General features: G+C 54.6%; 56 protein-coding genes (2 of these 56 cut by a window edge). 37 read left to right on the forward strand and 19 right to left on the reverse strand.

The genetic code is table 11. The features are described from left to right. Positions 1-29, reverse strand: partial view of an AbgT family transporter gene (locus H511_RS0100285; RefSeq protein ID WP_027250505.1) — the 5' end (the start) only. Its footprint begins 1567 nt before the window's first position; the window shows 29 of its 1596 coding nt (coding positions 1-29); its start codon is at positions 27-29; its stop codon lies beyond the left edge, outside the window. 476 nt (positions 30-505) lie between these two features. On the opposite strand from H511_RS0100285, the gene H511_RS0100290 reads away from it, so the two are divergent. After that, positions 506-1510: an acyltransferase gene (locus H511_RS0100290; RefSeq protein WP_027250506.1), complete on the forward strand. Its 1005-nt coding sequence runs from the start codon at positions 506-508 to the stop codon at positions 1508-1510. A 31-nt stretch (positions 1511-1541) separates the two neighbouring features. Here the strand turns inward: H511_RS0100290 and H511_RS0100295 are convergent, their stop codons facing one another. Beyond that, positions 1542-1871 (reverse strand): DUF2500 domain-containing protein, encoded by a 330-nt coding sequence (locus H511_RS0100295; RefSeq protein WP_027250507.1) that lies wholly within the window; start codon positions 1869-1871, stop codon positions 1542-1544. Positions 1872-2027: 156 nt separating this feature from the next. Here H511_RS0100295 and H511_RS0100300 point away from each other — a divergent pair, with 156 nt between their 5' ends. The 3 genes from H511_RS0100300 to H511_RS0100315 all read left to right on the forward strand — a co-directional run bounded on the left by H511_RS0100300 (position 2028) and on the right by H511_RS0100315 (position 4335). Next, a complete protein-coding gene (locus tag H511_RS0100300; protein ID WP_027250508.1) occupies positions 2028-2393 on the forward strand; it encodes a hypothetical protein in 366 nt (121 codons plus the stop codon). A gap of 969 nt (positions 2394-3362) precedes the next feature. Further along, positions 3363-3989, forward strand: coding sequence for a lysoplasmalogenase (locus tag H511_RS0100310; RefSeq protein ID WP_027250509.1), 627 nt, complete (start codon positions 3363-3365; stop codon positions 3987-3989). 22 nt (positions 3990-4011) lie between these two features. Beyond that, a complete protein-coding gene (locus H511_RS0100315) occupies positions 4012-4335 on the forward strand; it encodes a putative signal transducing protein (protein ID WP_027250510.1) in 324 nt (107 codons plus the stop codon). Between the two features lie 59 nt (positions 4336-4394). On the opposite strand, the gene H511_RS0100320 is transcribed toward H511_RS0100315, so the two are convergent. Beyond that, on the reverse strand, positions 4395-4661 hold the full coding sequence (locus tag H511_RS0100320; RefSeq protein WP_027250511.1) for a DUF1145 domain-containing protein: 267 nt from the start codon (positions 4659-4661) through the stop codon (positions 4395-4397). Continuing rightward, a complete protein-coding gene (gene rsmD, locus H511_RS0100325; protein WP_027250512.1) occupies positions 4658-5263 on the reverse strand; it encodes a 16S rRNA (guanine(966)-N(2))-methyltransferase RsmD in 606 nt (201 codons plus the stop codon). The genes H511_RS0100320 and rsmD overlap by 4 nt, the downstream gene beginning before the upstream one ends. 181 nt (positions 5264-5444) lie before the next feature. On the opposite strand from rsmD, the gene ftsY reads away from it, so the two are divergent. The 8 genes from ftsY to glpD all read left to right on the forward strand — a co-directional run bounded on the left by ftsY (position 5445) and on the right by glpD (position 13850). Continuing rightward, positions 5445-6746: a signal recognition particle-docking protein FtsY gene (gene ftsY, locus H511_RS0100330; RefSeq protein WP_027250513.1), complete on the forward strand. Its 1302-nt coding sequence runs from the start codon at positions 5445-5447 to the stop codon at positions 6744-6746. A 2-nt stretch (positions 6747-6748) separates the two neighbouring features. Beyond that, the gene (gene ftsE / locus H511_RS0100335; RefSeq protein WP_027250514.1) at positions 6749-7417 is read left to right on the forward strand and encodes a cell division ATP-binding protein FtsE; all 669 of its coding nucleotides are present in this window, start codon (positions 6749-6751) and stop codon (positions 7415-7417) included. Next, the gene (gene ftsX, locus H511_RS0100340) at positions 7407-8333 is read left to right on the forward strand and encodes a permease-like cell division protein FtsX (RefSeq protein WP_027250515.1); all 927 of its coding nucleotides are present in this window, start codon (positions 7407-7409) and stop codon (positions 8331-8333) included. Before ftsE ends, ftsX begins: the two co-directional genes overlap by 11 nt. A gap of 148 nt (positions 8334-8481) precedes the next feature. After that, complete coding sequence (gene rpoH, locus H511_RS0100345) at positions 8482-9342, forward strand: RNA polymerase sigma factor RpoH (protein WP_027250516.1); 861 nt, start codon at positions 8482-8484, stop codon at positions 9340-9342. A 572-nt stretch (positions 9343-9914) separates the two neighbouring features. Continuing rightward, a complete protein-coding gene (gene glpE / locus H511_RS0100360; RefSeq protein WP_027250517.1) occupies positions 9915-10241 on the forward strand; it encodes a thiosulfate sulfurtransferase GlpE in 327 nt (108 codons plus the stop codon). A gap of 70 nt (positions 10242-10311) precedes the next feature. Beyond that, positions 10312-11163 (forward strand): rhomboid family intramembrane serine protease GlpG, encoded by an 852-nt coding sequence (gene glpG / locus H511_RS0100365; RefSeq protein ID WP_027250518.1) that lies wholly within the window; start codon positions 10312-10314, stop codon positions 11161-11163. A gap of 123 nt (positions 11164-11286) precedes the next feature. Next, the gene (locus H511_RS0100370; protein WP_027250519.1) at positions 11287-12051 is read left to right on the forward strand and encodes a DeoR/GlpR family transcriptional regulator; all 765 of its coding nucleotides are present in this window, start codon (positions 11287-11289) and stop codon (positions 12049-12051) included. A gap of 284 nt (positions 12052-12335) precedes the next feature. After that, on the forward strand, positions 12336-13850 hold the full coding sequence (gene glpD / locus H511_RS0100375; RefSeq protein WP_027250520.1) for a glycerol-3-phosphate dehydrogenase: 1515 nt from the start codon (positions 12336-12338) through the stop codon (positions 13848-13850). A gap of 64 nt (positions 13851-13914) precedes the next feature. Here the strand turns inward: glpD and H511_RS0100380 are convergent, their stop codons facing one another. Further along, positions 13915-14322 carry a flagellar basal body-associated protein FliL gene (locus tag H511_RS0100380; protein WP_027250521.1) on the reverse strand — a complete coding sequence of 136 codons (408 nt, stop codon included), beginning with the start codon at positions 14320-14322 and terminating at the stop codon, positions 13915-13917. A 158-nt stretch (positions 14323-14480) separates the two neighbouring features. Between H511_RS0100380 and H511_RS22070 the strand changes: the two genes are divergently transcribed. Both H511_RS22070 and ubiA read left to right on the forward strand, forming a co-directional pair. Further along, on the forward strand, positions 14481-15092 hold the full coding sequence (locus H511_RS22070) for a chorismate--pyruvate lyase family protein (RefSeq protein WP_081669126.1): 612 nt from the start codon (positions 14481-14483) through the stop codon (positions 15090-15092). A gap of 12 nt (positions 15093-15104) precedes the next feature. After that, positions 15105-15962 (forward strand): 4-hydroxybenzoate octaprenyltransferase, encoded by an 858-nt coding sequence (gene ubiA / locus H511_RS0100390; protein ID WP_027250522.1) that lies wholly within the window; start codon positions 15105-15107, stop codon positions 15960-15962. 68 nt (positions 15963-16030) lie between these two features. On the opposite strand, the gene plsB is transcribed toward ubiA, so the two are convergent. Beyond that, the gene (gene plsB, locus H511_RS0100395; protein ID WP_027250523.1) at positions 16031-18487 is read right to left on the reverse strand and encodes a glycerol-3-phosphate 1-O-acyltransferase PlsB; all 2457 of its coding nucleotides are present in this window, start codon (positions 18485-18487) and stop codon (positions 16031-16033) included. A gap of 220 nt (positions 18488-18707) precedes the next feature. Between plsB and lexA the strand changes: the two genes are divergently transcribed. From lexA to H511_RS0100425, 6 genes are all read left to right on the forward strand, one after another. Beyond that, positions 18708-19328: a transcriptional repressor LexA gene (gene lexA / locus H511_RS0100400; protein WP_027250524.1), complete on the forward strand. Its 621-nt coding sequence runs from the start codon at positions 18708-18710 to the stop codon at positions 19326-19328. 92 nt (positions 19329-19420) lie between these two features. Next, positions 19421-20218, forward strand: a complete 798-nt coding sequence (locus tag H511_RS0100405; protein ID WP_027250525.1) for a class I SAM-dependent methyltransferase — start codon at positions 19421-19423, stop codon at positions 20216-20218. Between the two features lie 243 nt (positions 20219-20461). Continuing rightward, positions 20462-21607: a cytochrome c oxidase subunit II gene (gene coxB, locus H511_RS0100410; RefSeq protein WP_027250526.1), complete on the forward strand. Its 1146-nt coding sequence runs from the start codon at positions 20462-20464 to the stop codon at positions 21605-21607. 13 nt (positions 21608-21620) lie between these two features. Next, complete coding sequence (gene ctaD, locus H511_RS0100415) at positions 21621-23225, forward strand: cytochrome c oxidase subunit I (protein ID WP_027250527.1); 1605 nt, start codon at positions 21621-21623, stop codon at positions 23223-23225. 9 nt (positions 23226-23234) lie between these two features. Then, positions 23235-23786 (forward strand): cytochrome c oxidase assembly protein, encoded by a 552-nt coding sequence (locus H511_RS0100420; protein ID WP_027250528.1) that lies wholly within the window; start codon positions 23235-23237, stop codon positions 23784-23786. An 8-nt stretch (positions 23787-23794) separates the two neighbouring features. Continuing rightward, a complete protein-coding gene (locus H511_RS0100425) occupies positions 23795-24697 on the forward strand; it encodes a cytochrome c oxidase subunit 3 (RefSeq protein WP_027250529.1) in 903 nt (300 codons plus the stop codon). A gap of 12 nt (positions 24698-24709) precedes the next feature. Here H511_RS0100425 and H511_RS0100430 read toward each other — a convergent pair whose 3' ends face one another. Further along, positions 24710-24916, reverse strand: coding sequence for a DUF2909 family protein (locus tag H511_RS0100430; protein WP_027250530.1), 207 nt, complete (start codon positions 24914-24916; stop codon positions 24710-24712). A 53-nt stretch (positions 24917-24969) separates the two neighbouring features. Here H511_RS0100430 and H511_RS0100435 point away from each other — a divergent pair, with 53 nt between their 5' ends. The 6 genes from H511_RS0100435 to H511_RS0100460 all read left to right on the forward strand — a co-directional run bounded on the left by H511_RS0100435 (position 24970) and on the right by H511_RS0100460 (position 30302). Then, positions 24970-25650: an SURF1 family protein gene (locus H511_RS0100435; RefSeq protein ID WP_027250531.1), complete on the forward strand. Its 681-nt coding sequence runs from the start codon at positions 24970-24972 to the stop codon at positions 25648-25650. Positions 25651-25684: 34 nt separating this feature from the next. Then, on the forward strand, positions 25685-26233 hold the full coding sequence (locus H511_RS0100440) for a hypothetical protein (protein WP_027250532.1): 549 nt from the start codon (positions 25685-25687) through the stop codon (positions 26231-26233). 31 nt (positions 26234-26264) lie between these two features. Further along, positions 26265-27419: a COX15/CtaA family protein gene (locus tag H511_RS22075; protein ID WP_248616552.1), complete on the forward strand. Its 1155-nt coding sequence runs from the start codon at positions 26265-26267 to the stop codon at positions 27417-27419. 18 nt (positions 27420-27437) lie between these two features. Continuing rightward, positions 27438-28364: a heme o synthase gene (gene cyoE, locus H511_RS0100450; protein ID WP_027250533.1), complete on the forward strand. Its 927-nt coding sequence runs from the start codon at positions 27438-27440 to the stop codon at positions 28362-28364. 87 nt (positions 28365-28451) lie between these two features. Further along, the gene (gene dinF / locus H511_RS0100455) at positions 28452-29801 is read left to right on the forward strand and encodes an MATE family efflux transporter DinF (protein ID WP_027250534.1); all 1350 of its coding nucleotides are present in this window, start codon (positions 28452-28454) and stop codon (positions 29799-29801) included. Between the two features lie 108 nt (positions 29802-29909). Next, positions 29910-30302, forward strand: coding sequence for a 3D domain-containing protein (locus H511_RS0100460; RefSeq protein ID WP_027250535.1), 393 nt, complete (start codon positions 29910-29912; stop codon positions 30300-30302). Positions 30303-30473: 171 nt separating this feature from the next. Here the strand turns inward: H511_RS0100460 and nfuA are convergent, their stop codons facing one another. Continuing rightward, the gene (gene nfuA, locus H511_RS0100465) at positions 30474-31052 is read right to left on the reverse strand and encodes a Fe-S biogenesis protein NfuA (RefSeq protein WP_036758293.1); all 579 of its coding nucleotides are present in this window, start codon (positions 31050-31052) and stop codon (positions 30474-30476) included. A 119-nt stretch (positions 31053-31171) separates the two neighbouring features. After that, positions 31172-31855, reverse strand: coding sequence for a ComF family protein (locus H511_RS0100470; protein WP_248616553.1), 684 nt, complete (start codon positions 31853-31855; stop codon positions 31172-31174). Positions 31856-31901: 46 nt separating this feature from the next. On the opposite strand from H511_RS0100470, the gene bioH reads away from it, so the two are divergent. Both bioH and H511_RS0100480 read left to right on the forward strand, forming a co-directional pair. Next, on the forward strand, positions 31902-32726 hold the full coding sequence (gene bioH / locus H511_RS22080) for a pimeloyl-ACP methyl ester esterase BioH (protein ID WP_051287644.1): 825 nt from the start codon (positions 31902-31904) through the stop codon (positions 32724-32726). A 145-nt stretch (positions 32727-32871) separates the two neighbouring features. Further along, the gene (locus H511_RS0100480) at positions 32872-33336 is read left to right on the forward strand and encodes a hypothetical protein (RefSeq protein ID WP_027250538.1); all 465 of its coding nucleotides are present in this window, start codon (positions 32872-32874) and stop codon (positions 33334-33336) included. Positions 33337-33418: 82 nt separating this feature from the next. Here H511_RS0100480 and H511_RS0100485 read toward each other — a convergent pair whose 3' ends face one another. Beyond that, positions 33419-35740 (reverse strand): Tex family protein, encoded by a 2322-nt coding sequence (locus tag H511_RS0100485; protein WP_027250539.1) that lies wholly within the window; start codon positions 35738-35740, stop codon positions 33419-33421. Positions 35741-35951: 211 nt separating this feature from the next. Here H511_RS0100485 and greB point away from each other — a divergent pair, with 211 nt between their 5' ends. The 3 genes from greB to envZ all read left to right on the forward strand — a co-directional run bounded on the left by greB (position 35952) and on the right by envZ (position 38658). Continuing rightward, complete coding sequence (greB, locus tag H511_RS0100490; protein WP_027250540.1) at positions 35952-36428, forward strand: transcription elongation factor GreB; 477 nt, start codon at positions 35952-35954, stop codon at positions 36426-36428. A gap of 142 nt (positions 36429-36570) precedes the next feature. Beyond that, entirely contained in the window at positions 36571-37290 is a 720-nt protein-coding gene (gene ompR / locus H511_RS0100495) for an osmolarity response regulator transcription factor OmpR (RefSeq protein WP_027250541.1), read from the forward strand. A 9-nt stretch (positions 37291-37299) separates the two neighbouring features. Continuing rightward, positions 37300-38658 carry a two-component system sensor histidine kinase EnvZ gene (envZ, locus tag H511_RS0100500; RefSeq protein WP_027250542.1) on the forward strand — a complete coding sequence of 453 codons (1359 nt, stop codon included), beginning with the start codon at positions 37300-37302 and terminating at the stop codon, positions 38656-38658. Between the two features lie 345 nt (positions 38659-39003). Here envZ and H511_RS0100505 read toward each other — a convergent pair whose 3' ends face one another. The 9 genes from H511_RS0100505 to H511_RS0100545 form a co-directional block, all read right to left on the reverse strand. Further along, positions 39004-40377, reverse strand: coding sequence for a uracil-xanthine permease family protein (locus H511_RS0100505; RefSeq protein ID WP_027250543.1), 1374 nt, complete (start codon positions 40375-40377; stop codon positions 39004-39006). A gap of 211 nt (positions 40378-40588) precedes the next feature. Next, positions 40589-42670, reverse strand: coding sequence for an ATP-dependent DNA helicase RecG (gene recG, locus H511_RS0100510; RefSeq protein ID WP_027250544.1), 2082 nt, complete (start codon positions 42668-42670; stop codon positions 40589-40591). A gap of 32 nt (positions 42671-42702) precedes the next feature. Beyond that, the gene (gene trmH / locus H511_RS0100515) at positions 42703-43407 is read right to left on the reverse strand and encodes a tRNA (guanosine(18)-2'-O)-methyltransferase TrmH (RefSeq protein WP_027250545.1); all 705 of its coding nucleotides are present in this window, start codon (positions 43405-43407) and stop codon (positions 42703-42705) included. 114 nt (positions 43408-43521) lie between these two features. After that, entirely contained in the window at positions 43522-45624 is a 2103-nt protein-coding gene (gene spoT / locus H511_RS0100520; protein WP_027250546.1) for a bifunctional GTP diphosphokinase/guanosine-3',5'-bis pyrophosphate 3'-pyrophosphohydrolase, read from the reverse strand. Between the two features lie 18 nt (positions 45625-45642). Further along, on the reverse strand, positions 45643-45918 hold the full coding sequence (rpoZ, locus tag H511_RS0100525) for a DNA-directed RNA polymerase subunit omega (protein ID WP_027250547.1): 276 nt from the start codon (positions 45916-45918) through the stop codon (positions 45643-45645). A gap of 50 nt (positions 45919-45968) precedes the next feature. Continuing rightward, positions 45969-46595 carry a guanylate kinase gene (gmk, locus tag H511_RS0100530; RefSeq protein ID WP_027250548.1) on the reverse strand — a complete coding sequence of 209 codons (627 nt, stop codon included), beginning with the start codon at positions 46593-46595 and terminating at the stop codon, positions 45969-45971. A gap of 148 nt (positions 46596-46743) precedes the next feature. Further along, positions 46744-47808, reverse strand: a complete 1065-nt coding sequence (locus H511_RS0100535) for a glycosyltransferase family 4 protein (protein WP_027250549.1) — start codon at positions 47806-47808, stop codon at positions 46744-46746. After that, positions 47805-50030 (reverse strand): Gfo/Idh/MocA family oxidoreductase, encoded by a 2226-nt coding sequence (locus H511_RS0100540; protein ID WP_027250550.1) that lies wholly within the window; start codon positions 50028-50030, stop codon positions 47805-47807. Before H511_RS0100540 ends, H511_RS0100535 begins: the two co-directional genes overlap by 4 nt. 392 nt (positions 50031-50422) lie before the next feature. Beyond that, positions 50423-51505, reverse strand: a complete 1083-nt coding sequence (locus H511_RS0100545) for an ABC transporter substrate-binding protein (RefSeq protein ID WP_027250551.1) — start codon at positions 51503-51505, stop codon at positions 50423-50425. 211 nt (positions 51506-51716) lie between these two features. On the opposite strand from H511_RS0100545, the gene H511_RS0100550 reads away from it, so the two are divergent. From H511_RS0100550 to H511_RS0100575, 6 genes are all read left to right on the forward strand, one after another. Continuing rightward, positions 51717-52769 (forward strand): FecCD family ABC transporter permease, encoded by a 1053-nt coding sequence (locus tag H511_RS0100550; protein ID WP_027250552.1) that lies wholly within the window; start codon positions 51717-51719, stop codon positions 52767-52769. Between the two features lie 3 nt (positions 52770-52772). Then, a complete protein-coding gene (locus tag H511_RS0100555; protein WP_027250553.1) occupies positions 52773-53549 on the forward strand; it encodes an ABC transporter ATP-binding protein in 777 nt (258 codons plus the stop codon). Beyond that, a complete protein-coding gene (locus H511_RS0100560; RefSeq protein WP_027250554.1) occupies positions 53550-54785 on the forward strand; it encodes an MDR family MFS transporter in 1236 nt (411 codons plus the stop codon). A gap of 193 nt (positions 54786-54978) precedes the next feature. Then, a complete protein-coding gene (locus H511_RS0100565; protein ID WP_027250555.1) occupies positions 54979-55977 on the forward strand; it encodes a YecA family protein in 999 nt (332 codons plus the stop codon). Positions 55978-56004: 27 nt separating this feature from the next. Next, a complete protein-coding gene (locus tag H511_RS0100570; protein WP_027250556.1) occupies positions 56005-57132 on the forward strand; it encodes a hypothetical protein in 1128 nt (375 codons plus the stop codon). 456 nt (positions 57133-57588) lie between these two features. Then, on the forward strand, positions 57589-57671 hold the 5' end (the start) of the coding sequence (locus tag H511_RS0100575) for a helix-turn-helix domain-containing protein (RefSeq protein ID WP_027250557.1). The gene runs 223 nt beyond the window's last position; the window shows 83 of its 306 coding nt (coding positions 1-83); the start codon lies at positions 57589-57591; the stop codon falls past the right edge of the window.

Genomic DNA, 57671 nt, shown 5'->3' on the forward strand with positions numbered 1-57671 from the left:
AACTGTTTTTGTGAAGCACTCGAATGCATCACGACCTCCATTCTTACGTCATGTACCCGTCAATGGGCATCTTTTGTCGGTGCGGGAGGTTACGCTATTGTTAATGTCAGAAACAAGACAAAAGTGTGTATAAATGTTTCTGTTGTGTATTTTATGACTGCTGATTTAGCTTTTTGCTGGTTTTTTATGTTTATTTTTATCTGATCTGTGGGTCAATTTACTTTATATATGCCCTGAGTTGACTAGATAGGTGGGTGGTGTTGGCGGTACTTAGCCAGTTCTGTGCCGTCTTGGCGGATGTAACAGGTGTTTTTTGTGATTCACTTCTCGTTTTTGCGCTGAACTAATAAAACATCATTCAAATTATCAATTTGATAACATACTGAGAAGCGTCTGCCTTTAGTTTGTGTGGACGGCATGCCGGTGAGGGATGGACAAATTCTGATCAGACAACTCATGACGTTTTAGTATTGAAAGGATGGTGGTAACAAGTGAAGGAGTTCTCATGCGGGAAAAAATAGTCTTTGTCGACTTACTGCGCTGTGTTGCCGCCACAGCTGTGGTTGTGATTCATGTGTTAGGGCCTTACCGTGAACTGATCGGGCTGATCCCGGACCATGCCTGGATAACCGCGGTCAGCTATAACAGCTTCAGCCGTTGGGCGGTGCCTGTCTTTATCATGATCAGCGGCGCACTGATGCTGACAGACACCCGGCCGTTTGAGTTTGGCTATTATGTCCGGCGGCGGCTGGGCAAGGTATTGATCCCCTTTCTGGTGTGGTCGGTGTTTTATGCGTTTTTTTCAGGCCTGACCTTAGACGGCTATCAGAGCAGTACCGCGATGGCGACACTGGCTAACATGCCAGAGCATGAAACCTATTATCACCTGGGCTTTTTCTACTACTTTCTGCCTTTGTATCTGGTGATGCCGTTTTTGCAGGCGTGGGTGAGGCGGGCTGATCCCACGGCAGTGAAAGGGGTGACGCTGGTGTGGATACTGCTGACGGCTTTGTTTTTGTTTCACATCGACGGCCCCTGGAGCCACCAGTTGGTGCTTTACAGCGGGTATTTGCTGTTGGGCTACTGTCTTTATCGTTATTCCTGGCCGACCCTGGGCTGGTTACTGCCCCTGGGCGTAGCGGGGTTGTTACTGACGGATTATATGGTACTCAGCCAGAGCTTTGCGGCGGGTGAATATACTGTGGGCCGCTGGCTGTCTTACAAAACTCTGAATACTGTGCTCATCGCTGCGATGGTATTTATGGTGTGCCGTTATATTGCCGATCGCCTCAGTGAAGAGACGCTTGCCAAGCTGGCTTTTGTGAGCCGCTACAGTCTGGGTATTTACCTGCTGCACCCGATTTTTCTGTGGCCGGTCAGGGCGTTTGATTGGTACTTTATTCACCCTGTTGTGATGATACCCTTCTGGACTCTGGTGGCTGGCGGCCTTGCTTTGCTGGCGAGCTGGCTGCTGAGCCGTCACCGGCTGATGGCCTGGCTGGTGCCCTGATGACACCGTCTTACTGACGTGGCGACATTTGTCAGCGTTTCAGTGCAAAGTGCAGAAATCGCCGGCCCCGGTAGGTCAGGATACCTGCATCACCGGCATTCAGGGCGTGGAAATAGTGCGGTCCGATCTGGAAATCACGTTTGGGGCCGCCTGTTACCGGCTGGACATACAGCCAGTATTCCTCACTGTCGCCGCCTGACTGAGTGTTGTCGAGAGCGACACTCTGTTTATCGAGTATCAGCACCTCTATTGTCTTTTCTATCGCCGCGTTGCCCGACAGATGACGGCGGTAGATGTAAGTGAATGAGGCGACAGCAACAACAAGCAACACCAGAAGAATCAGAAAAGGGGTAACGGGCATAGCAGGCTCCTTAGGTAACTGCCCGCTATTATGCTTGAGTGTGTAGCGGGTTGTCTGTGACAGAATGCGGCTATGGTGAGATCGCTGCCGGTAGATTTGCAACTGGCTGATCTCCTTGTAAGGTTAAAGAAGAAGTGTGTAGCAGGAGAGATGTGGGTGTCAGAAATTGAATTAGTGGTGAGCCGGAGCCGGCGCCTCGAGCATTTGCTGCGGCACCATTATCATGCGGAAGGAAAAGGGCTGCATCAGTTAATTACCAGCTGTGAAGAGCGTTTGCCTCACGAGATCATCCCGACCCTGCGTTATGTGGCCACCATACGCAATAAAGTGGTGCATGAGGAAGGATTTAGCCTGGATGACAGTCGTCGCTTTCGCCGGGCCTGCCAGGCGTGCGAAAAAGAGCTGACGCCCCGCAGTGCGCGCAGGGTGTGGGCGGTTGCCGTTTTGTTGGTGCTGGGCATGACCGCCCTGGCGCTGTGGTTTTATTCAAACAATTGGCACCATATCAAGCTGGATCCGTAACGGATGGCGCATGATAGCGACAAAATAAAAAAGGTGCCTCAGGCACCTTTTTTATTGGCTAATTTTATCTTTTGCTTAATAAAGCACAGGCAGCAACATGAGACCGGCGACGACGGCGATCATGACAAGCCCTTGTTTTTGGGAAGGTGATAACATAGTTATAGGCTCCTGTTATGTTGCTGGAAAATTTGTTAAGAAAAGAATAGCACTTTTTTTATCGCCTGATCAAAGGAAGAGTGTGATATTTAGCAATAAATTTACTTTTAGTTGTCATGAAATCCCTTTGTTGATGACATTTGGCTGCTGAAAATGGTGAGGTCAAAAAACAATCTGATTGGGTTGTTAAGTTTTAATTTTCTTTTAAGTATCTGATTATTTTGTTTTTTTAATGGCTTTGTGTTTTTGTTTTTATCCGTGTTTAAGTTCTTCTTGTGGTTTTGTGCTCTGGCGGCGTCTGGCGTTAGTTACCATTGTTTTTCGTGATAAAACTAAAGAAAACCGGTTCAGGTATACAGCCGGGTCAGGTTTTTGCATACGATTTGCGTTATTAATCGACATTCAGCGCTTGGTAACTGCGTGGGTGTCCGATATGAGGGTTGAAGGCTGCTCTGATCTGTTATTGGTGCTGTAATTTGGTTTATCTTTTTGTTTTTAATGTATTTTTATTTTTATTTTGAACGGGGGTTCTATCCGATTTCTTTGCTTGATACGCTAAACTAAAGCGGTATTTAGCGCGTTAGTACGAGCCTGGCGGTTTTGGCAGCGGAAGCGCATGGTTTTTGTTCCCAGGCAGGGAATCGCAGCCATAGCATTGAACGAAAAGGAATAAAAGTGGCGGTAAAGGAATAAGTTATATGAAAGTGTGATGGATCACAGAGGTGAGAATTGACCGGGTTTCTGGCCTATCTGAGCTAGACAAACTGTGTTTGCTTTTTACACTGTCACAGCTTTGATAACTCGGGTGAACGTATGTGGGTCTGGTTAGCCGTCTCTTTTTCTGCTTTGTTACATATCAATGCCGCTTACCGCGGTCCGCAGTGGCAGTTTTATTTGTTTAAACCGCTGACGATTGTCTTGCTGCTGGCAACGATCCTGCAGTTTGGCCAAAGTGATGGCTATCAGCAATGGATCATTGCCGGTCTGCTGTGCTCGGTTGCCGGGGACATTTTTCTTATGTTGCCCAAAGACAAGTTTGTGCCGGGCCTGACCAGTTTCTTGCTGGCGCACATAGTGTATTCACTGGCCTTCTGGAATGAGCTGTCCGGCTCGATTGTCTGGTGGCTGCCTGCCTTGCTGATGGGGGCCGGGATTATCGTCTATCTGCTGTTGCTGCCGTCGCTGGGCCGGTTGGCTCTGCCGGTCGGTGTCTATATAGGGGTGATTTTGCAAATGACCTGGGCGGCGGGTGAGTACTGGCTGACGACCCGCACAGGTGCCGGCCTGGCCGCATTTGCCGGGGCGCTGGTATTTCTGGTCTCTGATACCTTGCTGGCCCTGGATCGGTTCAGAGGCCATTTCAGAGCAGCCACCGGCAGTATCATGACCACCTATTATCTTGCCCAGTCGCTCTTAGTGGTCAGTGTGCTGCTACGCTGATGATAAAGAGAAGAGGTGGGTAATGGCAGCTAGCTGGCAACAGATCTACCGGGCGGGCAACAGCCTTGAAGCGCATACCCTGAAAGGACTGCTGGAACATGCCGGTTTGGCGGTGCGTCTGACCGGGGAAAATCTCGGGGCGGCTGCCGGGGAATTACCGGCGGATGTGGTACAGGTGACAGTCTGGGTATCGGCACAGGATGCATTCCAGGCGCGCCAGTTACTCGCCGGGTACGAGAAGGATAATCAGCGGCGCTGGCGGTGCGTGTCCTGCGGCGAAGAGAACGAAGGCCAGTTCGACTGGTGCTGGCAATGCGGCACCGATAAACCCGAGACCGAGCGCTGAATCAATAAATTAATGAATCAACGAAGGGCGCCGTCTGGGCGCCCTTGCCGTGAGCTTTTTTACACCATGTGCTTGCGGCGAATATCCAGCAGCGCAAAGATGCCGAAAATCAGTATCGACCATTTTTCCCAGCGACTCAGAGACAGTTTGTCACCAAAGGCACCGAGGAAAATCAGCATTTGCAGGCCGTGCATCGCCAGCAGAAACGCCGTCATGATATACAGTGCGATCGCCGCCACACCCGGAAAAGGGTGGAACAGGTTCAGCAAAAGCACCGCCCAGACAAATCCGATCGCCACTTTCGCCAGTAAAATCAGCGCTTTCATATTTCCTCTCTTTGATACAGGCGGTAGCAAACTTGTCCCGCCGATTTTTCTTTGATGAGCTGCCAGTGTTCGGGCGTATCAGGCAGCCCCAGTTCCTTTTCCGCTTCCAGATAAATCAGGGCTTGCGGGGCCAGCCAGCCATTGCTTTCCAGCAGACGAATCACCTCCGGCAGCATGTCGCGCCGAAAAGGCGGATCAATAAACACCAGATCAAAAGCCGACCCCGGTTTATTGAGGAAAGCCAGGCTGTCCGTCTGATGCAGCTCGGCTTTGTCGGTTGCCAGTGTGTCCAGGTTACGCTTCAGCTGACTGGCGGCTTGGGTGTCGAGCTCCAGCAGCGTCAGGTGCTCCGCACCACGGGATAAGGCTTCAAGGCCAAGGCTGCCGCTGCCGGCAAAAAGATCCAGACATCGTGAGCCGTGGATATCCGGCGCCAGCCAGTTAAAAACGGTTTCTTTGACACGGTCGGTTGTCGGGCGTAACCCGGCAACATCGTGGACCGGCAGTTTACGTCCTCGCCAGCGGCCACTGATGATACGCACAAAGCCTGCCTGGCTGGGCGGGTTAGCTTTGTGTCCGGAATGCGTCTTACGTCTAGTCATACATTTCTTCGACCGTAGAGAAAGTGGTAGTATACATGGGCCTGATTATCTTTGTGTTTGTTCCTTGTTACCCTGGCGATTGGTTATGTTCGCCAGGCACACTAAGCTGGCAAGCCCAAAGATAAACAGGCCCTTTATTTTCAGGCCGTAAATTGTACCAATCAATGTCTAGGATTTGCCAATGGCAGAAAAAAAGAAGCGCGGATTATTTTCATGGCTGGGGTTTGGTGAAGAAGAACAAACCGAGCAAAAAGAACAGCATAAGCCGCAAGAAGAGGCCGTAGAGCCGGAACAGGCTCAGGATGCCGTCACTGAGACACAAACGCAGTCTGCTTCTACAGAGGACTCGGTTCCGCCTCATCAGGACATGGCGGAGGCGGAAGCCCCGCTGACGCACCGCGACGCCGAGCCCGAGTTGCCCGAGCAGAGTGCGCATCTGGATGTTGAGGCAGATACTCAGATCCGGCCGGTAGAAGAAGATGCACAGCCACAAAGCCAGCAAGCAGCGGCTGAACCGGCCCTTGTTTCTGAGGAGCCGGCGGTGCAGGAAAAACCGCAGCGCGAGGGTTTCTTTGCCCGGCTGATGAAAGGGCTGAAGAAAACCCGCAATAATCTGGGGGCTGGCTTCTTCGGTTTATTCCGGGGCAAGCAGATTGATGATGATCTGTTTGAAGAGCTGGAAGAGCAGCTGCTGGTGGCGGATGTCGGCATGGACACCACGCTCAAGATTATCGAAAACCTGACCGAAAAAGCCGACCGCAAACAGCTCAAAGACGGCGAGGCCCTGTACGGTCTGCTGAAAGACGAGCTGAGTGAGATGCTGGCCAAAGTCGAGCAGCCACTGGTGATTGATACCAGCCACAAGCCTTATGTGATTTTAATGGTGGGCGTCAATGGCGTGGGTAAAACTACCACGATCGGCAAGCTGGCCAAGCAATTTCAGCAGCAGGGTCTGTCTGTGATGCTGGCCGCCGGAGATACCTTCCGGGCCGCGGCGGTCGAGCAGCTGCAGGTGTGGGGCGATCGTAATAACGTGCCTGTGGTCGCCCAGCATACCGGTGCCGACAGCGCGTCTGTGATCTACGATGCGATTGAGTCCGCCAAAGCGCGCAATGTCGATGTGGTGATTGCCGATACTGCCGGCCGTCTGCAGAACAAAGGCAATCTGATGGAAGAGCTGCGTAAGATTGTCCGGGTGATGCAGAAAATTGATCCGCTGGCGCCGCACGAAATTATGCTGACCGTTGATGCCGGTACTGGCCAGAATGCGATCAGCCAGGCCAAACTGTTCAGTGAAGTGGCACCAGTGTCTGGTATTACACTGACCAAACTGGATGGCACGGCTAAGGGTGGTGTAATTTTTGCCATCGCAGATCAGTTCAATATCCCTATCCGCTACATTGGTATTGGTGAAGGGATTGAAGATTTGCGTGCTTTTGCCGCCCAGGAATTTATTGAGGCTCTGTTCAGCGACGAGGATTAACTGTGATTCGGTTTCAGCAGGTCAGTAAAGCATATCGGGGCGGTCGTCAGGCCCTGCAAAAAGTGGATTTCCATCTGGGAAAAGGTGAGATGGCCTTTCTCACCGGCCATTCCGGTGCCGGTAAAAGCACGCTGTTGAAACTGATCGCTGCGGTTGAACGGCCGAGTGATGGCCGGATTTTCTTCAATGATCATGATATTACCCGGATAGACAGCCATCAGATCCCTTTTCTTCGCCGTCATATCGGGATGATTTTTCAGGATCACAGACTGCTGATGGACCGGACCGTGTTTGACAATGTGGCGCTGCCGCTGCAAATCGCCCAGTCTCCGGCCGGTGATGTCAAGCGACGGGTTTCCGCCGCGCTCGATAAAGTCGGCCTGCTGGATAAAGCACAATGCCTGCCGATTCAGCTGTCCGGCGGTGAACAGCAGCGGGTCGGGATTGCCCGTGCCGTGGTCAATAAGCCGCTGGTGGTGCTGGCGGACGAACCGACCGGCAATCTGGATGCCGATTTGTCCCAGCAGATGATGGGACTGTTTGCCGAATTTAACCGGGTTGGGGTGAGTGTACTGATGGCCACCCACGACACATCCTTGTTAAGCCGTCATAGTTACCGGCGGCTTGATTTACACCAGGGCAGTTTGCGCGAGGTGGCGTATGGCGCGTGAAGCTCAAGGCTGGTTCTCTGTCCAGCGTCAGGTGGGTAAGCAGGCACTCACTGATTTATGGCGCCGTCCGGTGGGCAATGTCCTGACGCTGGCAGTGCTGGCCTTTGCCCTGACCTTACCGGCCTGTTTTTATCTGGCGGCTAAGAATATTGCGATTGTCAGCCAGGCCTGGCAGAACCCGACTCAGCTGACTGTCTATATGGCGCCGGGTGCCGGCGATGCCGAGGCCCGTACACTGAGAGAGAGTCTGGCGGGCTGGACGGAAATCAGCTCAGCGGATTATGTCTCTCCTCAGCAGGGACTGGATGAGTTCCGTGAGCACGCCGGTTTTGCCAAGGCACTGAGCCTGCTGGATGAAAATCCCTTGCCGGCAGTGCTGATTATCAAACCGTCGGTGCAATGGCAGTCGGGCAGCCAGGCGGAAATACTGGCCCGCAAGCTCAGTGAGCAGGCCGGTGTGGATGATGTCCGGCTGGACAGCGACTGGCTGCAGCGTCTTGATGCCATCAAGCAACTCAGCGTCACGCTGACCATGATCATGGCAGGTCTGATGCTGCTGGCCGTGTTTCTGATAGTGGGCAATACGCTGCGTCTTCAGCTGCAAAATCAGAAAGAGGCGGTCCAGGTGATGAAACTGGTCGGGGCAACCAACACTTATATTCTGCGGCCGTTTCTGTACACAGGTGCCTGGTATGGCTTATTGGCCTCGGTAGCTGCGTTAGTGCTCACTACGCTGGTAAGCTTTATACTGGAAGGTGCGGTTGATAAGCTGGCAGCGCTGTACGGCAGTGATTTTCACTTAACCGGCCTGGCCTGGGACGAATGTCTGCTACTGATTATATTATCGGCTTTGCTGGGCATTCTGGCGGCCCGTCTTTCTGCCGGCAGACACTTAAAAGAAATTGAACCAATATGACGAATCAGACTCTACCTATTGGTTATGCATGCTTGCATTTTGTGCAGCATTGAAGGCATTATTGTCGGTCTGGTAGTGTAATGCTGCCTGATTTAGGTGAAAGTCCAGGGTATTTGGCCCTGGCACAGCATCCACAGGGGTTACTTGAATGACAAAAGAGATGACTTCATTAGCTTTAGTTTCTGCTGATAGCCTGGAAGGCTATATCCGGTCTGTAAACAGCCATCCTATGCTGACAGCCGAGCAGGAGCGGGAGTTAGCTGAGCGTCTGCATTATGACGGTGATATTGAGGCTGCCCGCAGTCTGGTATTGTCGCACCTGCGCTTTGTAGTCCATGTTGCCCGCGGCTATACAGGTTACGGCCTGCCAATGGCTGATCTGGTTCAGGAAGGCAATATTGGTCTGATGAAGGCGGTAAAACGCTTCAACCCGGAAGTGGGTGTCAGGCTGGTGTCTTTCGCTGTCCATTGGATCAAGGCTGAAATTCATGAGTATGTGCTGCGTAACTGGCGGATCGTGAAGGTCGCGACCACTAAAGCTCAGCGTAAATTGTTCTTCAACCTGCGTAAGGCGAAAAAGCGTCTTGGCTGGTTTAACAATGAAGAAGTCGAAATGGTGGCCGAGCAACTGGGAGTGGAAACCAGTGAAGTGCGTGAGATGGAATCCCGTCTTGCCGCACAGGATGCCACCTTTGATATGCCGGCCGATGATGACGAGCGTGATAACAGCTGCACAGCACCTGTGTATTTCCTGGAAGACAAGTCCTCTGACGTAGCGCTCAGCTATGAAGAGAATAACTGGGAAGATCACGCCAACAATCGTCTGTCACTGGCACTGGCGAATCTGGACGACCGCAGTCAGCACATCGTACGTTCACGCTGGCTGGAGGACGATAAGTCCACATTGCAGGATCTGGCTGATCATTATGGTGTTTCAGCCGAGCGAATTCGCCAGCTGGAGAAAAACGCGATGCGCAAACTGAAAGATGCCGTCGGTGACGCACTGTAACGATCCGCAGGGTGCAGGATCCTGAGGGTGAGGATCCCTGGGGGTCGCTGAATTTTCTATCCACAAACTTATTGAATGAAGAAACCGGCTTTGAGCCGGTTTTTTTGTGCCCGGACACCTATGGAATGGCGGTTTGCTGAGTGGGCACTGAGATGATCGGCTGAGGTTGAAAATGTTATCCACAGGCTTTGATCGGATCTTTACTATATCTAGTGGATCCTTTTGGCAGAAAACACATTATCAACGCTATTCACAGTTTTTTCCACAGCTGGCGAAACAATGATCAGCGCGGTAACGGCTGGCCCGGTCTGTCTGACTAACTCTCGATCCTGTAAGGATATTCGCTAAAACTACCGCGGGAAACGGAACCAGATTTTTTTCAAAGCTGTGAGTAACTGAGTATACTGGCAGGCATTGAAAGAATAGCGGATACCGCGCTCAATGAGCCAGGATCCCTTGGGCACACCATTGCTGGTTTTTGCGTAGATCGTATGTCGCATAAGATCGTGTGATGAGGGGTTGCTGCAGCCTGGTGCTGGCATCCCGGTCGATAATTAAATAATGAGGTCATCATGGAGCAGTTTGAACACATTTCGGTTGAGCAAGCGTACGCATTATTACAACAGTCCGACACCAAGGCGGTACTGGTTGATATACGCGATCCTCAATCCCACGCCTTATCTCATCCGGAGTCTGCTTTTCACCTGACCAATGATACTATGGTCAGTTTTATGGATGACGTTGACTTCGAGCAGCCGGTGATCGTGATGTGCTACCATGGGATCAGCTCTCAGGGCGCAGCCCAGTATCTGATTAATCAGGGGTATGAAACCGTGTACAGCATGGACGGTGGCTTTGAAGCCTGGCGCCGTCAGGCGTATCCGTGTGTTGAGCAGTAATTCAGCCAGATGATTATCCTGCGTCTGCCGGCGACACCAGCAACGCACATATTCCAACAGGGAGTCTGAGATGCAGCGCATCGCCGTACTCAATAACCCCCGAATGGCACAGGCCTTCATAGATTATATGGCCTCCCGTGGTATTGAACTTACCCTGGCCGTTGAACCCGGCGGCCAGTTTGCCATTTGGTTGTCTGATCCCGCACACCAGGTAGAAACCGAAGCCGAGTGGCAGCAGTTTATCCGCCGTCCTGACGATCAGAAATACCAGGCCGCCTCCTGGCAGGTGGTGAACCGTCGCAAGCAGCCTTCGTTTCGCTATGACAGTCCCAGCATGGTCGATATGGTGAAATCGGGTGCCGGGCCTGTCTGTCTGCTGGTGATGGTACTGGCGGTCGGTATTTACGGCGGCTGGTTGCTGGGCTGGCAGGCGCCGCTGTTTTACTGGCTGCATTTTCCGACCATGCAGGGCGACAGCTGGGAAGTCTGGCGCTATGTGTCTCACAGTCTGATCCATTTCTCCGCACTGCATGTGATATTTAACTGTCTGTGGTGGTGGGTGCTGGGCGGACGGCTTGAGCGGCACAGCGGCAGCGGCAAGTTACTGGAAGTTTTCATCGTTTCCGCCCTGATCTCCGGCCTTGCACAGTTCTGGTTTCACGGCCCCAACTTCGGCGGGTTATCCGGCGTGGTCTACGCACTGATGGGTTACCTGTGGTGGCTGGGCTGGCTGGTTCCTGCGCGGGGCCTCACTATTCCCAATGGCTATGTCGTCTTTATGCTGGTGTGGCTGGTACTAGGTTTTGTCGGCGTGATGGGGTTTGAAGTGGCCAATATGGCGCATCTGTTCGGGCTGATCTCAGGGTGCCTGCTGGCCTTTGTTGATGCCTATCTGCGACAGCCGGCGGACTCGGCACATTAAGGTTTCAGCCAGGAGTGGGATCACTTACCTGGTAACCAGACCGATTGCCCAGTAAGATGAGCACGCCCGGAAAGCGGGCCACTACGGTCATTGGATCTTCGTCAATCAGGAGCAGTAACAGCAGTGAAGCAAAGCAAACGTCATCAGGAGATCATTGATCTCGTGAAAACTCAGGGCTATGTCAGTACCGATGACCTGGTTGCCCGTTTTAACGTCAGCCCGCAGACGATCCGCAGGGATCTCAATGAGCTGGCCGAAGAGAATAAAATCCGGCGTCATCACGGCGGGGCGACAGTGCCGTCCAGCTCGGTCAATACTTCCTACACAACCCGTAAAGTGATGCAGCTGGCCGAGAAAGATCGTATCGCGCAGGCGATGGTCAAGCATATCCCGGACGGCGCCACGCTGTTTATTGATATAGGGACCACGCCGGAAGCGGTTGCACGGGCCTTGCTGGATCACTCAGATTTGCGGATCGTGACCAATAACCTGAACGTAGCCGGTATTCTGACCGGTAAAGATGATTTCCGGGTGATTCTGGCCGGTGGTGAAGTGCGTAACCGTGACGGCGGCATAGTGGGGGAAGCGACCCTGGATTTCATCTCCCAGTTCCGTCTGGATTTTGGCATCATAGGGATCAGCGGTATTGATCTTGATGGCTCCCTGCTCGATTTTGATTATCACGAAGTACGGGTAAAACAAGCCATCATTGAAAACAGCCGCTGTGTCATGCTGGGCGTCGATCACACGAAATTCGGCCGCAATGCCATGGTGAATCTGGGGGATATCAGTCAGATTGATATGCTGTTCACCAATAAAACACCGCCAGAGCCGCTGGCCAAGCGGATGGCAGAGCTGGATACCCACCTCGAAATCATACTCGACTGACAGAACTGGTTATGAGCGTTTTCGCTCATAACTGGTTACATCGAGTATTAATCTGCCTGTACACTCCCGGAAAGCTGCCTGATAAGGCAGCTTTTTTTGTGCGTATGATCATATGGGTGTCATTTTTCGAGCATAAAAAGGATGATATTCGCTTTCCAATTGGCTATATTGAGCGATATCGAACATTTATACAAAGTGAACACTTTCGAATGCATGTCCTAATATAAGCAGTGAGGCAATGCATACGGTAAGAACGCAGCGCAGTTAAGGCACAGGTGAAAGGCATGACAGCAGCAAATGAGATTCTGGATATTATCGTCGTAGGGGGTGGCATTAACGGTGCGGGTATTGCCGCTGATGCCGCAGGTCGCGGATTGAAAGTGGCATTGTTTGAAGCCGATGATTTTGCGTCGGCGACGTCGTCTGCCAGTTCAAAGCTGATCCACGGGGGTCTGCGCTATCTTGAGCATTACGAGTTTCGCCTGGTTGGCGAAGCCCTGGCAGAGCGGGAAGTCCTGCTGCGCAAGATCCCGCATATTGCCCGGCCAATGCGTTTTCGCCTGCCGCACCGGCCACACCTGCGCCCTGCCTGGATGATCCGGGCCGGCTTGTTTTTGTATGATCACTTAGGAAAACGTACCACGCTGCCGGCCAGTGAAGGATTGCGCTTTGGCGCGGATTCCGCCCTGGTGCCTGAAATTACCCGCGGTTTTGAATATTCAGACTGCTGGGTCGATGATGCCCGTCTGGTTATCTTAAATGCGATGGAAACCGCGGCCCGTGGCGGCGAAGTCCGAAACCGCTGCCGGGTTGAAAAGGCCGAACGCGACGGCGAGCTGTGGCAAGTGACTGTGCTCGATAGCCAGACCGGCGAGCGTTTCATCCGCCGCTCGCATGCGCTGGTAAACGCGGCCGGCCCTTGGGTGAAAACCTTCTATGACACCAGCCTGGATACCCCGTCGCCGCGCAATATTCGCCTGATCAAAGGCTCGCACATAGTGGTACCGCGCGTACACGACGAGCCTCAGGCCTACATTCTGCAGAACGAAGATAACCGCATCGTGTTTGTGATTCCGTATCTGGACAGATTCTCCATTGTCGGCACCACAGATGTGGAATACCACGGCGATCCGCGTAAAGTGGCGATTGATGAAGACGAAATCCGCTACCTGCTCAAAGTGTACAACGATCACTTTAAGCATAAACTGCAACGTCAGGACGTGGTATGGACTTACTCTGGCGTCCGTCCGCTGTGTGATGATGAATCCGACTCACCGCAAGCCGTGACCCGTGATTACACCCTGGAGCTGGAACAGGAAGGCTCTCAGCCGCCCTTGCTGTCTGTGTTTGGCGGCAAGCTGACCACCTACCGCAAGCTGGCCGAATCGGCACTGCGCAAGCTGGCACCTTTCTTCCCGGACATGGGACCGGCCTGGACGGCGCAAGCCTGTCTGCCCGGGGGCGAAGCGGGTTTTGACCGTGAGCGTCTCAGCGCGGATTTACGCCACCGTTTTAGCTGGATGAGCGCGTTTACCGCCGATCGGATGGCAACGAATTACGGGATCATGAGCTGGCAGATACTGGAAGGTGTCAGCAGTGAAGCGGACATGGGGCAGCATTTTGGCGAAGGTTTCTATGCCAGAGAGCTGGATTATCTGATAAGCCGTGAGTTTGTTGTCAGCGCAGATGATGCCCTGTGGCGGCGCAGCAAACTGGGGCTGTATCTGAGTAGCGAGCAGCAACAGGCGGTGGCCGATTATATTGCCTCGCAACATGCCAAGGCGCACGCTGCAGCCTGATACTGTGTAATGACATACGGGAAATAAAGACCAAAGCGCCCACCGGGCGCTTTTTTTGTCGGTGTTACTGGTACAAATATTTGGTAAATAACAGCTCAGTTAATAGCTTTTGGTTGGTCTCTGCAATCAAGAGGTCATTCACTTTGTCCAGGCATTGCTGGCGTATCGCTTCGCGCCCGGCCAGAGACTTGATCTTCACTTCCGGCTGTTCGCCAATGATTTGGATAATGGCATCGCGGATCAGCGGCGCATGGTGTTCAACCAGCGGGATATAGTCCGGATCGGAGACCATGAGATCGACCTGCAGGCGCAGATAACCCAGCTTTTTACCTTGGGTGATATAGTTAGTGGTGATATCCGGCGTCAGGGTGAAATAACTGTATTCAGGGGTCTTTGCCGGCGCAGATTGTGCCAGTGCAGGCTGAGTCAGGGTAATCAGCACCATCGCCAATGTCAGGAGTAGAGATTTCATCTTGCTATCCATCTGTATCAGGGAAAAATCTGTTACCCAAGTGCCTACTTTGGTGAGGAATGATATTCCTGTCCGTGACGGCTTGCTACAATAGGGCATCATTCAGTGTTATCAATTGGCCACATTCTATCACCCTTTCTAGGAATTGAATTGGGAAGATGTCGAAATTCAAGCAGATATATCAGTCCGCTCTGGACAATGCCGACTGGCAACTGACAGAAAACATACACCTCAATCAGCCGCAACTGCAAAGCTGGTTGCAGGAAAATGGCTCGCTGTCACGCCGTTTTGCCCGTTATTGTCATCAGTTCAGTGTGCTTCTGCTGACGCAGGAGCCGATCAAAGCCGGCAGTTTACAGCCTGATGAGCAGGCGATGCTGGGGACAGTGGATTGCCTGGAGCGTATCGTTCTTTTGCATGGCGACGGTGTGCCCTGGGTGTTTGGCCGCACGCTGATCCCTGTGCCGACCATGACGGGTGAGGAGCAGGACATCGCCCAGTTGGGAGAATCGCCGCTGGGATACCGGGTGTTTACCGATCAGAGCGCGCGCCGTGACGCCCTGCAGCTGGCCCGCCTGACTGTCAATAACGATACGTTATGGGCGCGTCGCTCCCGCCTGTGGGTAAAGGAAAAGCCGATGCTGGTGGCTGAGCTGTTTCTGGCACCCGCTCCGGTATATCGGGACAACAGCCCTAAAGTGGCACCATTCAGCGGTAAATTATCAGCGGTATCAGGCAGCGAAAAAGCCGCCTATTACGAACAAAAATAGGAGAGTGAAGGTTTGGAGATGACCAAGGCCAGGGCATACTGGCAGTTAGCGCGGATGGATCGCCCGATTGGCAGTTTGTTATTGATGTGGCCGACCCTGTGGGCATTATTTCTGGCCGCAGATGGCATGCCGGATATCAGGGTACTGGTGGTGTTCGTGCTCGGGGTTTTTTCGATGCGGGCGGCGGGTTGTGTCATCAATGATTACGCAGACCGGCATTTTGACGGTCATGTGAAGCGTACCGCGCAGCGTCCTCTGCCTTCCGGTTTGATCAGCGAGCGCGAAGCGCTGGGTTTTTTTGCCGTGCTGTCGTTAGTGTCTTTCGCATTAGTGCTGACCATGAATGTACTGACTATCCAGTTGTCTGTGGTCGGTCTGTTACTGGCGGCTGCTTATCCGTTTATGAAGCGCTACACCCACTTGCCGCAGCTGGTGCTGGGTATGGCCTTCGGCTGGGCCATTCCAATGGCGTATGCCGCGCAGTCCGGCGCTTTACCGCCTGTGGCCTGGATGCTGTTTGTCGCCAACATACTCTGGACCATTGCCTATGATACCCAGTACGCCATGGTCGACAGGGATGATGATTTAAAAATCGGCATCAAATCCACCGCCATCCTGTTTGGCCGCAATGACAAGCGCATTATCGGCCTGTTGCAGCTGAGCACATTAGGGCTGCTGATTGCGGTGGGTACGCAGATGGGGCTGTCTCAGCTGTACTACTGGAGTCTGCTGGGTGCGGCGGCGCTGTTTGTCTATCAGCAGATGCTGATTCGCGGCAGGGAGCGTGAACCCTGTTTTAAGGCTTTTCTCAACAATAACTATGTCGGCATGCTGGTGTGGCTGGGTATGGCCGCTGGTTTAATGCTCTGAGCTGATGAGGTTGTTCCGGTTGTAAAACGCCCGCATCTTGCGGGCGTTTGCTGTTTTAAGCGACCGGATTACCCGTCCGCTGAATCCGGCCCCGGCTCTTTTTTCTCTTCCCGGTTCATGACTGCCTGAATGGTCAGCTTCACTTCCGGCGACACCAGATCGGCCAGTAAATCGGCCAGAGTGGCGACCGGACGGGAGACCGCATGGTTGTCATGATTCAGGTAGCCTTCCTGACGCAGAGTCTTGACCATGGCAGAGAAGACACCTTTATCAAAGAATTCAGGCGCATTGATACCGTGAAGGCGGCTCAGGCGCTGTGCCATCATCTGGCTTTGCTGTTCCAGATCGCTCTTCATCAGCTGAGGTTCGCTGCGCAGCAGCGTCAGGGCAATGGCGTAGCGCTGCAAGGTTTCGGTAATGGTATTGCCCAGTAACTGCAGCGGCCCGATACGGACACTGTTGAGTGACAATTCATTGCCGTCGCTCAGGATCAGCCGCTGGCGGATCAGCTCATCGATCAGGGCATCAACCGCTTCCGGTAAATCCGCCCAGTCAAAACGCAGGTAAAGCTCGGCCTTGAGAAACGGATACAGCAGGCTGATCTGACGATGCATTTCGGCCCGGCTCAGGCGCTGATGCGAGACGACTATGTGGGCAATCAGCGAAGGCAGTGCAAACAGGTGGATGATGTTATTGCGGTAATAGGTCATCAGCAGTGACTGCTGGCGATCCAGCGACACTATCTCTCCCAGGCTGTCACGCTCAACCATGAACTTGTCCATGCTGATGGTATTCTCAACCAGCTCAGCCGCTGTGTCTGACGGCTGGGTACAGTCCGACGAGTAGGGCGTGTTATGGAGCAACTGCAGGTAACAGTCAATCTGTTGCTCCAGCTCTTCACGACTCAGGGCGCGCTGGCGGGAGGCCAGTAAGGCCAGCGCACAGAGGGTCAGACCGTTGGTCGCTGCCGCATCGTTGATGTGGGTCATCATCTTATCGGCCAGGCTGTTGACCACAGGGTTGAGCCATTGCGGGCGGGCAGGTTCAATCGGGTCGATATGCTGACGCCAGTCCGGCACCTGCTCGTTCAGGTACTGATTGAGCGGGATAGGTTCACCGAAGTTGACATAACCCTGGCCGAAATTGCGCAGTTTACGCAGGGTGCGCAGTACCTGGCCCAGGCTTTCTTTTTCTTTGCGCTTGCCACGCAGCTCTTTGGCGTAAGTGGCCACTTCCATCACGTGCTCGTAGCCAATATACACCGGCACCAGAGTGACCGGGCGGTTGAGGCCGCGCAGCATGGCCTGAATGGTCATCGACAGCATGCCGGTTTTCGGCGCCAGTAAGCGACCGGTACGGGAGCGGCCGCCTTCACTGAAATATTCCACCGAGTAACCTTTGGCAAACAGCTCGCCGAGATATTCGCGAAATACCGTGGAATAGAGGCGGTTGCCTTTAAAGCTGCGGCGAATAAAGAACGCGCCGCCGCGGCGGAAAATCGGCCCGGCCGGGAAAAAGTTCAGGTTAATACCCGCGGCAATGTGCGGCGGCACCATGCCTTCCTGATAGAGCACGTAAGACAGCAGCAGGTAATCCATGTGGCTTCGGTGGCAGGGGACATAGACAATTTCATGGCCGTCCTGCGCTAATTGGCGGACCCGCTGGGCATTGCTGACATTGATCCCTTTATAAAGACGGTTCCACAGCCAGCTCAGGAAGCGGTCACCGTGACGCACCAGGCTGTAGGAAAAATCGGCTGCAATTTCTTCCATCATATCAATGGCTTCTTTGCGCACTTTTTCTAACGGCACATCGCGGCTTTCCGCTTCCTCGCGCACCACTTTTTCTATCGCTTTGGAAGCCAGCAGGCGGTTAAACAGTGCCTGACGCTGCGGCAGGCGAGGGCCGGCAGCCGCCAGCTTCTGGCGGGAGAAATGGATTTTAGCCACCCGGGCCAGCTTATTGGCAATGGCGTTGTCGGTTCCGTGCTTGTCGGCCATAAAGCGCAATGACATGGTCGGGCTGAGGCGGACCATACAATCCCGGCCCTGCGCCAACACGGCGAAGCATTTTTCCGGGCCGTTTAAGGCTTTCAGTATCGGTTTTTGCTCCCCTTCAGTGCCGGGTTTGCGGCCCCACAATACCGAAGCGGGCAGCAGATGAACATCCAGTTGCGGATCCGCTTTATGGGCTGCCAGCAAATCGGTAAACAGGGTTAAGGATTTGGCCGGTAACTGGCCGTCACGGCCGAAAATGCTCGGGCTGTTGGCGACGAAGACATAGCGGGGAAACACCTGGCCATTGATCACGAGTGGTTCGAGCGGATCGGGCAGCCCGACGGCCCGGGTCGCCGCACTCAGGGTCAGCAGATCGGTCTGCGAGCCGAAAGGCAGGGTGTAGATAATAGGGCGGTCGAGATCCAGTTCCAGTTCAGAAACCGGATCGGACGGAATGGTACGGGTCTTAACCAGTAAAGAAAGCGGCAAATTCAGAAGACTTTGCGAAAATTTCTGCCAACTTGACATGTTTATAACTAGCCTCGAAATCTTAATGCGTGGCAAGGATAGCAGAAAACACGCCGGGTATTGTTGCGAAAAATACGACACAGGATGGTAAAGAGTAAAATTTTGTTCCCTGGCGTTATAGCGGGGTCAGCCAAGCCCGCATTTCATTGAATATAGTCTTTTCAAAACAATGAACACTGGATATACTCACAGTGAACTGTATAAAAAGACAGGGTATGTCATGAAGCCGTTAACGCCACGCCAACAAGAAGTCTTTGATTTGATCAAAGCAAAAATTGAAGTAGCCGGCATGCCGCCGACCCGGGCGGAAATTGCCCGTGAACTGGGGTTCCGATCTGCCAACGCGGCAGAGGAGCATTTAAAAGCGCTGGCTCGTAAGCAGGTGATTGAAATCGTACCGGGCGCATCACGCGGTATTCGCCTGCTGGTGAATGACGAGGATACGCAGGAACATGGTCTGCCGCTCATCGGGCGTGTTGCTGCCGGTGAGCCGATTCTGGCTCAGGAGCATGTTGAAACCCATTATGATGTCGACCCGTCAATGTTTAAACCGCAGGCTGATTTTCTGCTGCGTGTGAATGGCATGAGCATGAAAGACATAGGGATTATGGACGGCGACTTGCTTGCAGTGCATAAAACCCAGGATGTCCGTAACGGCCAGGTGGTTGTTGCCCGTGTCGATGACGATGTGACGGTTAAGCGTCTTGAAAAGAAAGGGTCTCAGGTGTATTTGCATGCCGAAAACGAGGCGTTCGCACCGATTGTGGTGGATCTGACTCAGCAGCACCTGACCATTGAAGGTATTGCCGTGGGGGTTATCCGCAACGGCGACTGGGGCTGAGGCCTGATTGTGTGTAAAGAACCGACGAATTCTTTGCAATGGTTAATGATAGTCATTATCATCAAGGTATCACCTTGTAGACGATGACGATAATGACTAAATCTGCCCGCTATCATATTCCGGCTGCACTTCTGCAGCCGCTCTGGCTGCGTAGTCGCGAGAGTCTGGCTGACGGTGGCTTGATTTATGACCCCTTAGCCGCCGCAGCTTGCCAGCAATGTCATCTGGCTCCCGATTGCCTGGCCGGTAATGTCGATCAGCACCAGTTGCTGCACGCGACCCTGACCCTGCTGGTGGATCAGCGGGTACAGCATTTTCTGCGCCGTTTTCCTAACGGGCATGTCATCAATGTCGGAGCCGGGCTGGATACCCGTTTCTACCGGTTGGATAATGGCCGGTGCCGCTGGCTGGAGCTGGACTGCAATGAGAACCTGCTGTGGCGGCAAAAGTTGTTTCACGCCAGTGAACGGTATCGGATGCGGCCGGGCTCTGTGACGGATCTGAGCTGGTTATCCCAGTTGCCGACCTCATTTTCTTCACCTGTTATGCTGGTGTGTGATCAGGCTTTGCTGCAGATTTCTGCGCAGGAAGTGGCGAAATTTGTCCAGCGGATAGGTTGCCATTTCAATCAGCTGGAACTGTGTCTCGTGCTGGCTGGCGATCGCTGTGACAGCGGCCTGGGGCATAGATTAGGGACGCAGAACTATGCGCATGGTTTTGAAGATCCTGTCCGCCAGCTGCTGCAGTGGCTACCCTGGGCCGAGCACGTATCCAGCCACTCACCACTTACTGTGCCTTGTCCGCGCTGGCGCCCCTGGCAGCGTTGGTTGTCGCACTTGCCTTCGTTCGGTCACAGATTAACACCTGTGGTGTCGCACCTGCGTTTTTAAGCCCGCCCTTTTCTCTTTCTGCCCGCTTATGTCTACCAGCGCCCATTTCTTGCGGGCGTTGACTATTTCTCACTCAAAATTTTGTTCATTCCGGCAAATCTGTCCTAAGTTAAATGTAAACAAGCTGTTATGGCTATTTTGCGCTGATTAGGGAATCCTGGCTGAGACAGGTGTTTGTTGTCTCCGGCGTGGGACGGTAACTGGCACTTGACTGTCAGGGTGACTGAGGGAGGGATCCACAGAATGATGCGGCGATTGTTTTATGGATTATTGGGCTTATTGAGTGTGCCCGCATGGGCAGAAACGCAGTCGATGCCGCTGAATATGACCCAGGGTGTTACCGGGGTCAGCCAGCAGGTCTATTCACTGCACATGACGATTTTTTATATCTGTGTCGCGATAGGTATCGTGGTATTCGGCGTGATGTTCTGGGCCATTATTCATCACAGAAAGTCACGGGGTGCGGTGGCGGCCTCCTTTCATGAAAGTACCCGGGTTGAACTGCTCTGGACCCTGATCCCTTTTGTTATCCTGATCGTGATGGCCATTCCGGCGACCAAAACCCTGCTGGCGATGGAAGATACCTCGCAATCGGACATCACTATTCAGATAACCGGCTCTCAGTGGAAATGGCATTACCGTTATTTCGGCGAAGAGGTTGAATTTTATTCCAACTTAGCCACCTCTCAGGCGCAAATTAACAATGAACGGCAAAAGCGCGATAACTACCTGCTGGAAGTGGATCACCCGCTGGTGGTGCCGGTCGGGCAGAAAATCCGTTTTCTGATGACCTCACAGGATGTGATTCATTCCTGGTGGGTACCCGCGTTTGCCGTCAAGAAAGACGCCAACCCCGGTTTCATCAACGAGGCCTGGACCAAGATTGATAAGCCGGGTATTTACCGCGGGCAATGTGCTGAGCTGTGTGGCAAGGATCATGGCTTTATGCCGATTGTGGTGATTGCCAAGCCGCAGGCCGATTTTGAGGAATGGCTCCAGGTCACCAAAACCGCTCAGCGGGAGGCAAAAGCTGAAGAGCTGCGTTTGCTGGATATGCAAATGCCAATGGATGAGCTGATGGCGATGGGCGAGACCGTCTACAACACCCGTTGTGCTGTGTGCCACCAGGCCAATGGTCAGGGGTTGCCAGGGGCGTTTCCGGCACTGGCCGGTACAGGGGTTTCGGTTGATCCGGCTAAAAAGCTGGAACACATCAGCATTGTGGTCCACGGACGTAACGGCACGGCAATGCAGGCGTTCGGCCCGCAGTTGAGCCTGAAGGAGCTGGCATCTGTGATTACCTATGAGCGTAATGCCTGGGGTAACAATACCGGTGATATGGTTCAGGCAGCAGAAGTACAGGCAATTCTTAAGGGCGAGCAGCTTTAGGGAGTAACAGGGCATGACGGACATGATGCGTGAACAGGCAGTGGAAGAAACCAGCCATACTGAGCATGAGGCACATCATCATCAAAGTGGTATCAAACGCTGGTTGTTTACTACCAACCATAAGGATATCGGGAGCCTGTACCTGATCTTCAGCTTCACTATGTTCCTGGTCGGCGGAGCGATGGCGATGGTGATCCGGGCTGAATTGTTTCAGCCTGGCTTGCAGCTGGTGGATCCTAACTTTTTTAATCAGATGACCACAGTACACGGCCTGATCATGGTTTTTGGTGCTGTGATGCCTGCCTTTACCGGGCTGGCGAACTGGATGGTGCCACTGATGATAGGGGCGCCGGACATGGCGCTGCCGCGGATGAATAACTGGAGCTTCTGGATTCTGCCGTTTGCCTTCGCCATGCTGCTGGGGTCGCTGTTGATGGAAGGGGGCGGTCCGAACTTTGGCTGGACTTTCTATGCGCCGCTCTCGACGACTTACAGTCCGCAGAGCACAGGCCTGTTTGTATTTTCGATCCATATCATGGGTATCAGCTCCATCATGGGGGCCATCAACGTCATAGTCACTATCATGAACTTGCGTGCGCCTGGCATGACGTACATGAAAATGCCGCTGTTTGTCTGGACCTGGTTGATCACGGCGTTTCTGCTGATCGCCGTGATGCCGGTGCTGGCGGGAGCGGTCACTATGGTGCTGACCGACAAATACTTTGGCACCAGTTTCTTTGATGCCGCCGGTGGCGGGGACCCGGTGATGTTCCAGCATATCTTCTGGTTCTTCGGGCATCCGGAAGTGTACATCATGATTTTGCCGAGTTTCGGCATCGTTTCCGCAATTATCCCGGCGTTTTCGCGCAAAAGACTGTTTGGCTACAGTTCCATGGTGTATGCAACGGCGTCTATTGCCGGCCTGAGCTTCCTGGTGTGGGCGCACCACATGTTCACCACAGGGATGCCGGTGGCTGCCGAGCTGTTTTTCATGTACTGCACCATGCTGATATCCGTGCCGACCGGGGTGAAAGTGTTTAACTGGGTGGCGACCATGTGGCGAGGTTCACTGACCTTTGAAGTGCCCATGCTGTTTGCTATCGCTTTCATCGTCCTCTTTACCATAGGCGGTTTCTCCGGCCTGATGCTGGCGATCACCCCGGCAGATTTCCAGTACCACGATACCTATTTTGTGGTGGCCCATTTCCATTACGTGCTGGTGTCAGGCGCGATCTTCTCCATCATGGCCGCGGCCTATTACTGGCTGCCCAAGTGGACAGGGCACATGTTCGATGAACGCCTGGCGAAATGGCATTTCTGGTGCTCGGTGATTTCCGTCAATATTCTGTTCTTCCCGATGCATTTCCTGGGTCTGGCAGGGATGCCGCGGCGGATTCCGGATTATGCGCTGCAGTTTGCCGATGTGAATGCCATCGTCAGTATTGGCGGCTTTCTGTTTGGTCTGTCGCAGCTGATTTTCCTGGCGGTCGTGGTGAAGTGTGCGCGTGGCGGGGAGCCGGCAGGTGCGAAACCCTGGGATGGTGCCGAAGGGCTGGAGTGGACAGTACCTTCCCCGGCTCCTCATCATACTTTCTCCACGCCGCCTAAGGTGGACTAAGGAGGCGATATGGCTGACACCGATAAGGAAAAAGGTAAGAAGAAGTCGTTACTGAGCCTGATTTTACTGTCACTGGGGATGTTTGGCTTCGCCTTTGCGCTGGTGCCTCTCTATGACGTGTTTTGTGAAGTCACAGGTATTAATGGCAAGACATCCAATCAGGCTGCCATGGCCAGTGAGCAGGTCGATGACAAACGCACCGTTACCGTGGAGTTTATGGCCTATATCAATCCTGGCATGGCCTGGCGCTTTGAACCGGAAGTGACCCGGTTGGTGGTGCATCCGGGTGAAACCTACAAAGTACTGTATTCGGCCCAGAACCTGACTCAGACCGCCACCGTGGGTCAGGCGGTGCCGTCCGTTTCTCCGGGGCTGGGGGCGCAGTATTTTAACAAGATTGAATGTTTTTGCTTTAACCGTCAGCCACTGGCTGCCGGGGCGTCAGCAGAGCTGCCTTTGCTCTTCTATATTGATCCCAAGCTGCCTGAGGACATCAATACACTGACACTGGCTTATACCTTGTTTAACGCTCAGCCGGAACCCGCGGCGCAAACGCAATGAGGTCAACCATGGCGAATCCGTACACAGAACATGAGCAGTCCCTGAAACCTTCCCATGAGCATTACTATGTGCCGGCGGCCAGCGCCTGGCCGATAGTAGGGGCTGTGGCGCTCTTTTTGATAGCCATGGGCGCCGGTGCCACTGTCGGTGGACTGTTCGGCGGCAATGGCCCCTGGATTTTGATGGGCGGGGTGGGCCTGCTGCTGATCATGCTGGTGGGCTGGTTCCGGGATGTGATCCGCGAATCGATGACCGGTCTGTACAGCTCACAGATGGATCGCTCCTTTCGTCAGGGCATGAGCTGGTTCATTTTCTCTGAAGTGATGTTTTTTGCCGCCTTTTTCGGGGCACTGTTCTACGCCCGGATGATAGCCGTGCCCTGGCTGGGCGGGGCCGGAAATAACGCCATGACACACGAAGTGCTGTGGCCGGAGTTTGTCGCACAGTGGCCGCTGATCATGACACCTGACGGCACGGAAACTCAGGCCATGGGGCCGCTTGGTCTGCCGCTCTACAATACCCTGATTCTGCTGACCTCTTCTGTGACGGTGCATTTTGCCCATGTGGCACTGGAAAACGGTAACCGCCCGCGCCTGACCCTTTATCTGCTGCTAACTGTGCTGCTGGGTGGCTTGTTCGTGTACCTGCAGGGGGTCGAATATATCCATGCCTATCAAGACATGGATCTGACCTTAGATGCCGGGGTCTACGGCAATACCTTCTTTATGCTGACCGGTTTCCACGGCCTGCATGTGACTCTGGGCACTCTTATTCTCTTTATCGTCTGGCTGCGGGTGCTGAAAGGGCACTTTTCACCGGAGCACCATTTTGCCTTTCAGGCCGGTGCCTGGTACTGGCACTTTGTGGACGTGGTGTGGCTGGGGTTGTTTGTCTTTGTCTATATTCTCTGATGCCGGAGGGCCTCAGAACGGCCGGGGATGCGGCTCGATAAGACCCGTTGCCAGTGCCAGCAAGAGCAGGGCAAACAGCAGGACAGAAAACAGCACGCGCCGACCAAGGTAGTGAGACATAGGCTTGCTTTGCTTGCCTTTCAGCATCACTGGCAAGGCACGGAATAAGTTAAACAAGATAAAGAACAGCAGGCAGACAATCAGGATTTTCAGCAACATGACAGCTCCGTGGTTGGCTGAATCAGGGCGTCAGGGATGAGGCAAAGGACGCGATGAGACGGACAGGGTTTATTCTTTTTACTTTGGTGGTCCTGTCGGTGTTGGTCAAGCTGGGAATGTGGCAGATCTCACGGGGACAGGAAAAAGAAACGCTGACAGCGGCACTGAAGCTCAGGGGAGAGCAGACTTTCTACAGTGTCGCCAGCCTGCCGGATGATCCTTTGTGGTACCGGGTCAGGCTAAGCGGCGAATATGATCACAGCAAAGCGATTTTACTGGATAACCAGCTGGATCGCGGTCGGCCGGGTTATCACCTGTTTTACCCGTTCCGGACGGAAAACGGCGCCTGGGTACTGGTGAACTTAGGCTGGTTACCTGCCCCGCAATACCGGGATGAGCTGCCTGTGTTACCCGAATTTCATGGCCAGGTCATGCTGACGGGCATGGTTGCCCCCTCAACTCAGCTGCCTGAACTGAGCGAGGCAGAGACAGAAAACGGCTGGCCAAGGCGGGTGCAAAACATCAAGCCACAAGAACTGGCAGACGCAACGGGATTGCCCTTGCCTGACTGGGTCATACAGATAGCGCCGGATGATCCGCTGGCACTCAAACAGAACTGGCAGGCCGTAGTGATGGGGCCGGAAAAGCATTATGCCTATGCCGTGCAGTGGTTTCTGCTGGCGCTGGCCGTCGCCGGGCTGGCCTGGTGGTGGCTGAAACGCAGTACGCATTGAGAACGCAGTAGGCACTGAGAAGCAGGAGTCAGGGATGAGAAAACACATCAATTTAGTGTTGTTGTTACTGTTGTTTGTGCTGCCTGTGGTGGTGGCCAAGCTGGTGCTGGACAACCACTGGTATCAGGGGGGAGCCATCAATCGTGGGCAGCTACTGGAGCAGCCTGTGGTGACCGACTGGCAGGGGATGCGTGGCAAATGGCAATTGGTGTATCTGCTGCCGGCAGAGTGTGATGCCCGCTGCCAGGGTGCCTTGTTTAATTTGCGCCAGGTGCCTCAGGCCATGGGCGCCGAGCAGGAACGCATTGCCAGCCTGGTGCTGGTCTCAGGTCAGGGGGACAGCGGCTTGCCCGCTGCAGAGCATGTGCAGGCCGACGGCAGTACAGTACTGACCGCACCGGACCCTGTCCTTGACCAGATCCGCGCGTTGGAATTCGGTGCTCAGGCCATTTATATCTCAGACCCGCAGGGCAATGTCATGCTGGCTTATCCTCTGGTGGAAGGACAGACGCAGGTACTGGCGCAGGGTAAGGATATGCTGAGAGATCTCAAACGTTTACTCAAGGTTTCTAAAATAGGCTGATGCTGCAAACCGCATGCGCTAAGGAGTGGCGATGTTATCAATGGCTTCTTCCCGTTACCGGCAGGCCGACCGGCGCTTTACCTGGCTGGTTGGACTGACTCTCTTATTATCCGTTGCTGTGATAGCCCTGGGGGCGTATACCCGGCTGACAGAAGCCGGGCTTGGCTGCCCGGACTGGCCCGGCTGCTATGGTTTCATGACAGTCCCTAAAACTGACGCTCAGCATGCACTGGCCCAGCAGGCTTTCCCGGATCACCCGGTGGAGGTGCATAAAGCCTGGAATGAAATGATCCACCGCTACATGGCCGGTGCGCTCGGGCTGCTGATCGTCGCTCTGAATATCCTGGCCCGTCGCCGTGATGACAGGCCGCGCCGCTTACCTCTGGTGTTACTGGGGCTGGTGGTGTTTCAGGCGTTGCTGGGCATGTGGACGGTGACCATGTCGCTCAAGCCGGTGATAGTGATGGGTCACCTGCTGGGCGGTTTTACCACAGCCAGCCTGCTGCTGGTGCTCTGGTTGCGGGTACTGCGGAGACACAGAAAGCGGCCTGCGACAGCGGTTGCCTCTTCTTCTCAGTTAGTCAGTGTCAGGCGCTTAGCCGTGGCCGGGCTGATAGTGGTGGCGGTGCAGATTGCACTGGGCGGCTGGACGGCAGCCAACTATGCTGCTGTGGTCTGCACTCAGCTGCCTGTCTGCGAAGTGGACTGGGTGAGTAAATTTGATATCAGGGCGTTTGAGCCCTGGCAACCGGGCTTTCAGACCTATCAGTATGGCGTGCTCAATTTTGATCAGCGGGTGTCTATTCATGCCGCGCACCGCATCGGCGCCATACTGACTACCCTGGTGATCCTGCTGCTTGTCTGGCGGCTCTGGCACATCGGCTGGCGGCGCTACGCCGTGCTGATACTGGCGCTGCTCTCAGTGCAGATCGCGCTGGGGGTGACGAATGTACTGGCCAGCCTGCCACTGCCAGTGGCTGTGGCTCATAACCTGGGGGGATTGAGTTTACTGCTCAGCGTACTGGCGGCGAACTGGGCTTTGTTGATGGCCCCGGCTGCGGTGAGTGTCAGCCGGGCTGCACCTATACCGCGAGTGAAAACGGTCCGTCATGCACTGATTCGGGCGCAGGCAGGCACACATGGAAGGCACACACATTTTGGCCGTATGACACCCAAGTCAGGCTAATTCAGGGAGGTAGGCGACATGGCGAAATCACAATCACTGGAACAGCGCCAGATAGCGTATTCAGGCCGAAGCTGGCGCCAGCTGGGGCGCGATTATCTGATGATGACCAAGCCGAAAGTAGTGGCGATGCTGTTGCTGACGGCGCTGGTGGGCATGTGTCTGGCTGTCCCGGGGATCCCGCCCGTTAAAGCCGTGGTGCTGGGGTTGCTGGGGATTGGCTTGCAGTCGGCGTCTGCGGCGGCCTTTAATCATGTGCTCGATCGGCAATTAGACGCCAAAATGGCCCGCACCCATCACAGGCCTCTGGCGCGCGGACGGGTGCCGACTGTCAATGCGGTGATTTTTGCCACTGTGCTGATGATAGTGGGCTTTGCCTTGCTGTGGCAGCTGAACCCGCTGACCGCCTGGCTGACGCTGGCCAGTCTGGTCGGTTATGCGCTGGTTTACACGGTGTGGCTCAAGCACGCCACGCCACAGAATATCGTCATCGGTGGCCTGGCCGGCGCCGCGCCGCCCTTGCTCGGCTGGGCGGCGGTAACCGGCCAGTTTGATCCTCATGCGCTGTTGCTGGTGATGCTGGTGTTCGCCTGGACACCGCCGCATTTCTGGGCGCTGGCGATACACCGCCGCGATGATTATGCCAAAGCTGATATTCCTATGCTGCCGGTGACGCACGGGATAGCTTTCACCAAGACCATGGTACTGCTGTATACCCTGATTCTGACGCTGATCGGCCTGTTGCCCTGGCTGACTGGCATGAGCGGTGCGCTGTATCTGGCGGGCAGTCTGATGCTGAATCTGGGCTTTGTCGGCTACGCGCTTAAGCTCAAGTTTGCCGATGAACCTGGCCATGCCTGGGCCACGTTCAAGTTTTCTATCTGGCACCTGCTGGGACTCTTTGTGGTGTTACTGGCTGACCACTGGCTGGGAATACTGCTGGCGTAACACAGGCAGATTCATGTTAACAGCTGGCAGTCATGGGTCCTGCTGTTACACTGTGCGGCTAAACGTGTGAATCATAAGGTTGAAACTGTGCTGGCCGCATTAAAAGATATTTCCCTCCACCGCCAGGTCTTTGCCCTGGCGCTTCCTATGGTGCTGTCCAACATCACTGTCCCTTTGCTGGGGCTGGTGGATGCGGCTGTGATCGGCCATCTTGAGCATGCCTGGTATCTGGGTGGCGTGGCTGTCGGCGGCACCATGATAAGCGTGACTTTCTGGTTGCTCGGTTTTCTGCGCATGGCAACCACAGGGCTGTGCGCGCAGGCGTTCGGTGCCAGTAATAAAGCGGCTCAGGCCACTGTATTACTGCAGGGAATTGCCCTGGCCTGGGGGCTGGCGGCGCTGCTGATCCTCAGCCATGGCCTGATAGCGGATGCGGTGTTTTCCGTCAGTGATGCCAGCGATGCAGTCAAAACCTATGCGGATCAGTATTACTCGATTCGTATCTGGGGGGCGCCGGCGGCGCTGGCCAATTTTGTCATCATGGGCTGGCTGCTGGGCAGTCAGAATGCCCGGCTGCCGATGTGGCTGCTGATCATCACCAACAGCATCAACATCCTGCTCGATGTTCTGTTTGTGCTGGGACTGGGCTGGCAGGTGGCCGGTGCGGCCGCCGCTTCTGTGATCGCCGAATACAGCGGCATGGTACTGGGACTGTATTTTGTTGCCTGCCAGTGGAAAACCCTGAATTTGCCGCCCTGGCGTAGCCAGCTCAGTCAGGTCGGGCAGGGAATCGGCCGCTTGCTGCGTCTGAATCGGGATATCTTCCTGCGCAGCTTGTGTCTGCAGCTGGCTTTCAGCTTCATGACCTTTCAGGGTGCCAGCCTGGGTGATAACGTGGTGGCTGCCAATGCGGTGCTGATGAGCTTTCTGATGCTGGTGTCTTACGGGATGGACGGTTTTGCCTATGCCATGGAGGCCATGGTGGGCAAAGCCATAGGCGCCAGAAACCGCGAAGCCCTGAGCCGGACGCTGATCAGTACCACTTTCTGGAGTGTGGTGATCGCGTTGCTGATGATGCTGGCCTTCACGCTGTTCGGGGATGCGATTATCGCCCTGATCTCGGATATCCCGGCCGTGCAGCGCGAAGCCAGTCGTTACCTGCCCTGGCTGGCTGCCGTGCCTCTGGTGGCGATGTGGTGCTTTCTGCTGGATGGCATTTTTATCGGCGCGACCCGAGGCAAAGAAATGCGCAACAGCATGTTTATCGCGACCTGCAGTTTCTTCCTGATATGGCAGCTGTTCAGCCCGTTTGGTAACCATGCGCTATGGGCGGCGATGTTAGGTTTTCTGGCCATGCGAGGGCTGTTGCTAGCGGCTATTTTTGCGTATCAATGGCAAAAAAATATTTTTCTTGAAGAGGCCTGTTCTAACAAATAGTTATCATATTTTATGCTGTTCAATAAGCCTGAGCAGGCGAATAACCCTATCCTTTCTTATTGATAGTGTTTAAAGTATGACCTGTTTTAGGCGTTGAGCAGGTTGAAAATGAAACAAAAAATCGGTGTTTTTTTATTGCTTTTTATGGGTTTACTGTGGTGTTTTAATGCTAGTGCTGTGGCTCCGGGAGCCAAAGTTCGCGTAACGGCAACGGCGTATAATTCCGTGCCAGCCCAGACCGACAGCAACCCATCCATTGCTGCCTGGGGAGACAGACTTAAGCCGGGAATGAAGGCAATCGCAGTATCTCGAGACCTTTTGAAAATGGGCCTCAAACACGGCTCTAAAGTAAAAATCTCAGGCCTGCCTGGTGAGTATGTGGTGCTGGATAAGATGCATCACCGCTGGTCAAAGAAAATTGATATCTACATGGGCCGTGATATCCGGGCCGCTAAAAACTGGGGCCGACGCGCTGTGACTATCACAGTTTTAAAAGCCTGATATCGCACAATACCTAGCCGAATAATCGCACGAAAGCCTGATTATCCTGATAGGCATTAAGCACAGACAAGAATGAAAAAAGCCGCGAATGCGGCTTTTTTTATGTGATTTTTCCCGGTGCGCGGGAGTAGGGATGAGATCCCGCGCGGGCATAAATCAGTAGTAAGACAATCAGTAGTAAGAATGGTCACCACGGGCGTGTTCAGTCACGTCGCGCACACCTTTCAGCTCGCCTTCAAACTCGGCCAGCAACTGCTTTTCGATCCCTTCTTTGAGGGTCACATCCACCATGGAGCAGCCGTTACAGCCGCCGCCGAACTGCAGAATAGCGACGCCATCTTCAGTGATTTCAGACAGGGACACATGGCCGCCGTGACCGGCAAGCTGAGGGTTGACCTGAGTCTGAATCATATAATCCACGCGCTCCATCAATGGCGCATCGTCTGATACTTTGCGTACTTTGGCGTTGGGCGCTTTCAGTGTCAGCTGTGAACCCATTTTGTCGGTGACAAAATCAATCTCAGCGTCGGCCAGAAAGGGCAGGCTCAGCTCATCAACATAAGCCGAGAACATACCGAGCTGAATTTCGGTGTCACTGGCTTCTACGGCTTCCGGCGGGCAGTAAGACACGCCGCACTCAGCATTTGGGGTACCCGGGTTGACCACGAAGACACGGATGTTGGTGCCTTCCGGCTGCTGGGCCAGCAGCTTAACGAAATGCTGCTGGGCATTTTCTGTAATAGTAATCATAGACACGACGTAATACCTGACTTAGTAAGCGTTAAACCTATTCTACTCTTTGACGATAGAACTCGCACCCCTGAATCTTGTGTGGTTTTTTTGAACAGTCCAGAACGCGCTGTCACGGGTCAGCGATAATGCGGTGTAAAGGCCAGACAGTAGACATCGATCCGGGCGACGTGCTGCTTTCTGAGCAGCTGAGACAACACGGACACTGTACTGCCTGTGGTCACCACATCGTCGACGATAGCCACGTGATCCGGCCACACCCTTTTGTTAAGTATAAATGCCTGCTGGAGATTCTGCTGACGGGCTTTTCTTGACAGCTGGTGCTGCGGTCGGGCCCGTTGAATCCGGCGCAGCGTCTGATGATCGGCATCACCACCTGTGAGCTCCGCCAGTGCCTCAGCCAGCAGCGCACTTTGATTAAAGCCCCGGATGAACCGGCGCCAGGGATGCAGTGGCACAGGCAGCAGCAGCGGAGCTGGTTCTGTCATCTGCTCGGCTAACAAAGCGGCCAGTGGCTGGCTGAGCCAGAATTTACCCTGAAATTTGTATTGCTGAACCAGCCGGTTGAGCGGAAAGCCATATTCCCCGAGACGCACCAGCTGATCCCAGGGCGGCGGCTGGCGCAGGCAGTGGCCGCAATGACTGACGGGCTCGAGTGTGGTAGCCCCGCAGCGCCGGCAATAAGGCGGCCGAGGCAGGCTGGCCACGCAATGCTGACACCAGTAGTGATCACCGTCACGCAGCGGTAAACGGCACAAGGCACATCGCTGGTTTGGCCAACGAAAGATTGATCTTACAGCCACAGGGGATAACATCCTTGCCATCCGGTTTGAAGTGAAGGAAGTGTACATGACGGCATCTGTCTACTGGCAAGCATTTGGTCAGGACCCGGCTCAGGGTTCCGATCTGGTTCTCATTCATGGCTGGGGCATGAATGGCGCCGTCTGGCAGCATCTGCTGCCGCAGCTGGAAGCACAATACCGGGTGCATGTCGTTGACATGCCGGGCTATGGGTACAGTGCCGGTGTCAAGGCGCAGTCTGTTGAAGCCATGGCGGACGCCTTACTGGCCGGCGCGCCGGCGCGAGCGGTCTGGCTGGGCTGGTCGCTGGGCGGACTGATCGCCAAGCAGGCGGCGCTGCAGGCGCCCGAGCGGGTCAGCAAACTGATCACTGTGGCCAGTTCGCCGCGTTTTGCCGCGATGGATACCTGGCGCGGCATCAGGCCTCAGGTGCTGAGTGACTTCCGGCAACAGCTCAGTGATAATTTCAGCCTGACGATTGAGCGCTTCATGGCGTTGCAGGCGATGGGCAGCCCGAGTGCACGGCAGGACATCCGGTTACTCAAGCAGGCCGTGCTGTCGCGTCCCCAGCCGTCACCGGCCGCGCTGGCTGCCGGGCTGGAGATGCTGGCGGAGGTGGATTTACGCCGGCAACTGACACAGATCCAACAGCCCTGGCTGCGTCTTTATGGCCGGCTTGACGGCCTGGTGCCGGTCAAAGTGGCCAGCGACATGGACAGGCTGGCACCGCAGTCTGAGAAAGTGGTTTTCCCGCAAGCTTCCCATGCGCCTTTTATTTCACACCCGCAGGACTTTCTGCAGTCATTACAGGTGTTTATTGAAGGTGATGCTCCGGCAGCCCTGGCGACAGAATCGACAGAAATATTAAAGTAAAACCTTTCTTGGCCGATAATCAATGTGTAGCGGCAGAGATTTCTGCCACCTTTGCAGTTATTCATGAGGCGCACTACAGCCGTTGCTCGGGTGCGTCAGCGTAGAGCCTGTGGCTCAAAGCGTTGTCTGTAGGAGTCGCCTGAACATGATAGTGTCGCCCCTGAATGCCGGTATACCGACACTGGCGCCATCGGTAAATCCGATGACGGAGCAGGCTGCGCGGGATAACAAGATCCGTGAAAAAGTGCGTCCGGCCAGTGCCAGTCTGCCCTCTGGCAGCGAACCTTCGCTCAAAGGTGATGACAAACAAATGCGGCGGCCGGGCTGGGATCCCAGTGAGCATCCGGATTACGCCTCGCTGGATGCCGCCCAGCAAAAAAGCTACGGTTATCAGCAGGAATTCGAACAGCTGGTGCTGGCACTGTCGGCAGACAGCTATATGAAAGATGTCAGCGAGCTCGGCTACAGCATGCACATCCGTCTGCCAAGGGCGCTGCTCGAAGAGCTGGCCCAGATCAGCAAAATGGAACGTATCCGCAGCGTGATCCGCTATAAGTATGCCCAGGCCACAGTACCGAATCCGCCCACCGAAATGCTTAAGATTGTCTGATTGATGGTGTGTATGAGCTGAAGGCTGAGTTAAAGACAAAAAAGGCGGGTCAGACCCGCCTTTATCGTTGTATGGCTGAGGATTATTTCTTGGCTTTGGCAAACGCCGCGGCAAAGGCGCCGCCCATGGCGCTGTTGTCCGGCTGGCTGTCACGCTGCTGACGCGGTGCCCGGCGTGCTTGTTCACCCTGACGCTGGCCACCCTGCGGTTTGTGGCTCGCTTCCTGGCCCGGTTCATCGTTCAGACGCATCGACAGGGCAATACGCTTGCGTGGCAAGTCCACTTCCATCACTTTGACTTTCACCACATCGCCGGCTTTGACCACTTCGCGCGGATCGGAGATGAACTTGTCCGACAGCGCCGAAATGTGGACCAGACCGTCCTGATGCACACCGATATCGACAAAGGCCCCGAAGTTGGTCACATTGGTGATCACCCCTTCCAATACCATGCCCGGAATCAGATCTTTCACTTCGTGAATGCCTTCGGCGAAGGTGGCGGTCTTGAACTCAGGGCGCGGATCGCGGCCCGGTTTGTCCAGCTCGCGGATGATATCAGTGACGGTCGGCAGGCCGACGTCGTCTGTGGTGTAGTCGGCTGCTTTCAGACCGCGCAGGAACTCGCTGTTGCCAATCAGGGCATCGAGCGGCTTGCCGTTTTTCGCCGCGATGGCCTTGACCACGTCGTAAGACTCAGGGTGGACGGCGGACGCATCCAGCGGGTTCTTGCCGTTCATGATCCGCAGGAAACCGGCGCACTGCTCAAAGGCTTTGGGGCCCAGACGCGACACTTTCTTCAGTGTGGTGCGGGCCTCAAAGCGGCCGTGCTCGTCACGATATGCCACGATATTGCTGGCAATCGCCGGCGACAGACCGGCCACGCGGGTCAGCAGGGCCGGCGAGGCGGTGTTGACATCGACACCGACGGCGTTAACACAGTCTTCCACCACCGCGTCCAGACGCTTAGCCAGATTGCTCTGGCTGACATCATGCTGGTACTGGCCGACACCGATGGATTTGGGATCGATTTTCACCAGTTCGGCCAGCGGATCCTGCAGACGACGTCCGATGGAAACCGCGCCGCGCAGCGACACATCCAGATTCGGGAACTCGTTGGCGGCCAGCTCAGAGGCCGAGTACACCGAGGCTCCGGCTTCACTGACCATCACGCTCTGAATTTTCAGATTGCTGTCTTTGAGCAGCTGTGCCACGAAACTGTCGGTTTCACGTGAAGCAGTACCGTTACCGATCGCAATCAGATCGACATTGTGCTTTTTCAGCAGTGCCAGCACAGTGGCGGCGGACTGGGCCACCTGCTTCTGCGGCTGGTGCGGATAAATGGTGGCGGTATCCACCAGTTTACCTGTGGCATCAATCACGGCCACCTTACAGCCGGTACGCAGGCCCGGATCGAGTGCCAGCGTGGTGCGCGGGCCGGCAGGGGCCGCCATCAGCAGATCGTGCAGGTTGTCGGCGAACACCTGCATCGCACCGTCTTCGGCTTTTTCGCGCAGTGCCGCCATCAGTTCGGTTTCCATGTGCATCAGAATCTTGATGCGCCATGCCCAGCTGATCACCTGCTTACGCCAGCTGTCCGCCGGTTTGGTGCCCAGGTTCACACCATAGTGATCGGCAATGATGACTTCACAGTAAGAGCCGCGCACGCCGTCTTCCTGATTGGGATCCGCATTGAGCGCCAGTTGCAGCACCCCTTCGTTGCGGCCGCGGAACATCGCCAGCGCACGGTGTGACGGCACCTGGGTCAGTTTTTCATTGTGCTCGAAGTAGTCTTTGAACTTGGCACCTTCCTGCTCTTTGCCTTCCACCACGCGGGCGGTCAGCTCGGCATTGCTTTGCAGGTGGCGGCGGATTTTATCCAGCAGCGCCGCGTCTTCGGCAAAACGCTCCATTAAAATTGCGCGGGCACCGTCCAGGGCCGCTTTGCTATCGGCGACACCTTTGTCGGCAGACACATAGCTGGCAGCAGCGGCGTCCGGATCGTTGTCCGGTTGTGACCACAGCAGATCGGCCAGCGGCTCCAGACCGGCTTCAATCGCAATCTGGCCCTTGGTGCGGCGCTTGGGTTTGTACGGCAGGTACAAGTCTTCCAGCCGGGTTTTGCTGTCGGCCGACAGAATCTCGGCTTTTAGCTCCGGCGTCAGCTTGTCCTGCTCGGCAATGGATTTGAGGATCACCTGACGGCGGTCTTCCAGTTCACGCAGGTAGCCCAGGCGGGACTCCAGATTACGCAGCTGGGTATCGTCCAGCCCGTCGGTCACTTCTTTACGGTAACGGGCAATAAAGGGGACGGTGTTACCGTCATCGAGTAGCGCCACGGCTGCGGCAACCTGCTGCGTTTTGACGTTCAGTTCAGACGCAATCAGGTGATGGATACTCGTGGTCATAGAATTCCTTTGGCTACAGTTTGTCTCAGGCCGACCATCTAACCACAATTCCGCCTGGTCGTCAGCGTTCTTGCACCGGCAAAATGTCAGGAGTTTGCCAGCCGTGCGGACAGGTGTGATCTTGGTGCCGTCCGGTGTCTGCGAACGGCTCGCCGTCTGGCCTCACAACATCGTATAATCAAGCCATTACCAGCAAGCAGAGACAGACGCAATGAGAACCCCTTTGATCACCCGGGAAGGGTATAACCGGCTCAAGCAGGAGCTGGATTTTCTGTGGCAGGAAGAGCGGCCGGAAGTGACCAGGAAAGTGACCTGGGCGGCCAGTCTGGGCGATCGCTCGGAGAATGCCGATTATCAGTACAACAAAAAGCGTCTGCGTGAAATTGACCGCCGGGTGCGTTACCTGCGCAAAACGTTAGAGAAAGTGAAAATTGTCGACTATTCCCCGGTGCAGGAAGGCAAGGTGTTTTTCGGTGCCTGGGTCGAGGTGGAAAACGAAGCCGGTGACAGCAAAAAGTTCCGCATTGTCGGCTATGACGAGATTTTCGGCCGCAGGGATTACATTTCTATCGATTCGCCGATGGCGCGGGCGCTGCTGAAAAAAGAAGTGGATGATGAAGTGGTGGTACGCACGCCAGAGGGTGATAAAGTCTGGTTCATCAATACGATAACTTACGTAACAGACTAAGATCTAAAGGCATGCCGGGGTGGCGACACACTCGGTAACAATTTCACGGCGATCATTTGCTCACTGTGTCAGTCACAACAGGCAGCGGTCGCGTAAAATAGCAGCTCGGCGACATCCAGAGTTCGAAGCATAAGGTGGAACGATGCAAGACAATTTCAAGATTTTAGTGGTTGATGACGACATGCGCCTGCGCGCCTTGCTGGAGCGTTACCTGTCTGAGCAGGGTTTCCAGGTGCGCAGTGTGGCCAATGGCGAGCAAATGGACCGCCTGCTGGCTCGTGAAAATTTCCACCTGATGGTATTGGATCTGATGTTGCCGGGCGAAGATGGCCTGTCGATTTGCCGTCGTCTGCGCAATGCCAACAACATGCTGCCGATCCTGATGCTGACGGCCAAGGGCGATGAAGTAGACCGGATTGTCGGCCTGGAGGTCGGTGCCGACGATTACCTGCCCAAGCCGTTTAACCCGCGCGAGCTGCTGGCCCGTATCCGGGCGGTCTTGCGCCGCCAGACGGTCGAAGCACCTGGCGCGCCGAGTGTGGAAGGTAAGATCATCACCTTTGGTGAGTTCCGCCTCAATCTGGGCACCCGGGAAATGTTCCGCGGAGAGGAAGCCATGCCGCTGACCTCCGGTGAATTTGCGGTGCTCAAAGCCCTGGTGACCAACGCCCGCGAGCCGATGTCGCGCGATAAGCTGATGAACATGGCCCGCGGCCGCGAATACTCGGCGATGGAGCGTTCGATTGACGTACAGATCTCGCGTCTTCGCCGCATGATTGAAGAAGATCCGAGCCGTCCGCGTTATATTCAGACCGTTTGGGGGCTGGGTTACGTGTTTGTCCCAGACGGCAGCGAGGCATAAGTCATGCCGATGCGCCTGTCGCCGCGCTCGACCTTTACCCGCACCCTGATCCTGCTGGCTGGCTTACTGATAGCCAGCCAGATTTTTTCCTATCTGGCGGTGCTGAATTACGCACTGCTACCGAGTCTGCAGCAGTTCAACCGCATCATGGCTTATGAAGTCAAACTGATGCTCAAAGAAGACGTGGAACTGGCCGACGGCCACAAGTTTCATCTCGATACCCCGCTGCGCCGGCAACTGCTGGAGCAGCTCGGGGTTACGCTTCACGCCGACGACAGTCCGGAATCGGCTGAATTCAGGGAAGCGACCCGCATTGATTACCTCAGTGAGGAAATGACCCGAGAGCTGAACACACCGACGGAAGTGCGTCTGGTCTTAGGGACAGACAGCTATGTGCTGTGGCTCGACTGCGACGCCATGCCGGGTTACCTGATGCGGGTGCCGCTGTCCGAATTGCAGGAAGAAGATTTTGCCCCGCTGTTTGGTTACAGCCTGTTTATTGCTGTGATGGTGATCGCCGGGGGCTGGATGTTTATCCGGATTCAGAACCGTCCTCTGGTGGCACTGGAGCAGGCGGCACTGGAGGTAGCCAAAGGCGGCTCGCCGCCACATCTGGATGTGCAGGGAGCCTCGGAGATCCGGGCGGTGACCAAAGCCTTTAACCGCATGGGCGAGGGGATTAAACAGCTCGAAGATGACCGGGCATTGCTGCTGGCCGGTGTCAGCCATGATTTGCGCACGCCGCTGACCCGTATCCGCCTGGCGACCGAAATGATGTCGCCCGAAGATGCCTATCTGGCTGAAAGCATGATAAAGGACACCGAGGAGTGTAATGCCATTATCAGCCAGTTTATGGAGTACCTGAAATCCACCCAGCTGCTGGAGCAGGAACTGCTCGATCTGAATATACTGCTTGAAGATGTGGCAGAAGCAGAAGGGGGCATTGAGCGCGGGATTGAACAGTCGCTGGGTACCATTAACGGCAAAGTGTATGCCAACGGGGTGGCCATTAAGCGGCTGATCAGCAACCTGCTGGTGAATGCGCTTCGCTACGGTCACGGTTGGGTGCGGGTCACCAGCGGCATGACGGCCGATCGCCAGATGGCCTGGTTCTGTGTTGAGGATGATGGCCCGGGCATTGAGCCGGATCAGGTGGCCAGAATGATGCAGCCGCTGACCCGCGGCGACAGTGCCCGCGGCAGTGATGCAGAAGGCACCGGCCTGGGACTGGCTATCGTCAAGCGTATTGTGGATCAGCACCAGGGCGACATTCAGTTCAGTAACCGCAGTGCCGGTGGCTTGAAAGTGCAGATCAGCCTGCCGGTGCGGACAGTCAAACACAATGGCAAGCGGAGTGCGAAATCTTAAGCTCTTATCCCCTGTAACCCCCTCCATCCTTCCCCCTTGAAAAGGGGGAGGCTCATATTGAACGAGCTGAAACCACGAATATTCCCTCCCCTTGGCAAGGGGAGGGTGAGGGTGGGGTTCGAGAAATGTGCGCAGGTTGGGCATTTGTGCCCGGTAACCCCCTCCTAGCCACCCCCTTGAAAAGGGGGAGGGATCATATTGAACGAGCTGAAACCACGACTCTTCCCTCCCCTTGGCAAGGGGAGGGTTAGGGTGGGGTTCGTGAAATGTGCACAGGTTTGGCATTTGTGCCAGGTAACCCCCTCCTGACCTCCCCCTGAAAAGGGGGGGAGGGGTCATACAGAATCAGGCTTTCTTCTCTTCAGGCAGGATCAGGTTGAGCAAAATCGCCGTCAGGCCACCGGCCGCCATGCCGGAGGACAAAATACTCTTCACAATATCCGGCATGAACTGAAGAATTTCCGGTTTTTGTGCAATCCCCAGCCCCATAGAGAACGACAGCGCCATGATCAGAATGGCGCGGCGATCCAGCTCACAGCGGGAGATAATCCGCACCCCGGAAGCGGCGATGGTGCCGAACATCACAATGGTGGCGCCGCCCAGCACAGGTTCCGGGATCAGCTGTACCAGACTGGCCACGGCCGGAAACAGCCCGAGCAGCACCAGCATGCCCGCGACAAAATAGCCGATGTAGCGGCTGGCCACGCCGGTCAGCTGGATAATGCCGTTGTTCTGGCTGAAGGTGGAATTCGGAAAGCTGTTGAGTACCGCTGCCAGTGCCGAGTTGATGCCGTCAGCCAGCACACCGCCTTTGATGCGCTTCATGTAAACTGGGCCGCTGACGGGCTGTTCAGAGGTTTCTGAGGTGGCCGTGATATCGCCAATGGCTTCCAGCGAAGTAATGGCAAAGACGATCACCAGCGGGATCAGTAAAGACCAGTCAAACCCGAGGCCGTACTGCATAGGTACAGGGATCGCAATCAGACTGGTTTCCGCGAGCTGGCTGCTGTCTATCATGCCCATGCCCCAGGCTGTGAGTGTGCCGGCGGCCATGGCAATCACAATCGACGAGACACGCAGATACGGGTTTTTCATCCGGTTGAGCAGCACGATCAGCCCCAGCACTATGCCGGCCAGCAGGAGCGTGTCCAGGCTGCCGAAGCTGCCGTTTTCAATCGCCGCATAGCCGCCGCCAATGGAAGTCAGGCCGATCTGGATCAGCGTCAGGCCAATCAGAGTGACCACAATGCCGGACACCAAGGGCGTGATGATGCGGCGGGTGTGCTGCAAAATACGCGAAATAGCCACTTCAGTAAGAGAAGCGGCGAGAATCGTGCCGAAAATCGCCGCCATCATGGTCGGGACGTCGGCCCCGCCGGCTTTCATCGCCAGCCCGGCCCCTATGATAGGACCAAGAAAGTTGAAGCTGGTGCCCTGAATCGACAGCAGACCGGAGCCGACCGGGCCTATGGTGCGGATCTGAATGAAGGAGGCAACCCCGGAAGCCAGCAGCGACATACTGACGATGGTATTGGTATCGCTGGCGGGCAGGCCCAGTGCCTGACAGATAATCAGCGACGGCGTAATCACGGCCACGAACATCGCCAGCAAATGCTGCACAGCCGCAAACAGGGTTTGTGGCAAAGGCGGTCTGTCATCGAGTCGGTAGATCAAATCGGATGAACGCGGTGGCGTTATTTCTTGGTGCTGGCCAGTCATGATGCTTCCTTATGTGCGTCGACAGGACGGCTTCAGACTGCGAGGGGACAGACGCTGAAGCCGACAATGACCTATGGGTCAAAAGTGGCCACTATTCTAATGAGGTTGTTCTTTTTAGCAAACGTTTGCGCAATTAAATTGACGGTAAAATAGCGACTAAAAGCAGAAAATTGTCATACTTTGTCGTTATCAGCCAACAGAAGACAGGCGATCAGGCGTTAGAGTAGTTTTCTTTCTGACCCAGCCAGCGGTCGATGATGGCTTTGGCGTTGGCCGGATATTGCTCGTGTAGGTAACGCGCCAGCTTCTGCACCTGGGGGATAAGGTGCTGGTCACGCACCAGATCGGCAACTTTGAAATCGGCAATGCCGGTTTGTTTGGTGCCCAGCAGCTCACCCGGGCCGCGAATTTCCAGATCGCGTTGGGCAATGACGAAGCCGTCGCTGCTTTCGCGCAGTACCGCCAGCCGCTGCTGGGCGGTTTTGGACAGCGGGGCATGATAGAGCAGCACGCAATGGCTGGCCACAGTGCCCCGGCCCACCCGGCCGCGCAGCTGGTGGAGCTGGGCCAGCCCCAGACGTTCCGGGTTTTCGATGATCATCAGGCTGGCGTTGGGTACATCGACGCCGACCTCGATCACTGTGGTGGCGACCAGCAGGTGCAGCTCACCGGCTTTGAAGCGCTGCATGATGTCTTGTTTCTCAGTGGCTTTCATCCGGCCGTGCACCAGCCCGATTTTCAGCTCGGGCAATTGTGCCGTCAGCTCGGTGGCCGTATCTGACGCCGCCTGGGCTTCCAGTACTTCGGACTCATCAATCAGGGTGCACACCCAGTAAGCCTGGCGGCCTTCATTGAGGCAGGCCGCGCGGATGCGCGCTATGATATCGGCACGACGTGTGTCTGAAACGGCAACGGTCTGGATTGGGGTGCGTCCGGGCGGCAGCTCGTCAATCACCGAGGTTTCCAGATCAGCATAAGCGGTCATGGCCAGCGTTCTGGGGATCGGCGTGGCCGTCATGATTAACTGATGCGGGTACCGGCCTTCGTTGGCGCCTTTTTCCCGCAATTCCAGCCGCTGGTGAACCCCGAACCTGTGCTGCTCATCGATGATCACTAAAGCCAGGTTGCTGAACACGACCTGCTGCTGAAATAAAGCGTGCGTGCCGACCACCATTTTGGCATCACCGCTTTCGATGCGCGCCAGCTCGGTGTCGCGCGCTTTGCCTTTGAGTTTACCGGCCAGCCAGCCCACCTGAATGCCGAGCGGTTCCAGCCACTGGGCAAAGTTGAGGGCATGCTGTTCGGCCAGCAATTCGGTCGGTGCCATCAGTGCGACCTGATACCCGTGATCTATGGCCCGGACGGCCGCCAGAGCGGCGACCAGGGTCTTACCTGAACCGACATCGCCCTGTACCAGACGCATCATAGGGACGGCTCTGGCCAGATCTTTTTCGATATCAGCCACCACACGCTGCTGCGCGCCGGTCGGGCTGAAGGGCAGGCCGGCCAGTAACTGCTGTTTGAGTGAGGTACTGGGCGGCAACGGCCAGGCCTGGTGCTGCTGACTTTTCTGGCGAACCGCCAGCATAGAGAGATTCTGTGCCAGCAATTCTTCCAGGATCAGCCTTTGCTGGGCCGGGTGCTGGCCTTTTTCCAGCTGATCCAGCGACACATCCGGCGTGGGCCTGTGCATCAGGTGCAGGGCATCGGCCAGGGTCATCTGGCGGTCGTACAAGCCTTCGGGCAGCAATTCGCTGACCGCGGCTTTGTCGAGCAGGTTCAGCGCCTGCTCAGTCAGGCTGCGCAAGGTTAACTGGCGCAAGCCGTCTGTGGTGGGATAGACAGGGGTGAGGGTGTCTTCGACCGCCAGTGCGGTCGGTTCAGAAAACACGCTGTAATCAGGATGGATCACTTCCAGCCCGTGCTGGCCGCGGCGGATCTCGCCGTAGGCTTTGACCTGTTTTCCCTCGGACAGGGCGTTTTTCATCGCGGCGTTGAAATTGAAAAAGCGCAGGGTGACAGAGCCGGTTGTGTCGCTGATCTTGACCGTCAGCATCCGGCGCTTGCCAAAACTGATGGCGTTATGCAGCACTTCGCCCTGCACCGTCAGGTGCTGTCCGGGCTTCACTTCGGCAATCGGCCAGATCCGGGTGCGGTCTTCATAACGCAGCGGCAGGTGGAACAGCAGATCCTGTACGGTGTGAAGACCGATTCTGCTCAGTTTCTCCGCCATTTTGGCGCCGACGCCTGACAGTTCTGTCAGGGCGATGGTGTCTAGCATCTGTCCGCTCATGCCTGCTTACTCTGTGTTCTGTCCGTTCAGGGTTATTTGTTGCGCCGGGGTTTATCCCTGGCTTGTATCGCCTGCCACCAGGCGTCATCTGCCACTATCTGACCGGCGTCATCCAGCGGCGGGTAAGGCAGTTGTTTGCGTTTGGCCACTTTCGCCAGCACAGGATGGCCGCGTTCAAACAAGATGCGGTGCACTGTGTCTGCCGGCAGCGGGGTGGTTTCTCTGTCATACATACCGGCTAGCTGGCGCTGGCGCTGCGCTTCATACAGGATCAGCGCACTGGCTACCGAGACATTGAGTGACTGTACCATACCCACCATAGGAATGATGATATCCTGATCAGCCAGTGACAGCGCTTCGGCAGTGATCCCGTTTTTTTCGCCGCCCAGGATAATGGCGGTGGGTCTGGTGTAATCAATCTCGCGAAAATCCACCGCGCGATCAGACAGATGGGTCGCCAGTACCTGCATGCCTTGCTGTTTCAGCTGGCCGATGGCCTCCGGCATGCTGGTGTGGGTTTCCAGCTCGACCCAGTTGCGCGCGCCGGCGGACGTGTGGGCAAGCACCCGCATTTTTTCCGGCCATACTGCGTGGACTTTGTGCACGCCAACGGCGTCGGCGGTACGGATAATGGCGGAGACGTTATTGGGTTTGTGCACTTCTTCCAGGCACAGGGTTAAATCTGGCTGGCGGGTAGCCAGCACTGACTGGATCCTCTGGTAACGTTCTGGCGTCATGATTCTTGTCTTGTTTCAGTTCTGGCTGAACGGCTTACAATTCAGCACTCGGGAAAGCACAAACGCCCGGGACGGGCGTTTGAGTGGTCAGTACTGCCGGGGTACGCAGGCACTTTAGTTCTTCTGCCGGGCAACCCGGACAACGTTCGGCATCACCCGGATCCGGCGCATGATATTGGCCAGATGGACACGGCCTTTGGTCGTCAGGCGCACCGTAATGGTATACAGGCGGCCGTCTTTCTCTTCCGTCGACAGCCCCTGGATGTTGGACCCGGTATTGGCGATGGTGTTGGTGAGATCGGCCAGTGCCCCCTGGTGGTTCTGCATATCCACTTTGAGGTTGGTGACAAACTCCTGCTCAAAGTCCCGGCTCCACTCGACCGGCATGTATTTATCCGATTCTTTCTGATAACCGCGGATGTTGGCGCATTCTTCGCGGTGAATGACCAGCCCTTTGCCCGGACTGACATAGGCCATGATCGGGTCACCGTGAATAGGATGACAGCAGTTGGCGAAGGTCAGCAGAATGCCGTCGGCACCCCGGATAGGCATGCGGCGTTTGTCATCCGCCTGGGTTTCTTCATCCAGCGTGCCCAGCAGGCGGCGGGCAACCACCACACTCATCAGTTCACCCAGGCCAATGGCCGCCAGCAGCGAATCGACGTCTTTCAGACGCAGATCTTTGAGCACTTTGTCCAGCGTGACCGGTTCAATCTGATCGATGTTCAGCTCGCCCAGAGCATGATTGAGCAGACGTCGGCCCAGGGTGATCGACTCGGTACGGCGCATGGTTTTCAGTACCTGGCGGATCTTGGTGCGGGCCCGCGAGGTCACCACATAGTTGAGCCAGGCGGCGTTCGGACGGGCACCCGGCGCACTGATGATATCCACTGTCTGGCCGTTTTTCAGCGGCTTGCTCAGCGGATAAGGCTGGCGGTCAATCTTGGCGCCGACACAGGTGTTGCCGACATCGGTGTGAACGGCATAGGCGAAGTCGACCGCGGTCGCGCCGACCGGCAGTTCGACTATCCGGCCTTTGGGCGTGAAAACGTAAATCTCATCCGGGAACAGATCGGATTTTACGTTTTCGATGAATTCAAACGAGTTACCGGCGCTTTGCTGCAGCTCGATCAGGCTTTGCATCCAGCGCTGGGCCTTGACCTGTGCTGTAGTGCCTGAGCTTTCACCGTCTTTGTAAGCCCAGTGCGCCGCGACCCCTTTGTCAGCCATCTGATCCATGTCTTCGGTGCGGATCTGTACTTCAACCGGCACACCGTGCGGGCCGACCAGTGAGGTATGCAGCGACTGATAGCCGTTGGCTTTCGGGATGGCGATATAGTCTTTCATCCGGCTCGGACGCGGCTTGTACAGGTTGTGCACCTGACCCAGTACCCGGTAGCAGGTATCCAGGTTATCGACCAGCACCCGGAACGCGTAGATATCCATGATGGAATGAAAACGCTGTTCTTTGTTCTTCATCTTGTTGTAGATGGAGTACAGGTTTTTCTCGCGGCCAAGCACCTTACCGTTGATCCCCGCATCATGAAGGCGGCCTTCAATCTCGGCGTGGATACGGTTGATCATTTCTTTACGGTTACCGCGGGCGGCAGCCACCACTTCTTTCAGCACCCGGTAGCGGTTCGGGTACAGGGCCTCGAAACCCAGCTCTTCGAGCTCGGTTTTGATATTGTGAATACCCAGACGGTGGGCCAGAGGCGAGAAGATTTCCAGCGTTTCGCGGGCAATGCGGCGACGTTTATCAGGACGCAGCGCACCCAGGGTTCGCATGTTGTGGGTCCGATCGGCCAGTTTGATCAGGATAACCCGGATGTCATTGGCCATGGCCATGATCATCTTGCGGAAGTTTTCCGCCTGAGCTTCCTTGCGGTCGCGGAACTTGAGTTTGTCCAGCTTGGACACGCCGTCCACCAGTTCTGCCACGGTCGAGCCGAAACGACTGTCGAGGTCGTCTTTGGTGACATCGGTATCTTCGATCACGTCGTGGAGCAGGGCGGCCATCAGCGTCTCAAAGTCCAGGTGCATTTCGGCCAGGATACGAGCAACGGCAATCGGGTGGATGATGTAAGGCTCGCCGCTGGAGCGCGTCTGGCCTTCGTGGGCGTCTCTGGCTACCAAATAGGCCTGCCTGAGCGCCTCAATCTGAGTCTCAGGCAGGTATTCAATTACAACTTCTTTCAGGCTATCAAAGAGATACAAATTGCCCGCTTCCTTGAATTAGCGCTGGTTACCTGCAATGGCACTGACCGCCGCCAGTTCAGCGGCTTCCTGCTCTTGCATTTCCTGACGCTCACGTGCATCCAGAATGTCTTTGGTGATCAGGCCTTCTTCGATCTCGCGCAGCGCGATCACTGTGTATTTGTCATTCTCTTCAGGAACCAATGGATCCTTACCGCCAGTCTGCATTTGACGTGCACGGCGAGAAGCAATTTGGATCAGGTCGAAACGGTTGCCGATTTTATCAACAGCATCTTGAACAGTTACACGTGCCATCGAGGACTCCAGTGGGTTTAATAAAAAGACGGAAAATTGTACAAAATTACTTACTGTTGCGCCAGTAGCGCAGTCAACATGCTGCTATATTTAGCAGCTTGCTTGTCTTGCTTCAATCGCTCAGCGCGGATGATCGCTTTAAAATCGATTAATGCGACATCAAAATCGTCATTGACGATCACATAGTCGTACTCTGTGAAATGCGAGATTTCAGAGCGTGCTTCATCCATGCGTCTGGCGATAACGGCTTCGCTGTCCTGACCGCGGGCGTTCAGACGACGCTCCAGCTCATCTTTGGACGGCGGCAGTATAAAAATACTTTTGGCTGCTGGCATCAGCTGGCGGATCTGCTGCGCGCCCTGCCAGTCGATGTCGAGAAACACATCGATGCCTTTGTGCAGCTGCTGTTCGATCCACAGGCGTGACGTGCCATAGAAGTTACCGAACACTTCGGCATGTTCCAGAAACGCACCCTGCTCAGCCAGTTCTTTAAATTCTTCCACGCCGATAAAATTGTAATGCACACCATGAATTTCACCCGGACGCATACCGCGTGTGGTGTGGGATACGGAGACTTTCATGTCATAGGTCGGATTGGTTTCCAGCAGGGCGTTAATCAGGCTGGATTTGCCTGCGCCGCTGGGGGCCGAAACTATGTATAGCGTGCCTTTGCTCATTACCATTGTCACTCAAGTGGAAGAAAGGGCGCGCAGGGTATCACGAACTGCGGCTAAATTGAATCGGCACGTGTAAGTTTCGCCTCCGGGCCAAACACCGCGTTCATCCCCCTGCTCTCATTATAAAAAATAGCAGCTTGTTGCCGGATCAGCGGAGCGGGGCAGTGAGGCGGGTAAAATTCTCCAGCATGTGCTGGAAGCTGTAGTGCTGGCGGGCCTTGTGGCAATTGGCGGCGCCAATTGCTTGCCAGTGCCGGGGTTCAGACAGTATCCGGCGAAACGCGCTGGCGTAGTGAGCGGGCGGCACCACAAAAGGGGTGTTTTCCGCGGCCACTATGGTTTTTACATCGCCGACATCGGTGGCCACGACCGGCAGAGCGGCGGCCATGGCTTCCAGCACAGATAGCGGCATCTGCTCGGTATCGGACGACAGGCAAAAAATGTCGCCCTGGGCCAGAAATCCCCAGACATCCTCAATACGTCCGGCCAGCCTGACACTGTTGGTCAGGCTGAGGCTGTCTATGTAAGCCTCCAGTTCGGTCAGCATAGGACCGTCGCCGCCAATCAGTAACCGGCTGTGGGTAGCATGGCAGGCAAAGGTGTCGATCAGGCGGTGCAGGTTTTTCTCGGCGCGTAAGCTCGCCAGAGTGATCAGTGTGGTCACCGCGGAAGGCGGCCTTTTGCGGATCGCCTCCGGCATGGCAATGCCATTGGGAAAATAGTGCAGCCGCTGGTCTGGGATCTGCCAGTGCTGGCGGGCAATGGCCATCAGGGTGCGGGACGGCACCACGACCTGAGTCTGGCCGCTGAGCGCATGGCGGCGGAACAGATTACGGCGGCGGTACAGCCGGCTGGCTTCATCCGGACTGAAGCCGTCTTCCCAGTGAATGCCGCGGCACAGGCGCAGCAGCCGATTGCAAAACGCCCATTCTATCGCGCCCCAGTTGTAGGTCATCAGAATATCGGGCTGATGGTGGCTGAGCGTGCGGTGAATGGCATGCAGCCGCTGTGGCAGACTCATGGCTTTCAGTTCTGCCATCGGCAGGAACTCGGCCTGCACATCCGGTGCCAGCCGGGACATCGCCTGGCTGGCACCGTCCAGCGAGACAATGGTGTGGCGATATTGGCCGGACAAGGCATTGGCCAGCTGTGCGAAGCGGATCTGCGGGCCGCCGACGGCAAAGGTTGAAAACACATGCAGTATGCGGGTCATTCTGATGCCACCTTGTCAGCTTGCACAGCGAGCGGAACGGGTTTTTCATTACGGGGGGCTTGTGCGGCTGGCATAGTCGCCGGCGGCGCTCTGTGAACCAGAATCGCGCGCTGATAGAAGCAGTCCCAGTCGCTGACCGGCTGCCAGTTCAGCAAGCGCTTTTCGACACTGGTATCAAAACGCGCATTCAGGGCGCGGGAGCGCAGATCCCGCAGGGCGGGCAGCGTGGTGTTGCGGCCGGACAGGCGCTTGATGGCCCACTTACCCAGCTCCTGCAGATACAGCCAGAAGGTGAATTGCGGCACATAGCGGTAGGGACGGCCCAGTCCTTTGCTGATCATGGCTACATATTCGCGTGCGCTGGGGCGCACGTCGCCGACCAGATTCAGTGATTTGCCGGCAATGCCCGGCGCTGTGAGGGCGGAAACCGTGGCGCTGGCGACATCTCCGGCCAGGACAAAAGGCAGGGGGTTGTGGCCCAAGTTCCAGCCGATAAAGTACTGGTTGTTATTAAAAAAGCCGACACCTGTGTGATTGACCGGCCCGCCCTCGCCGACCACTATACCGGGCCGGAGCACGACCAGATCTTGCCCCTTGCTTTCATGCAGCAGCAGGTGATCGGCCATGGCTTTGGCGCGGGCGTAATGTGCCCGCTGATCAGCGGCGGGATCCGGCGGAGTGTCGCTGTGAATCATGGTTCTGTCGCTGCCGAGATAGAGCGAGGCGATGGAGCCCAGATGCACCAGTCGGGTGATCTGGTGTGTCTGGCAGGCCTGGGCAATAAACCGGGCCGAGTCGACCATGGCGTGCTTGATCGCCTCCCAGTCACCACTGGCACCGCCGTGGGCCAGGTTGATGACATAAGTGGCACGCTGCACCGCGGCATCCAGGGCGGCAGGGTCACACACATCCCCCTGGATCAGCTGCACGGCCGGCTGGTGATAAAAGGCAGCTAAGGCCTGAATATTGCGCGCCATGACACCCACTGAATAGTGCTTGGCCAGCAATTGCGCCACCACATGACGGCCGATAAAGCCGGTGCCGCCAATCACCAGTACATCGAAAGGCTGGTAACCGTCCGGCTTAGCAGTGTGATGAACCGGCGGCTGAGTTGCTGTCAGCCGATCTGCGCCCTGGCTTTGGCTGGCCAGATGGTGACACAGGGCCACCAGATCGCGGCCGAATGCCCCATCATGCAGTAAGGGCTGCCCGGTAGCGATAGCCTGATAGAACTGGCCGATACTGGTTTTCATCGACAGTAAAAAAGGGTCCTGCGAGGCTTTGAGGCCGGCCGTGGTCAAGGCATAGTGGGTGAATTGCCGCAGCCCCTGTGACAGCAGGCTGCCGGCCTGGGCGCAGGCGGTTACTGCGGTATCCAGCGCAGGCAGAAAACGACTGCGGCTTTGCACTATGGCTTGCTGGCGGACAAAATCCAGCCTCAGGCAGCCGTCTTCGCCGGTGATCTGCATTTCCCACACCGGAAAATCCTGGCCCATCGCAAAAGCAAAATGCAGCGGGATGTCCAGCTCGCCGATGGCATCCAGGCGCTGAATAAAAGGCTGGCCATTACTGAGCTGCTGGATCTGGCTTAGCTTACCCAGCATCTTATTAGCCATCGACTGTGCTGTCGGGCGTCCGAACAGGCTCATCAGCTGTGACAGCGGATGCACGGCCTGCTCCAGCAGTAAATTGACGGGCTGGCGGAACATCCAGTGGCTGAACTGACCGGCTGTCAGCTGGCGTAACGGCATCTCATAGCGCAGGGAAACCGATTTGACCGGGCCAATGTCATTATTGGCCAGATGCTGTCTTGCCCGCTCCATCACAGGGTGAAAGATGAAGTTCTGGTTAACGGCCAGGGTGACGCCCTGTTGCTGAGCCTGGCTGATCAGCGCCTCGCATTCCTCTTCGGTTTCAGCCAGCGGTTTCTCGACCAGCACATGTTTGCCGTGGCGGAGCAACTGGCTGGCCAGCGCATAATGCAGATTGGGCGGGGTCAGCACATGGGCAGCGGTAAATTCGGTTTCAGCCAGCGCCTGCTCCACAGTGCTGAAGTACAACGGAATGTGATGACGCTCCGCCAGTGCCTGCGCGGCAGAGATATTGGGATCGACAACAGCACAGAGCCGGATACCGTCCAGCGACCGGATCGCCGCAGCGTGAATATCCGATATGTAACCCGCACCTATCAGGATGACCTTCTTGTCTGTTTTTGCTGTCATGCTTCTGCCCTTCTGCATTATCCCTTGAAAATCAGTGGCTAGCTGCGGCTTTTAATTGAACTTTTATGCTACATTTTCGCCGCTATTGTTAACTATAGTCAGTGCAGGCAGGTACTGAGCGGCGACATAGTAAAGTCATGCAAAAGTTGAGATGAGACGACCAAAGCAGCGAGCAGAACACCTCCTGCTGACTTGTCTGTTCTTGCTGTTCACCGGATGAGGCAGTCTGAAACCGGATCATCGTGTCCGGCCAGCTGTCATGGTGGTGGCGAATACAAAGAGATGGGGATACGGTGGTGGCAAAGTCGGGGCGGGTAGTGTGCGGGGCAGGATGTAACCCGGTTGTACTGTCTGTCCGGGTTACACAAGTCCTGCCGTGTCTGTTCTGATGCCTACAGCTGAGTGACAAATGTGCCTTCTGGCGTAACGGGAAGGTATTTATGGTAGAAATCCAGATAAGCCTGCTCAGGGTTAAGATCGCTGAACAGTTCTGGGTACAGGGCTTTGGCATAAAACTGGATCATCGCGCCATCCATAATCGTTCTGCATGCCCCGTGGTAGGCGGCGTACATACGATTGTTCCGGACGGCGGAAATAGAGCTCCAGCCAAGGCGGTTTTTAAAGCTGGCTAAACGTTGCCTGGCGAGCGCCTCTTGCACACCTTGTCCCATCACCATGGCGTCATCAACACTGCCTGATTCATAACCTGTCATGACAATGACGTCTGGGTTCGCGGCAATGATCTGCTCCGGATTCAGTTTGCCCCACCACTCAACATAAGGCGCGGAAATGTTGTCGCCGCCTGCCATGGTGGCAATAGCGCCCCACATGTTTTTACCGAATGTGTAGCCAACTTCATTGATACCCGCCGCGCCGTATTCTGTATAGACTTTGGGTTTTGCCAGGTTGGCTGAGGCCAGGCGCGTATTGATCAGTTCGATATTACGGCGGTATTCACCGGCGATTTTTTCGGCTCTTTCTTCCTGACCGGTAATCACGCCTATCAGTTGGGTGCTTTGGATGTGGCGCTCAATCGTCTGGGCGTTGTAATCGACAACAATCACCGGGATGCCAGCGCTTTCGATGCGCTCTATTTCTGCGCCTAATGCTTTGTATTGCCAGTCTGCCAGCATCAGTAAGTCAGGCTTGAGACTAATCACTTTTTCAACGGAAAACGTATTGGTGTCAACCCGGCCAATGGCCGGAATGTCCTCTAGCGAAGGACGGTGTTTGACATACAGTTCCCAGTTCGCCGAACGTGCCTGCCAGATATATTTAGACATGCCGACAACATTGTCATACGCCGCTTCTGTGCCGATAGCCATGTAATCTTCCGGGTAAAACCCGACGATGGCTCTTTTCGCAGGAGCGTCAAACGTAACGTCTCTGCCCAGTACATCCGTGACTGTGGTGATTTCTGCAAGCGTCGATGCACTGAACATCAGCGCAGCAATACTGAGTAACTTTTTATACATCAATGAGAATCCTGATTCTTTGTTATCCATATCGGCCAGCACAACCTGGTGCTTACTTAGTCGGCAATCATAATTCGTTCAATAACACTTAAGCAAACTATTATCATTTCTGTTAATGTGCTTACGGAATAAAACCAGCCAGTCAGCCTGATCATGGCAGGTGTCTGGCCGCAATTGTCAACAAATCAAACACATAATCGGGTAATGTCAGATGCAATCTGCAGCAGTATTACAAGCCATTGAGATACAAAGAAAACACGAATATCGTCGCATGATTGTGCTCATCATGTTTTGTCTTGTTTTGATGGCATCCTTTGTGCTGGACATTATGAGTGGTCCATCCATGCTGGATGCTACGAGTGTCTTGCATGCCATCTTTCAGTTTATCGGCTTACCTTTTCAGGTGGACAGCTCGACACAAATCATCGTCACTGATCTGCGACTGCCGATTGCATTGATGGCGATTGTGGTTGGCGGTGCTTTGGGGGTCGGCGGGGCGGAGATGCAGACCCTGCTCAACAACAGTATGGCCAGCCCGTATACGCTGGGGATGGCGGCGGCGGCGGGGTTTGGCGCGGCGATTACGCTTTACTTCGGCTCATTAGGCATAGACAGCGACTACGCCGTTCCGATCGGGGCGTTTATCTGTTGCATGTTGGCGGCCTGTTTCCTGTTTGCTCTGGCTTCTATGCGGCATATCAGTTCCGGACAGCTCATCTTAGCGGGGATCGCCTTACTGTTTCTTTTCCAGTCTCTGCTTTCATTGGTGCAGTTTGTCTCGTCGCCTGAGCTCAGCCAGCAAATCTTATTCTGGCTGTTTGGCAGCCTGTCAAAAGCGACCTGGGGCAATCTGATGATTACTGCTGCTGTGGTGATCTCGGGGTTCTTCTTGTTAATGAAAGATTCCTGGAAACTGACTGCGTTACGTTTAGGCGAGGAGCGTGCGAAAAGCGTCGGGGTGAATGTAAAGCAGCTGCGTCTTAAAACACTGTTTATCGTCGCTCTGATGACGGCAACGATCACCAGCTTTGTGGGGATTATTGGATTTGTGGGGATTGTGGCACCCAATATCGCCAAAATTCTGGTGGGGGAAGATCAGCGGTTTTTTCTACCGCTCTCTTTTTTGATCGGCGCCTTTCTGCTGTCTACGGCTTCGGTGCTGTCTAAAGTGATTGTGCCCGGCGCGTTGTTTCCTATCGGCATCGTTACCGCCATTATTGGGGTGCCTTTTTTCTTTTGGCTAATCATTGCTAAGCGGGGCTAATAGATGTTGACTGTCGACAAAGTAAATATTCAGCTCGGCTCACTCACTTTAGCTCGCGATATGAGCTTTGGCCTGCAACCGGGACAGATTACCGCGATTCTCGGCCCCAACGGCACAGGGAAAAGCACCCTGCTGAAGACGTTATTTGGTGAGATTAAACTGAGTAGCGGAGAGATCCGCTACAGCGGTAATCTCTTGTCCTACAAGTCGCTGGCACAGTGGCGCAATAAGTTTGGTTACATGCCGCAGGATATTAATCTGGATGTCAATTTAACTGTCATTGAAGTGATCCTGCTGGGACGACTGGACGCCCTGAGTCTGCGGGTCGACGACAGAACGCTCAATCAAGCGCTGCATATTCTCGATAATATCGGGATTTCTCATCTGGCAAACCGCAGCGTTAATACCCTCAGTGGCGGTCAGTGCCAGATGGTGCTGTTTGCGCAAGCTTTAATGCGTGATCCGGCGATCATGATGCTGGATGAACCTGTCAGTGCGCTGGATCTGCATCATCAGCACGTCTTGCTGGAGCATCTGGTCAGTCAGACCCGGGAGAAGCAATGCATCACTCTGATGGTCTTGCACGATCTCAATCTGGCTGCGCAGTATGCTGATAACCTGCTGGTGCTCAAGCAGGGCGATCTTGTCGCGAGCGGGCATCCCAAACAGATTCTGACATCAGAGCTGGTCCAGGACATTTATAATGTGGAAGCTCAGGTGATCACTGATGACAGCGGCGTACCTTTTGTGCGCACCCTGCGTTCGATCAAGGCGGCTTAAGTGAGGTGGCACCATCTCATCAGTGACTGGCGGCTGCTGTCGGCCGCCGGCCGCGTTCTGGTGTTTAACAGTTTCAGCTTTAATCTCGGCTTTTACATGCTGCTGCCGTATCTGGCTGAGCATTTGCAGACGCTGGGATTTGACGGCTGGTATATTGGATTGATCATCGGCCTGCGTGTGCTCAGCCAGCAGGGCTTGTTCTTAGTCGGCGGCACGCTAGGCGACAGGTTTGGCTATAAACCTATGATACTGTGGGGCTGCGCTGTACGTATTGTGGGTTTCCTCCTGCTGGGGATCAGTGACAGCTTTGCCGCGATTATCCTGGGGGCCTTCTGCACCGGGTTTGCCGGTGCGCTGTTCACCCCGAGCAGTCAGGCGTATTTGTCGTCCGAGTACCCCAATGCGAGCGATCGTCATCGAGTCTTTGCCTTGCAGAACCTGGCCAAAGAAGCGGGCATGCTGCTCGGGCCGCTGATGGGTCTGACACTGTTTTACGTCAGTTTCAGCTGGGTCGGGTTGTCAGCCGCCGGCGTGTTTGGTCTGCTGTTTGTGCTTCAGTGGCGCTACCTGCCCAGAGATGCCCGGATCCCGGCCAGCACGGAGAAACAGGGGTTTTTGCTCGACTGGTGGTTAATGCTGAAACATAAAGCCTTTATGCACTTCGTGCTGGCCGCCAGTGTCTACCAGGTTCTGTTTCATCAGCTTTATCTTTCCATTCCTCATCAGGCGAAAGTGCAAACCGGTGTACCTTCCGTTATCACCTGGGTGTTTATGGTATCGTCCTTCATGGGAGTGCTGTTGCAATTGCCCGTCAGTCACTGGGTGAATAAAACACTCGGTGTTGCCAAAGGCATGGGCATTGGGATGGCACTGATGGGCAGTGCCTTTCTGGCCCTGAATCTGCACTTTGACCCCTGGTTGCCACTGCCGTTTGTGCTGTGTGCCATGCTGCTCAGTGCCGGCTCCATGATGGTTTACCCGCTGATTGGCGCTTATGTGCCGCGCTTTGCTGATCCGGCCAAACTGGCGAGCTATTACGGCCTGCATTCCTGTATCGGTGGACTGTTTGCGTTTGCAGGAAACTGGGGCGCAGGCTGGTTGCTGGACTTACCTGAGTTTCACTCTGGCTGGCTGTGGCTGACGTTCGCAATACTCGGCGCACTCTCCGGGATTGGCTTGTTTGTGCAGGTCAGCAAGCAGGAGAGAAGCGAACAGCAAGCGCTGGGTGTGTCTTGATTTTCTCGAACAACGTTACCTACTGACCAAAACCAGAACAAGTCGCGCTTCTGTGCCAATCAGCATTGATTAAGTGCTCAAAGATGAGTATCAAGAGGTGCGAGAAAACACGCACCAAGAAAGATAGTTGAATGACGCACCGGCTTTGTTCTATCAGGTGAGCGAAGGTAACAGTAAAAAAGAGTGAATAATCATGAAACCAGGACGAAACGATCCTTGCCCTTGTGGCAGTGGTAAAAAGTACAAGCATTGTTGTATGAACAAGGTGTCAAAACCGCATGCTGAAGTGTTTGATGATGTTGAATCCATGGTGGCCATGAATCCTGATTTGACGCTTGATGAGCTCAATGTGGTGATGCAGCATAAGATGCAGGCGCGCAACAATCGCCCTCATCCAGATTTTTGCGGCTTATCACCCACGCAAATGGCCAATTGGCTTTATGCACCGCTTGATGAATTAAATTGGGTGACTATCAGCACGCCAGATGATTTATCTGGTAGCCCTGTGATGCGTTATCTAGCGCTCATTTTAGACGAAGCGATGCAAAATGACGGCGCGTTTAAAGCCACCAGTAAAGGTAATTTGCCGGCTAAGTTGGTAAAACACGCCAGTGATTTATTGCCTGAGTTTGCTGTGTCACAGTTTGAACGCCACATTAGCATCAGTGAATTTGCCGGCAGTAATGAAGATAAATTCAATGCCTTGCACTATGCCCGTATTTTGGCAGAAACCGCCGGTATTATTTATCGCCGTAGTGGTCAGTTCCATGTTAAAAAGGCCGCACAGAAGTTGTACCAAACACAAGGTGTTCAGGCGTTCTTTAAACCTATGCTCGAAACCGTTATCACCAGATATAACTGGGGCTATTTTGATGCCTTTAAGCAAGATGTCGATTTACGCGCCTTCTGGCTCTTTATGTTGTGGCGCTTGCAAAGCCATGCCAGCCCGGATCAATTAATTGATGATATCGTCACGGCCTTCCCTGATTTATTGCGCCAGCTTGAGCCAGACGATTACTACTCGCCAGAAAAAAGGCTTGGCGTGTTAATTGAATCGCGCTTTATTGAACGCTTTTTACAGTTTTGGGGATTTGTCACTGTCGAGCCTAACCGGTTTGCTGCAGAAGATCGCAAACCGCCAAAAGTGCAGCTTCAGCCGTTGTTAGCGCAAACATTCCAATTCACACTTTAGCACTAATAAAACGTTAAACAGGTTACCGTGAGCGAATATCAATCCTACCGATTTGAGCGTCTGGACGGGGTTTTAGGCAGTAAACAACGCCAAGCTCTGAGGCAAATTTCAAGCCGTGCTGAGATCACCGCCACGTCTTTTCAGGTGTATTATCACTACAGCGGTTTAAAAGCTGAGACGGCTGATGTTGTACTCAACTACTTTGATATTGGGTTTTATTATGCCGATTGGGGTTTTATTGAGGCGTACATTAAGCTGCCAATTGGCACCATACCTGAGGACTTATTGCAGAGCGGTGATCATGGCTTCTATGTTCATGCAACTGACCAATGGCAGTTGTTGGTATTCTCGTTAGAGGAATACGACGACTATTTAGATGATGAACAGGCGGATGATTTTTTTCAGCATTTGGCCAGCTTGCGGAGTGAATTGATACAAGGTGATTGGCGGCTTTTGTATTTTATGTGGCTCAGAGAGTTAGACAGCAATGATGAGCTTGCTGCTGTGCCAATGATTAATTTTGATTTCAATCACCTAAGTGATGCGCAAACCGCTTTTGCTGGCTTATTTGGTGTTCCTTTAGGACTGGTGAAAGCGCTCGCATTGGCGCTGGAAGAAAAGCCCAGTCATAGTGCAAAGCACAATCGTTTTCATATAGATGATTGGCTTAGTCAGCTTTCTGAAAAAGAAAAAGATCAGCTGTTAACCGCCTTGTTTGAACAGGGACAGTTATCTCGTCACCAAGCTCTGGCAATGACAAGGAAAGAGCAAGTTAACGAGCCAGTTAATTATCAACATTGGTTGAGTGCGCAAATTATCGAGCCTTATATAGCCATTGCGCAGCAACAATTAAAGCAAGAACAAGCGATTGCGTTAGCGACAAGACTGGCAGCAGAAAAAGCTGCAAAGGAAGCAAAGCTCTCAGAAGTTTACAATCAGCGTGATCAAGTTTGGCAACGCGCGCAAGAGCAAGCAAGCCGAACGTGTGCCAGTGGCTACGATCAAGCGTCTCGTTATCTGCATCAACTCGCAGAGGCTTACCAATTCAAAGGAGAAGCCTTGGATTTTGAGTGCCGTTTTGAGCGATTTATCTCTAGTAATAACAGCCGTAAAGCGCTGTTAAACCGGCTGCAAGACCTGTTACCAAGGGCGTAATGCTACGCCTCTTGCCTCAATACAAAAATTTGATAGCTGGAAAGCTAACAGTGAGGTGGGCATAGACCCTGCTTTGGAGCATTTAATACGTTTTCGCGCATTAAGGTGTTGGGTTCAGTTTTCAATACATTTGTGTAATCAAGGCAGGTCTACAAAACATGACCAAATACGCTAGGGTTTGTCGATCTTTTCAGTAAAGCTTTACAAGCTGCTCACTATATTGGGCAGTACCGGAAAGACTAACCCTGGCATTCCGTTCTAATCCCGCACCTTGAGTGCTAAAAGTTTGTCGCTAGTGATAAATCACAATGAAAGTAGGACTATATTCCCAGTTTTTAATTAAAGGTGGGAACATAGTCCTACTCTGATCTACGTTTAGATTTGTCAAATGATCAAAGTGGGACTATATTCCCATTATCTCTTCAAAAATAGGAATATGGTCCTATAGGTGGCGGTATGGCAAAGCGAGATTTACACAATGTACTGTTTCCTAAGCAGCGCAAAATTCTCACGCATTTTGGTGAGGATTTATTGCTAGC

It is taken from the genome of Photobacterium halotolerans DSM 18316 (assembly GCF_000425165.1).
In the GTDB taxonomy this organism is placed as follows: Bacteria; Pseudomonadota; Gammaproteobacteria; order Enterobacterales; family Vibrionaceae; genus Photobacterium; species Photobacterium halotolerans.

What these genes read in the sequence shown, in the direction of transcription:
- H511_RS0100460 (WP_027250535.1), top strand. Translation starts at nt 29,910, where the DNA reads ATGAAACAAAAAATCGGTGTTTTTTTATTGCTTTTTATGGGTTTACTG.
- H511_RS0100440 (WP_027250532.1), top strand. Translation starts at nt 25,685, where the DNA reads ATGAGAAAACACATCAATTTAGTGTTGTTGTTACTGTTGTTTGTGCTG.
- lexA (WP_027250524.1), top strand. Translation starts at nt 18,708, where the DNA reads ATGAAGCCGTTAACGCCACGCCAACAAGAAGTCTTTGATTTGATCAAA.
- cyoE (WP_027250533.1), top strand. Translation starts at nt 27,438, where the DNA reads ATGGCGAAATCACAATCACTGGAACAGCGCCAGATAGCGTATTCAGGC.
- H511_RS0100485 (WP_027250539.1), bottom strand. Translation starts at nt 35,740, where the DNA reads ATGACCACGAGTATCCATCACCTGATTGCGTCTGAACTGAACGTCAAA.
- H511_RS0100435 (WP_027250531.1), top strand. Translation starts at nt 24,970, where the DNA reads ATGAGACGGACAGGGTTTATTCTTTTTACTTTGGTGGTCCTGTCGGTG.
- nfuA (WP_036758293.1), bottom strand. Translation starts at nt 31,052, where the DNA reads ATGATTACTATTACAGAAAATGCCCAGCAGCATTTCGTTAAGCTGCTG.
- rsmD (WP_027250512.1), bottom strand. Translation starts at nt 5,263, where the DNA reads ATGACTAGACGTAAGACGCATTCCGGACACAAAGCTAACCCGCCCAGC.
- trmH (WP_027250545.1), bottom strand. Translation starts at nt 43,407, where the DNA reads ATGACGCCAGAACGTTACCAGAGGATCCAGTCAGTGCTGGCTACCCGC.
- ctaD (WP_027250527.1), top strand. Translation starts at nt 21,621, where the DNA reads ATGACGGACATGATGCGTGAACAGGCAGTGGAAGAAACCAGCCATACT.
- envZ (WP_027250542.1), top strand. Translation starts at nt 37,300, where the DNA reads ATGCGCCTGTCGCCGCGCTCGACCTTTACCCGCACCCTGATCCTGCTG.
- ftsX (WP_027250515.1), top strand. Translation starts at nt 7,407, where the DNA reads ATGGCGCGTGAAGCTCAAGGCTGGTTCTCTGTCCAGCGTCAGGTGGGT.
- gmk (WP_027250548.1), bottom strand. Translation starts at nt 46,595, where the DNA reads ATGAGCAAAGGCACGCTATACATAGTTTCGGCCCCCAGCGGCGCAGGC.
- H511_RS0100565 (WP_027250555.1), top strand. Translation starts at nt 54,979, where the DNA reads ATGAAACCAGGACGAAACGATCCTTGCCCTTGTGGCAGTGGTAAAAAG.
- H511_RS0100290 (WP_027250506.1), top strand. Translation starts at nt 506, where the DNA reads ATGCGGGAAAAAATAGTCTTTGTCGACTTACTGCGCTGTGTTGCCGCC.
- H511_RS0100540 (WP_027250550.1), bottom strand. Translation starts at nt 50,030, where the DNA reads ATGACAGCAAAAACAGACAAGAAGGTCATCCTGATAGGTGCGGGTTAC.
- H511_RS22075 (WP_248616552.1), top strand. Translation starts at nt 26,265, where the DNA reads ATGTTATCAATGGCTTCTTCCCGTTACCGGCAGGCCGACCGGCGCTTT.
- H511_RS0100315 (WP_027250510.1), top strand. Translation starts at nt 4,012, where the DNA reads ATGGCAGCTAGCTGGCAACAGATCTACCGGGCGGGCAACAGCCTTGAA.
- rpoZ (WP_027250547.1), bottom strand. Translation starts at nt 45,918, where the DNA reads ATGGCACGTGTAACTGTTCAAGATGCTGTTGATAAAATCGGCAACCGT.
- ftsY (WP_027250513.1), top strand. Translation starts at nt 5,445, where the DNA reads ATGGCAGAAAAAAAGAAGCGCGGATTATTTTCATGGCTGGGGTTTGGT.
- H511_RS0100310 (WP_027250509.1), top strand. Translation starts at nt 3,363, where the DNA reads ATGTGGGTCTGGTTAGCCGTCTCTTTTTCTGCTTTGTTACATATCAAT.
- glpG (WP_027250518.1), top strand. Translation starts at nt 10,312, where the DNA reads ATGCAGCGCATCGCCGTACTCAATAACCCCCGAATGGCACAGGCCTTC.
- rpoH (WP_027250516.1), top strand. Translation starts at nt 8,482, where the DNA reads ATGACAAAAGAGATGACTTCATTAGCTTTAGTTTCTGCTGATAGCCTG.
- H511_RS0100405 (WP_027250525.1), top strand. Translation starts at nt 19,421, where the DNA reads ATGACTAAATCTGCCCGCTATCATATTCCGGCTGCACTTCTGCAGCCG.
- H511_RS0100425 (WP_027250529.1), top strand. Translation starts at nt 23,795, where the DNA reads ATGGCGAATCCGTACACAGAACATGAGCAGTCCCTGAAACCTTCCCAT.
- H511_RS0100535 (WP_027250549.1), bottom strand. Translation starts at nt 47,808, where the DNA reads ATGACCCGCATACTGCATGTGTTTTCAACCTTTGCCGTCGGCGGCCCG.
- H511_RS0100480 (WP_027250538.1), top strand. Translation starts at nt 32,872, where the DNA reads ATGATAGTGTCGCCCCTGAATGCCGGTATACCGACACTGGCGCCATCG.
- H511_RS22070 (WP_081669126.1), top strand. Translation starts at nt 14,481, where the DNA reads ATGTCGAAATTCAAGCAGATATATCAGTCCGCTCTGGACAATGCCGAC.
- coxB (WP_027250526.1), top strand. Translation starts at nt 20,462, where the DNA reads ATGATGCGGCGATTGTTTTATGGATTATTGGGCTTATTGAGTGTGCCC.
- glpE (WP_027250517.1), top strand. Translation starts at nt 9,915, where the DNA reads ATGGAGCAGTTTGAACACATTTCGGTTGAGCAAGCGTACGCATTATTA.
- H511_RS0100420 (WP_027250528.1), top strand. Translation starts at nt 23,235, where the DNA reads ATGGCTGACACCGATAAGGAAAAAGGTAAGAAGAAGTCGTTACTGAGC.
- bioH (WP_051287644.1), top strand. Translation starts at nt 31,902, where the DNA reads ATGACGGCATCTGTCTACTGGCAAGCATTTGGTCAGGACCCGGCTCAG.
- H511_RS0100550 (WP_027250552.1), top strand. Translation starts at nt 51,717, where the DNA reads ATGCAATCTGCAGCAGTATTACAAGCCATTGAGATACAAAGAAAACAC.
- H511_RS0100545 (WP_027250551.1), bottom strand. Translation starts at nt 51,505, where the DNA reads ATGTATAAAAAGTTACTCAGTATTGCTGCGCTGATGTTCAGTGCATCG.
- glpD (WP_027250520.1), top strand. Translation starts at nt 12,336, where the DNA reads ATGACAGCAGCAAATGAGATTCTGGATATTATCGTCGTAGGGGGTGGC.
- recG (WP_027250544.1), bottom strand. Translation starts at nt 42,670, where the DNA reads ATGAGCGGACAGATGCTAGACACCATCGCCCTGACAGAACTGTCAGGC.
- H511_RS0100295 (WP_027250507.1), bottom strand. Translation starts at nt 1,871, where the DNA reads ATGCCCGTTACCCCTTTTCTGATTCTTCTGGTGTTGCTTGTTGTTGCT.
- plsB (WP_027250523.1), bottom strand. Translation starts at nt 18,487, where the DNA reads ATGTCAAGTTGGCAGAAATTTTCGCAAAGTCTTCTGAATTTGCCGCTT.
- H511_RS0100505 (WP_027250543.1), bottom strand. Translation starts at nt 40,377, where the DNA reads ATGACTGGCCAGCACCAAGAAATAACGCCACCGCGTTCATCCGATTTG.
- H511_RS0100555 (WP_027250553.1), top strand. Translation starts at nt 52,773, where the DNA reads ATGTTGACTGTCGACAAAGTAAATATTCAGCTCGGCTCACTCACTTTA.
- H511_RS0100430 (WP_027250530.1), bottom strand. Translation starts at nt 24,916, where the DNA reads ATGTTGCTGAAAATCCTGATTGTCTGCCTGCTGTTCTTTATCTTGTTT.
- H511_RS0100320 (WP_027250511.1), bottom strand. Translation starts at nt 4,661, where the DNA reads ATGAAAGCGCTGATTTTACTGGCGAAAGTGGCGATCGGATTTGTCTGG.
- greB (WP_027250540.1), top strand. Translation starts at nt 35,952, where the DNA reads ATGAGAACCCCTTTGATCACCCGGGAAGGGTATAACCGGCTCAAGCAG.
- ompR (WP_027250541.1), top strand. Translation starts at nt 36,571, where the DNA reads ATGCAAGACAATTTCAAGATTTTAGTGGTTGATGACGACATGCGCCTG.
- H511_RS0100380 (WP_027250521.1), bottom strand. Translation starts at nt 14,322, where the DNA reads ATGAAATCTCTACTCCTGACATTGGCGATGGTGCTGATTACCCTGACT.